Genomic DNA, 57,671 nt, shown 5'->3' on the forward strand with positions numbered 1-57,671 from the left:
GAGCGTTCCGGTCCATGCGCTTTCGCGGATGGGGGCCTGCGCTGCGCGTGCCCATGAGGCCTATCGGGATGATCGCTTCCGGCCGTCCGCCAAGCCCGCTACCCGGTGAGGTTTCACAGGACATCGCTCGGGACGCCGCCGATGACCGCCGGCCGCCGGGCGTTTCGTCCAACGTCTGGCTGAGAAATGTTCCCGTTCCGTCCGTGTGGTGTGCCTCGTCGCCCCTTTGAGCGCGTCGTTTCGCCGGAAAGGACACTTTTTAGGAAATTTTAAAAAATATGTTGATGAGTCATGAGTGCGTGAGATAGCATGATTGCAAATCAAAGTAGAAAAAATAGAAAAGAAATAACTCTCAAATTGCCGATTCCGGGCCGCGCATTGCGCGTTCCGGCGGTTCGAGAGCAGAGCCTTGGGCTGTTGCTCGTTCGGTCCTTCGGGTGTGTCGGTTGAGCTGAAAGCCGCATGATGCAGGAGCCCTCGATTGCTTGCGCTTTCCTCCTCGTCATTGCCGGGCTGGCGGGGCTCAGCCGTCATCATGGCGGCAGCATTGGGAGAATCCGGGTGTCGGCCCTTGCTGGAATGGCGGGGCGTGATGGTTGAAGCCATCCGCGATGGCCCCCCAATCGAAGAGGCTCTGATCCGCCCGGATCCGGACGGTGCAGGACGTCATCCGATCCAGTGCCCAGCGATAAAGCCAAGGCGCTGACAAGAAAGGAATTTCCCTATTCACAAGCATTTACATCGCAATTTTCTAAATTGCATAGTGTGGGGAGGGCGCATGGCTTTTCCCGCCAACCGTTCCTCCCGCTTTTCACCCTCCGCTCTCCTGATCGGCTGAGGCTTCTCCGTTCGACCGTCCCCCCTTCGTCGCGTCCGCCGTCCAGGGCTTCTCGCCCCCGCTGACACGCCCCCGCTGAACCGGCGGCACCCTTCGCCGCCGGCCGGCCGGGACCATGGCATCGGTTTCCGGGAGCGACCTGGAAGAACGCGCAAAACAACCGCGAGGCAGCGATGACCCTGTCCGAGTTGAAGGCCCTGATCGAAAGCAAGAGCGGCGACGATGGGCTGACGCTGTCGGCCGACGACGACGATTTGCCCGCCGAGTTGGCCGGCCTGCTGGAAACGATGCCGGACGGCGCGATCACGCTGATGCTGGCCGAGGATGGCCTCGATCTGGACGGCTCCTCGCTCACCATCACCGGCGCCGTGTCCGCCGACTGGGACGTCACGGGCCTGACGGCCTCGCTCGCGGTCGGCGCCGTCGCGATCACCATCGACGAGACTGAAGCGGGGATGACCGCCGGCTGCGTGCTCGACGCCACCTTGACGTTGGGTTCGGCCACGCCGCCGGTGTCGGTGACCTACGACGACGGTCCCTGGCTGGTCGCGCTGACCGGGACGCTGGACGCCGTGAGGCCGATCGATCTGTTGCGGCTCGGCCCGTCGAACGGCGAGCCGATGCCGATTCCCGAGGATCTGGATCTCCTCGGCGAGGTGCTGAGCGTCCTGCCCGACGATTTCGAGATCGCCTTCCATCCGGCCAAGGAGGACGAGGCCACCGAATGGAAATTCGGCATGCGGGCGCCGGCGACCCGCTGGGAGATCGCGCCGCCGACCCTGGTCTTCCAGGGGATCGAGTTCCGCGCCGCGCTGTCGACCGAGGAGACGCCGGTGATGACGGTGGCCGGCCGCCTGACCGTCGACGCCGTCGCCCTGCTGGTCGAGATCGACCTGTCGACCGAGGATGAATGGCCCGTCACCCTGCGTCCGGCGACCGGCACGGCCTTTCCCGGCCTGGCGGCGTTGGCGGGCTGGAACGGCGGCGCGACGCTGGCCGGTGCCGCGACGGACGGCGTCGCCACGCTCGACCTCGACCGTTCCGCCTTCGACCTCGCGATCAAGGCGGTCACGCTGGCGGTGGAATGGCGCAAGCGGTCCATCGCGTCCTTCAAGATCGCCAGCGCGCTCACGGTCGCCGAGCTGCCGCTCGATGTGGTCCTGAGCCTGCCGGATCTCGCGATCACCGGCGCGCTGAAGGACAAGGCGCGGGTCAAGGTCAAGGCCATGGTGGCGGCGGCCGGCTTGCCCGACGCCGGCGTCCCCGATGCGCTGGCGGTCGACGCGGTGGCCTTCTCGGCCAAGCCCCGCAAGGGCAGCTACGCGCTCGAAGCCGGCGTCACCGGTGTCTGGGCGGCCGGGCCGGTCGCGCTGGAGAGCGTCGCGTTCGCGCTGACCTACGGCCCCCAGGAAAATCCGGACGAGGAAACCAAAGGCGAGGAAACCGAAGGCGAGGAGGCCGAGGAGGAGAAGCCCGCGGCCGATGACGGGGATGGCAAGCCCGGCGGCGAGGACGATGGGAAGGGGGAGGACGGGAAGGAGGAGGGGGAAAAGGAGGCCAAGGGTGGCATCACCGCCGGGATCACCTGCCGGCTCAAGCTGGGCAACGACCTCACCCTGGCGCTGGAGGGCGGCTATGCCGGGGCCGAGACCGGATGGCGCTTTTCCGGCGCCCAGACTCCGCAGTCGCGCCTGTCGATCGGATCGCTGCTGGCGGCCCTGGGGCGCGAGTTCGGCGTCTCCGATCTGCCGGCGCCGCTCAAGGATCTTGCCCTGACCCGCCTGTCGCTCTGTTACGAGACGGGGGACGGCACCTTCGCCTTCGCTTGCGACGGCGGCTTCACCGTGGCGGACAAGGCGGTCGACATGTCGGTGTCGATCCGGATCGCCAGGGGTGGGCCGAAGGCCGGAAGCAAGGGGTACGCCGCCACGGTCGGCGGCGCGCTGACGATCGACGGCTTCCTGTTCGCCATCACCTTCGACCGGGATTCGGACTCGGATCTGCTCGTCGCGCTGTTCCGGCACGACGAGACGCGAACGGTCGATCTGGGCCGTCTGGTCGCCGGGGTCTCACCGTCGCTCGGCGCCCTGGTTCCCGGCGGCATCGCCGTCGATCTCGAAGAGGCCAAGTTCCTCTACTGGTCCGACGGCAAGACCAAGCGCTTCGCCTTCGGCCTGGGAATGGATGTCGTCGTCGATCTCACCCGCCTGCCGCTGGTGGGCGACCGCCTGCCGGCGGACGAAACGCTGGCGATCGACAATCTCCAGGTTCTCTACGCGTCCGCCGCCGTCGGCGCGGAGGAGACCGGCCGGATCGCCGCGCTGCTGCCGGAGGAGGCCACCGGCTTGCCGGAGGACGGCCTGTCGAAGGGGGTCGGCATCAGCGCCGACATCCGCTTCGCCGGCACCAGCCTCGCCCTGCTGCTGCCGGTCGGCGACGGCCCGGCCAGCGAAGCGGCCAAGCCGGAGGAGGATGAAGAGGCCGGGGAGGAGGCTCCGTCGGACGGCACCCGCTGGTTCAGCATCCAGCGCCAGTTCGGCATCTTCCAGTTCAACCGCATCGGCGTCGGCTTCGCCGACAACGTGCTGAGCCTGTCGCTCGACGCCGACATCGCCCTGGGACCGCTGACGCTCAGCCTGGACGGGTTGTCCGCCGGTTCGCCGCTCGACGCGTTCGATCCGGTCTTCGACCTGCACGGTCTGGGGGTGGACTTCCAGAAGGACCCGCTCGCGATCTCGGGCGCTCTCATCAAGCTGCGCCGCAGCGAGCTGGCCGCTGGGGTCGATTTCCAGTTCGACGGCGCCTTCTCGCTGCGCTTCAAGCAGTTCGGACTGGCCGGCATCGGCTCCTACGCGCGGATGAAGTCAGGGGACGCGTCGCTGTTCCTGTTCGTCCAGGTGCTGGCGCCGCTGGGCGGCGTGCCGCCGATCTTCATCGACGGGCTGATGGCCGGGGGCGGCTTCAACCGCGAGCTGGCGATCCCCGGCATCGACGAGGTGCAGAGCTTTCCCTTCCTGCTGCTGGGCCGGCCGCCGACACCCGGAAGCGAGGCCGAGACGTTCACCCCGATGGACGTGCTGCACGTCCTGGAGGGCAAGAAGGCGGTCGGCGACAACGTGAAGCCGCGCAAGTGGGTGGTGCCGCGCATGGGGTCGCTCTGGCTGGCGGCCGGGCTGCACTTCACCGCCTTCGGCATCATCAAGACCCGCGCTCTGCTGATCGTGCAGCCGACCGGCGATTTCACCATCGCGCTGCTCGGCATCGCGTCGATGCAGTTGCCGGTGCCGGCCGAGGGCGTGCCCACCTACGCCTTCCTCGAACTGCAACTGCGCGCGGTGTTCCAGCCGACGCTGGGCGTGATCGAGGCCTCGGCGGTCCTGACCAGCGCCTCCTACCTGCTGACGCGGGAGTGCCGGCTGACCGGCGGCTTCGCCTTCAGCCTGTGGTTCCCGCCCAGCCCCCACGCCGGCGACTTCGTCGTGACGGTGGGTGGCTACCACCCCGCCTTCAAGGTGCCGGCCCATTACCCGAAGGTGCCGCGGGTCGGCTTCAACTGGTCGGTCAGCGATTGCGTGACGGTGAAGGGCGAGGCCTATTTCGCGCTCACCCCTTCCTGCATCATGGGCGGCTGCGCGCTGGAGGCGCTGTTCAGCGACGGCGACCTGCGCGCCTGGTTCATCGCGCGGGCCGATTTCCTGGTTTCCTGGCGGCCCTTCTACTTCCTGGCCGAAATCGAGATCAGCGTCGGCGTCTCCTACCGGCTGAACCTGCTGTTCTGCCACAAGACGCTGTCGGTCTCGGTCGGCGCCGCGCTGACGCTGTGGGGGCCGCCGACCGGCGGCAAGGTTCGCGTCGACATCGTGGTGGTCAGCTTCACCGTCCGTTTCGGCGCCGACTACGGCAGCGGCGCCAGCGAGCCGCTGGACTGGGACGGCTTCTCCGCCATGCTGCCGGAACCGGACGCGATCTGCGTGATCGCGCCGGGCGCCGAACTGAACCGCACGGTCGACGACACCGCAAGCTCGAGCAGGAAGCGCTGGGTGGTGCAGCCGCGCGGCTTCAGCTTCACGACCCAGTCGGCCATCCCGGCAAGCCGCCTCGTCTGCGACGGGCCGGGCGGCACCGCTCCCCGGACGCACGCCGCCGGCGCGGGCATCGACATCCGCCCGATGAACCGGACCGGCGTGGACTCCACCCACCGGGTCCGGATCGCCCGCGACACCGTGGACGGTCCGGAGGTCGATCTGGACGGCTGGCGGTTCGAGCCGCGCACCCAGCCGGTGCCGAAGGCGCTGTGGGGCGAGCCGCCCAGCCCCTTCACCCACATCCCCGACCGCCCGACCGCCGACATCCTGCCCGACACCCCGACCGGCTTCCAGGTGACCACGCCGTCGCCGGTCCGGGGCGCGATGGCGGGGCCGGCGCCGCGCCACCGGCTGATGCGGGACTACATCAGCCCGCCGGGGCAGGCGCCGCTGCGGCCCGGAACGGCGGCGGCCACCGCCTACCGGCCCGTCCGGGACAACGTCACCATCGGGCAGATCGCGGCTGCGGCCGGCGACACGGCCCACGCCGCCCGCCAGTCGATCCTGGGCGCCCTGGGCGCCGCCGCGGTCTACCGAGGCCGCTGCGACCGGCTGGAGGGACTGGCGGGCCGGGCCGGCTCCCTCTTCACCTACGCCCCCCTGAAGCAGGACTGAGGAACGACCATGCCGGACGCCTCCGCTGCCCTCCCATTCGGCGACGTCGCCTTCTACGACAATCTGCTCCCGGCGACCCGCGCCGGGCGCTACTGGGTCACGGTCACCCATGAGCTTCCCGACGGCGTGCGGTCGGGCGATCCGTTCTCGGCGGTGCAGGAATTCCTGGTCGAGGCGCCGCAGTTCGCCCTGGAGGCGTCCGACATCCTCAGCGTGCACCCGCCGCGCGGCGCGACCGGCCTCTTCGCCGAACAGCTGCCGCATCTGGTGTTCCGCGAGCCGTCGCTGCCCTGGGAACGCCGGGTCGGCGGCGACGCCCGCACCCCCTGGCTCGCCCTGCTGGTGCTGACCGAGGACGAGCTGGACGGAGGCGGCACGGAGGAAAGGGGAGGAACCGGCGTGGTCACCGCCCGGATCCGGGATTTCCTGGCCCCCGAGCCGGGCGTGCTGAAGCCGGCGGTCGTTCCGGGTGGCGAGGTCGATCCGGACACCGCCTGCCGCTACATCCGCCTTCCGGCCGACCGCTTCGCCGCGCTCATGCCCCGCCGGGAGGAGCTGCGCTTCCTCGCCCATTGCCGGCGCTCCGGGGTGGGGGACAAGGCGGCGCAGAACCTGAACGCCGAGGGGCTGGTCTCCGTCGTCACCGCCAACCGCTTTCCGGCGCAGCCGCCGGACGGGGCGGCGCCGGTCAAGAACATCGTCCATCTGGTCTCGGTCGAGGGGCTGGAGGACTGGCTGGTCGAGCGGCCCGATTTCGCCGGCCGGACCAGCGTCGCCCTGCTGTCGCTCGCCAGCTGGAGCTTCCAGTGCGTGCGGGACCACGCGGTGGATTTCCAGGGGCTGGTCGAGGGGCTGCGCGGGGGCGCGGACCAGGAGCCGGACGCGCTGTGGCTGCGCCTGTCCCCTCCCCCCGCCACCGCCGCCAACGGTGTTGCCGCCGATCCCGCCGCCCTGGAGGTGTCGGACCGGCTGGCGCACGGCTTCGTGCCGCTGGCCTGGCACACCCGGACCGGCGAGACCGCCTTCGCCTGGTACCGTGGCCCGCTGACTCCGGTCCAGCCCGCTCCGGTCATCAAGCCCGGACCGCTGCTGACCGCCGACGCCGCGATCGTCTACCAGCAGCGCTTCGGCATGTTCGACCTGTCGCTGGCGGCGGCGTGGGAGGCCGGGCGGACGGCCGCGCTGTCGGACAAGGATTTCGCCCGCCGCCTGCTGGCCTTCCGGCGCTGGGCGATGAGCCATGTGGACGAGCTGCGCGAACGGCTCGACACGGTTGGCCCGTCCGCCCGCAGCCAAGGCGCGGCCCTGGCCGACGGCCGGTCGGCGCAGGAGCGGCTGCTGTCGGTGCTCGACGCCGAACTGGTCGATCGGATCGGCGGGCTGGGGGCGAGGCTGCTGAGCGGGACCGAAACGGCTCCGCGCCCGGCCGGCCGGGACGCACCGGCGGCCGATCCGCAGGCCGCGGTCCGCGACCTGCTGGAGAACCCGGCTGTCCAGCAGATGATCGAGGCCATCGTCAGCGAGGACGCCCAGGGTCTCGCCAGCTGGCTGGCGCGGCTGACGCTGTTCTACCCGCTGCCGTTCAACCTGCTGGTCGCCGACGAGCGGATGCTCCCGGCGGAGTCGCTCCGCTTTTTCCGGGTCGACGCCAACTGGGTCGATGCGCTGGTCGACGGCGCGCTCAGCCTCGGCCTGGAATCCAGCCGCCAGACCCTCTTCAACGCGCTCACCCGCGGCGTGCTGGGCCGGCTGGCGCGCAAGGCGGCGCAGGATCTGCGGCGTCAGGCGACGGGGGTCGAGCCGGCCGGGTCGGACGCCGGGCCGGACGGCGACGGGCAGACGATCAGCGGCCTGCTGCTGCGCTCCGCCCTGGTCTCGGGCTGGCCGACCCTGTCGGTGCAGCCCTACGCCGGCGACCAGCCGGTCAAGATCCTGCGGATGGACCATTTGTCGCCCACCGTGCTGCTCGTCCTGTTCGCGGGCATCCCCGACCGGATCGAGATCGCCGAGCCGCAGGAGGGCTTCCGCTTCGGCGTCGACGGCTCCGGCACGGCCACCTCGCGCCGGCTGGAAGGCGCGGTCGGCGAGCAGGTCGGCGACCAGGTGCCGGTCTACGACGCCCATGGCCGCGAGGCCCGCCAGATGCGCGACCGGACGGGCCGGGTCCTGAACCTCGCCCCCGGCGGCGCCGGGCTGGTCAGGACCCTGGGCGAGGCACTGGCCAAGGCCGGCGCGCCGCCCGGCGGTCCGCTGGAGCCGGCGCAATTCGCCCTTCAGATGATCAAGTCGCCCGAGGCGATCGTCTTCCACTGCCAAATCCCCTAGCCGTCGACGGAGCTTGCGATGCCCCTGCCCTCCCTGATCGTCCCCATGCGATGCGAGGCGATGGTTGCGAACACGGCCGTGGTCAACCGGACGGCTTTCCGGCAATGGCCGTTCAACTATCTCGCCCTGCCGGACTTCCGCAGCCCGGAGCCGGAACCGCTGTCGGGCATCGCCAAGACGAGGGATATCGGCGTCTTCGTCCATTGGACCCTGCCGGCGGCGCTGCGCGAGGGGCGGCAGGACGCCGTCACCGGCGCCATCGTGCATCCGCTGGTGCCCAACCGCTGGCTGGTGGTGCGGGTGCGCGGCGGCGACCGCCGCAACGTCACCGGCTGGGTGGTGGAAAGCGACTGCCCCAAGATATCCAGGAAGACGCCCGGCGATTCGGTGGACAGTTCGCTCTACCTCGTCGATCCTCCGGTCGCCGAGATGTGGCGGAGGAGCGGCGATCCGATCCGCGGCGCCTTCGTGCCCGCCGCCGACGGCCAGCCCAGCACCCCGCGGATCGGCGTGCGCTTCGAACTCGACGGATGGAGCGAACGGGCGGCGGATTCGGTCTTCCTCACCGCCGTCGCTCCGGCCAACCCGTTGTTCAGCGGCTATTTTCCCCATCACCGCAACGTCTTCGGCATCCACGACCCGCTCACCGGCATCGACAGCGACCAGCTCAGCTATTACGTGGTCGGCTGGTATTCCGATCCGACGCGCGACATCCTCGCCACCGCCCCCGGCGACACCCAGGCCGAACTGCTGGCGGCGCTGCGCTGGGCGCTGGACGATGGGGACGAAGGGGGGGACGAAGAGGGGGCCGGCGCGGCGGAAGGGCCGGCCGCGACCCGAAGCTTCTACACCGGGGGCTGCTTCGGCATCGACTGGCAGCGCAACGGGCCGGCGCCGGAGCCCGACACCCTGCACGGCATCATCCGGAACCCGACGCTCAACGTTGCCATCGCCAACACGCCGGTCGACGCCTTCACCGCCATGGTCGGCGCCCTGCTGAAGGAACCGGGGACGACGGCGCTGCTGCGCGCCTTCAACCACGACCTGCTCGACGTGCTCAATCAGGTGAACGGCGGCGCGCTGCTGGAACAGCGCATCCGGCAGGAATGGTTCGGCTCGGTCCGGGGCGGCGACCGCTGGGTCATCACGCCCGAGGATTCCGAGACGCCGGCCGAACTGACCGACGCCGAGACCGTCTGGCTCAACGCGCTCAACCTCAATCAGGCCGAACTCGACGAGGCGCTCGACCATCTGTTCTCGCTGCAATGGCAGGTGAACGCGATCTGGTACAAGCGTGGCGTGCTCGCGGAAATCCGGCCGGTCGACCGCCCGCCCGCCGCGCCGCCCGCCGCCGAACTCGACGCGGCGCTCGACCCCGACCGGCCGGACAGCCCGGCCGCCCGGCTGGTCGCCGCCCTGGAGCGGGTCAGGACGCTGCTGGCGCGCGTCCCGCGCCCCCTCGCCACGGCCGGCGCCAGCCGGGAGCAGGCGCATCAGGCCGGCATCGCCGATTTCGCCGCCAAGCGGGGGCTCGGCGCCGGCAAGCGGCTGAAGGCGGATGTGCCGCCCCGCCATTGGCGGCCCAACAACCCGAGCATCGTCCTGTCCGGGGTGAAGTCGCCCTACGCCGCCGATCCGGCCAAGGCCCTGACGGTGCGCCTGTCCGACCGGATCGTTTCCGGCCTCGTCGTCGGCGAAGGCGCGCCGGTCTCGCGCGCCACCATCGCCGCCGCGTTGCCGGCGCTGCCCAATCTGGCGTCCCTGCCCGAGCCGGTCGGCGCGCTGATGGACGAGCTGTTCCTGCTCGACCCGGCCAACGCGGCCAGCCTCGCCGCCGCCGCCGGCGTCGGTGCCGGGGCGGTCGCCGCCATCCAGGCCGCCGGGGATTCGGCCGCGCTCGTCGGCCTGCGGCCGGATCTGGCCATCGCGCGCTGGAGCCAGGACTGGGAGCCCCTGTTCCTGGAATGGCGCGGCGATTTCCTGCCCATCCCGCACGGCGCCGAGGACGACGGAAACTGGCATTTCGACGGAACCGACTACCGTTTCGCCGGCAGCGGCGTCGCGAGCGTCGCCCAGCAGGTCGGCGGCATCTCGCTGCTGAGCCCGCAGACCCAGCTCGTCCTGGGGGCCCGCCTCAAGACCTTCCTCGACAAGTTCGGCGCCGGCCAGGAAGGGCTCGGCGCGGTCTATGAACGGATCGGGGAGGTCTTCGGCTGGAAGTTCCTGACCCAGGAACTGGTGGGCTTCAACGAGGGGCTGCTGCGCCGGGACACCCGCGCCTTCCGCCGGCCCTGGCCCGGCGAGACGATTGGCGGCGGCGGCGGCACCCGGCACCGCCTGTCCGACCTTCTGGGCTACGACGACCCCGGCGCCGGGGCGGAGGCGCTGCCGGACGCGCTGCGCGGCCGGGTCGACAGCGTGCCGATGACCCAGTCCGGCGCCTTCCACGGAATCCGCGCCGGCCAGTTCTATTTCAACGATGTCATCCTCTACGACCGCTTCGGCCGCGTTCTCCAGTTCATCGGCCGCGGCGTGCAGCAGGGGCTGAGCAGCCACGACGTCTTTCCGGTCCTGATCGACGAGGCGTTGCAGCCGAACGTCAAGCTGGCGGCGAGCGCCGGGGTGAAATCGGTGATCGAGCTGCCGCCCCGGCTGATCCAGCCGGGGCAGGTCGATGCGCAGCTCATCGACAACAGCGACGACGGCGTGACCCTGGCGGCGGATGTCGGCGCCAACCCGGTCTGCGGCTGGCTGGTGCCCAATCATCTCGACGGCAGCATCCTGCTCTACGGCCCCGACGGCGCCAACCTGGGCGACGTCCGCCTGCTGGTCGACCTCGACGGCGACACCCGGCGCGCGGTCTGGGCGCCGCCGCCACGGGGCGACGTCGCCAGCGTCGACGACCTCGCGCGGGTCTCGCCGCATCTGCGCGATTTCGTGGCGTCGCCGGTCTTCCAGCGGGAGACGTCGTTCAACGCCTTCCTGCGCGCGATCGACTCCACGCTCTGGACCGTCGATCCCCTGGGAGGCCGCACGAACGCCAACCTGACCAGCCTGGTGGGGCGGGCGCTGGCGCTGGTCCGGGTGCGGCTGCGGCTGCGCCACAGCGGCGCCCCCTTGAGCGATCCCGGCTGGGCGAACACGCTGCGGGACGAGGCGCCGGCTTGGATCAAGCAGAAACACGCCCTGCGCCTGGGCGACCAGGCGACGCGGCAGGACGGCACCATCGGCTATTTCACCGGCACCGACTACGACGTCTTCAACAGCGTGGTCGCGCCGGACGGCGGGCAGGCCTATGTCCGGCAGATCGGCCCGCTGGGCTCCGGCCGGAACTATCCCCGCCTGTCCTTCGAGCCCGACGACAGCGTCACGCTGACCCTGCTGCTCGACCCGCGCGGCAGTGCGCGGGTCTTCACCGGCCTGTTCCCGGTCAAGACGCTGGAACTGCCGAACCGTTTCGTCGACGGGCCGCTGTCGCGGATGGCGCTGACCTTCCGGATGGGGCCGATCCTGACCACCCTCCACGCCGCGACCAGCGCGGACGACCGGCCGCCGCCGTTCGAGAAGGCGATCACGCTGCCCCTGCCGGCCGAGCAGGGCGGCAGCTGGTCGTGGTGGGAGGCGGTGGCGGACGCGGCGGAGGCGACCGGCCACGACATCACCGCCGCCACGCCCAACGCCGTGCTGCCGCCGGTGCCCAACTCCCTGCGCGAGGGGATGCTCCAGCTCCTGATCGACTTGGCCGAAAAGAAATAGCCGGTCCGACCCAAACACAAGACAGGTGCGCCATGACCGATGCCCTTCTGACCTATCAGACATCCTTCCTGCCCGAGACGTTGCAGGTCAACCAGAGCGGAAGCGTGATCATCACCCCGCGCCAGGGCGCGACCCCGTGCTGGTGCAGGGCCCTTACCTTCATCGTGAAGACAGCGCCGGATCCGGACTATCTCTTCCTCGCCTCGCCCGGCCCCACCGTCGAATACAACAACCGGAATTGGGTGCCATCCGAGGAGAAGGTCGTCGCCGCCGCCGATTACGGGCTGGGCGTGGGCGACGCGAAGTATTTCAAGTTCCACTGCGAGGATGAGGAACACCAGCAGATCACCTACGACCTGGAATTCACCATCACCGGGCACACCACGTCGGAGGTGACCACCAGCACCATCGTGGTCATCGAGGAGTCCGGCACCTCCCCATCGTCCTTCACGGAGAAGGAGACCGATCTGCCGGTTCCGGTCACCACCCTCAGCCTGTTCCTCCGCAATTTCATGGCGACCGCCGACGGCAAGCCGGGGGTTCCGTGCACGCGGTTCAACCGTGGCGACAAGATCGTGCTGTCCTGGGAGAGCAGCGGCACCCATTTCACGATCTACTCCGACAAGACGGGGGAGATCTGGAGCGGCGGCGGCAAGGATTGGTCGATCGACGCGGGGCTGGCGGCCGACACCACCCTGGTGCTGGCGGCATCGCTGCCGATGGTGGGGGAGGACGCCGAGGCCGATGAGGACCTCGCGCTCGGGCTCGGCTCCAAGCTCTACGCCAGCCTGACCGTCACCATCGCCGATCCGGCGATCCTGACGCCGCACGAACTCAAGGTCGCCGGACCGTCCACGCTCGACGGCTCCCTGAGCGTGAGCGGCGCCGCGACCCTCACCGCCGCCGCGCCCGCCGACGCGCTGACCATCGCCAGCGGCCGCACCGTGCTCAAGGACACCGCCGTCACCGGCGCCCTCGGCGTCACCGGCAACCTCGGCGTCACCGGCACCGTGACCGCGACGGGCGCCCTGACCGCGCAGAACGGCCTCGCCGTGAGCGGCGCCCTGTCGGCCGCCGGCCCCGCCGCCATCCTGGGCGAGCGGTTCTCCCTGACCGAGCGGCTCGGCATCTACATGGCCTCCACCGACGGCTATGTGATCGGCACCATCCAGTGCAGCGGGAATTTCCCGGTGCGCCCGCAGATGGGGTGGATCTGGGCGAGCGCCGGCGGCGTGACCGTGTCGGCGACCGGCGGCTCGACCGCCTTCTGCTTCGTGCCGAATGACAGAAAGCTCTGGATCGGCTCGAACAACCAGAGCCTCCATCTGCCGGTGCGCAAGGGCGAGAATTTCACCATCGGCTTCGCCATGGAGGCCGCGATCAGCGTGGTCAAGCCGACCTATTCCTTCTTCTGGATACCCTTCGGCGCTGGCAGGCCCGACTGGGTGGGCGAAGCCCCTCCCCCGTCGATTCCCACCAAGAGCGACGCGATTCAGATCTAGCCCGGTTTCCAGGCCGGCACGCGCGCCGCGCACAACCTTGCATCAATCGGGAGACGATAAATGGCCGAAAAGCGGAAGATCACCCTGCATGTCAAGAACGCGACCCAAGGCATGATGTGGCGGCTCGCCTACGATCTGTCGCATGGGAAATGGAAGCAGCAATCAGCCGAAACGATCGCGTCCGGCGCCACCGACACCTACATTTCGACCGGCATGAGCGATACGGCCACGGGCACGACCGGCTATGTCCGATATCTTCTGTGGGACCGGATCGCGACCGTCCAGCTCAATTGGAGCATCGGCTACAGCGCCAGCAACAGCGGCGGACCCGTGTTGGACGGGAACACCAAGGACGCATTCAGCGCCAGACTCACCAATGACTCCTACAGCGATGTGGTTTCGTTCCCGCAGGCCGGCGACGCCAACACCTACTGGTTGATCAGCGACGTCGCGGCCGTCAGGACCAGCCCGGACGGATTGCGCTCGGCTTCCGACCGGAGCGGGTCGCTGGCCGACCTTCTGGCCGCCCGCCTGGCCGGATTGTCGCGGGTGGATGTGGGGGACCGGCGGATCGACATTCCGGGCGCCCTGAACGCGATCCCCTGCGGGAAATACGACGAGGCCGATCTGACGCGCCTGTCCGCCGGCCGGACCCAGGCCTCGCTGCACGAGGTCCTGGAGACCAAGCTGCCCGCGATCGAGATGCTGAAGTTTCTCGGTTCGAGCGATCTGGTGCCGGCGTGGCACGCGGCCACCGCCTCGGCCGACTTCGTTGACGAGAAGCTGGAGATCATTCCGGACCTCAGCCTCCGGCGACTGGTCGAGGGGGCCGTGTCGGCCGTCCGCGACGCCCTGAGCGGACGGCCCATCGCCTACGTCGACGATCTGGCCGGAGAGCTGGAGGCGGCCAAGGCGGCGCTGATGGGCTTGGAGCACAGCGAGGACATGGCCGTGCAGGTGGCCATGGTGGAGGCGGCGCTGGCCCTGCTGCATCAGAAGCCGTCCTCGATGCTGGAGACGGTGGGCTCCAGCGTCCGCGCGACCGTGGAGAAGGACACGGTGAGGTTCGCCCGCCTCTCCGGCGAACAGTTGACGCGGCTGCGCGCGATCATCGGCTGACGGCGGCGAGGCGCCGATGATTCCATTGGAGGATTCGAACGAATGGGAATCATCGGCGCGTCGCGGAAATCCGGCTCTGCCTGTCGCTTCGGCTCTTCGCTATCATGTCCGGACTCTGCCTAAACGGCGCCTCCGGAAGTCTCGGAGCGGGGAAAACACTCCATCCCGACCGTTTACGGAAGAGCCGTGCATCGAATCTCCCGCATCGGCCGGGACCGTGTGGCGATCCCGGCCGATGCGGTCATGGCCCGATCATGCCAAGCCGAGATAATCCCAGAAATCGTACGTGGTGCTTCCAACCTGGATGTATTCGACCTCGCCCGACCCGTGGCCACTGCCGTTGAAGAAATTCTGAATCACGATCCCATCGCTGATGCCATTGGCATCGTCAGCCGCGGTGTAGATGATCAGATTGTTGTTGTTGCTCGAGTCGAGCGCGAAAAGCAGGTCGCCGAAGGTCACGTCGTTGATGACGAGCTTGTCCGAAGTGCCGCTGGCGTCGGCGATCCACGAGAGACCGCCGTCGTTATAGTAGTGGATGTAGACATCGTCGCCGGAACCGCCCTGAAGCACGTCGCGGAAGCCGGATGCGCCGCCATTCAGGGTATCGTTGCCGGCTTCTCCATAGAGCCAGTCGTCGCCGGCGCCGCCCAGGAGGTTGTCGTTGCCTGTCCACCCGTACAGCGTGTCCGCGTCGTTTCCACCGTTGATGAAATCGTTGCCGGCACCGCCATCGATAGTATCGCTGCCGTTGCCGCCATCAATGTAGTCGTCGAGGTTCCCGCCGACGAGTTGATTTCCAAGGTTGTTCCCATAAATCGACCAAGCTTCGTTCGGATTCGTCGCAACATAATCGAACTGCGTCGAGGGCAGAGAGAAAAAGCCCATTTTTTCCTCCATATTTCAATGGTTCAAGGCGAGTTGTTGTGTTCAATGCGCTAACAAAGTAAATCGATTGAGTCAATAATATTTATTATTATATACTATAGTATGCGTAATGTTGATGTTAAATTAATTGCGCGTTAACTAAGTGATGATATGATTTTGTATGTCTGCTGATTGTTATCGTTACTTAGCTACATAAGCATTGTTGACTGTCTGGCAACCAAACCTGATGCGGATGGTGGGCTCAAGGAGGATCCGATGAATGTTTCTGACCTGTCCGCCGCTGGCCCGGCGATAAGAAGCGGGACTGCGGCACCAAGCGCCCGCACCGCCGCGACGGCCGCGCGGGGTGCGGAGACGGCAACGAGCCGGAGCGATTCTGTGGAGCTGAGTCCACTGGCGGTGGAGTTGAAGGATGACGCGCTCACCGTCTTTTCCGGCCTATCGTCTGAGGATCGCTCCACCCTGGGCGGCCTGGTGTCGTCCGGTGCGATCAGCGCCCGCGACCTTGGGCTCGCGCTCACCAGCCGGCTCAAGGAAGCGAGGGCCGGGGCCTTCTGGGAGGGCGCGCGGCAGGCTGTTGGCTCGTCGCAGGGCAACCCCCTCGACATCTCGATGGAGGAGATGGCCGCTTTCGATCAACGCCGGGCGGCGATGCGGTCCGGTGGCGACCCGTTGGAGGCTATGCGGGATATGGCCGCCGAGTTTTCCCGGACCGGCGATTCGGCTTCGCGGGGCAGCGTCGGTACCGGTGGGACGCCCTTCGTGATGAAGGCGGGCGACGAGCGCTACGTCCAGAATGACGACGAGCGTCAAGCCGGCAAACGCCTGTCCTCGCTCGGTTTCAAATCGGAAAGCTTCGACTCCGCGGTCCGCTTGCTGGCGAACGCTGACGTGTCCCGTTTCGTCAAAGCCGACAAGGACGACTCCGCTGCATGGAAGCCCGGTCAAGAGCAATAGCGCCGCCCGAAGATCGACGCTGCGCTGTTGCCCATTCATTAGGGCGATCACGCGGGGTAGCCCCAGCGCTCGAAGGCAAAAGCCCAGCGTTCACGGACGCTGCGGCGGGTCGAGGCGTCCAGCTCGTGCCGGGCGCGCCGGTAGTCCCTTACCCCGGCCAGATAGCGCTCGACCCGGGGCCTCACCGTTTCGAACGATCCCAGCGGCAGCCGGTCATAGATGTGACGAAGGGTCGCCAGCGGGTCGGCGGCAAGGCGATCGTAACGGATCTCCACCAACCGGCCGGGGGGCAGCAGCGGCGAAGCGCGGTCGAAGCGCTCCAGGATCGCGGGGTAGAACCCCCAGGAACCCCCAGGGCAGCCCGACCGCCAGCGGGTCGGGGGCGGCAAGGCGGGGATCCTGCACCAGCAGGTTCAGGAGATGCGTCGTGCCGCTGCGCCAGTGCCCCAGGATGAACAGCGGCGGGGCGGCGGGGGATTGTCCGATCAGGCGCTCCACCCGTCGCCGCTCCAGGGCGTCGAAGGGTGCGCGGACGGCCGCCGCTCCCAGCGCCGTCGCCACCCGGTGGAGGTGGAGCGGCCCCACCCCGCCGCCGTCGCGCAGCACGGTCGCCAGGGTGGCGGCGTCGGCCCCGGCCAGCGGGTGGAAGATGCGGTGGGCGTTCCGGCGCAGCCAGGAGGGCATGGAGGGAGTCACGGGGCGCTCCCTCCGGGATCGGCCGGGTAGGCCCGTCCCCGCCATTGCGCCGGGCGGCCCCGGCGTGCGCGCAGCAGCGCGGCCCATTGGATCGCCAGCAGGACCAGGATTCCCACCGGGTGCAGCAGGGCGCCGAGGAGACTCTGGCGGAAGCGGATGGCCAGCAGCAGACGGAACAGCAGCCCCGCCGCAGCGGCCAGCGCCGCCAGGACCACCGCGACACCCGGCAACGGAGCCAGCGCCGCCCAGCCCAGCAGCAGCCAGGGCAGGACATGGCCGCCGAACAGCAGCAGGGTCCAGACCGGCAGGGCGGCCGGGGTCGCCATCCCCTCCGTCGCGTTCTTGGAGAAGCCGGACCAGACCTCCCGCCAGCCGCGGTACATCCGGCAGCGGGCAAGGCCCGTGGCGTCGAACAGGTCGGTCCCCAGCCCGGCCCGGCGGAAGGCGCGCGGCAGCGTCACCCCGTCGTGCAGGGAGGCCGCGATCGCCGCATGGCCGCCGGCCTGCTCGTAGGCCTCCCGCCGGACCGCGATCAACTGGCCGCAGGCCGCGCCGAAGCGCGGGTCGGGCGAGCGCCGCATCATTCCCATCGGCAGGTAGCCCAGCAGCAGCACATGGATCAGCGGGATCACCAGCGCCTCCGCCAGGGTGCCGGTCTCCTCCCGCGGGAAGCCGCTGACCAGACCCGCCGGTCCCGCCAGCAGCGCGCCGCAGGCCAGCCGGGCGGCGTCCGGGGCCAGCCGCACGTCGGCGTCCTGGAACAGCAGCAGCGGATGGCGCGCCAGCCCGGCGAGAGTCCGGCAGGCGTGCTGCTTGCCCGACCAGCCCGGAGGCAGCGGCGGGGCCGTCTCCAGCCGCAGGCGGGAGGCGTTGCCGGGGTGGGCGGCCAGCGCGCGGACGATCTCCGCCGTGCGGTCGGAGGACTGGTCGTCGAGCACCACCACCTCCACCGTCACCCCCTGGCTGGCGAGCGCCGCCTGCACCGAGGCGGCGATGGTGGCCTCCTCGTTGCGGGCGGGGATCAGGATGCTGACGGCGGTGCCCGGCGGCGGCTCGGTTTCCGGGCGGCGGTAGAGGCGCAGGTTCGCGATTCCCAGCCCCAGCGGAAGCAGGGCCAGCGCCAGCGCCAGCGCGGCCAGCGGCGTGACGGCGCTCATGGCCGGCGCGCCTCGCCGCCGTCCGACACGTCGCCATGGGCGGGGGAGAAGCGCCGCCCGCCGGCCCAGGCACATGCCCGGCGCCACAGGTCGTAGACGCCCCCCACACCCGCCGTCCCGTCGATCAGCGTCAGGAAGCGTTCCGGGTCGCGGCTTTGCGCGTCCAGCGCCAGCGCGTCCATCGTCGCCTCCAGCCGGCGTTCCAGCGCGGCGGCGATCGCGGCCACCGGCTGGGCGGCGAAGGAGGACGCCTCGATGGGCTCGCCGAAGCGGGCCAGCGCCTCCGGCGTGCTTTCATTCCAGAAGGGGTATTCCAGGGCCAGCGGCACCAGCAGCGCCGAGGGCGCGCGGCGGACCAGATGGGCGATGCCCGGCCGCAGGCGGACCGGGCGGTGGCGCGGGTCGGTGAAGGCGCCCTCCGCCGTGATCCACAGCATGGCGCGCGGGTCGGCCAGGATGCGCGCGCCGTTGCGCAGGAAGGCGGCGGCGCCGGCCCGGCCCGGCCCGATCCCGAACAGGCCGATGCGGGCCATGAAGCGGTAGCGGCGCAGCATCGCCGCGTCGATCGGGCCGTAGCCCGGCCGCTCGCGGTAACGGCTGGTCCCCATCACGATCAGCAGGGCGGGATCCCACCAGGACGGGTGGTTCAGCCAGACGATGACCGGCCGGTCGGGCGGCAGGTCCGGCCAGCCCGGAAGCGCCAGCCGCACCGCGTGGAAGTCGCGCCGCATCCGCCGCGCCATTATGGCGCCGAAGAAGCGGCAGAGCGCCGGCGAGCGCAGGGCGACCGGATCGCCGCCGTCCTGCCAGCCGCCGTTCCGCCAGCCGCCGTCCTGCCCGCCGCTGGGCCGCATGGCTCGGCCGCCCGTCAGGCGACGGCGCGCAGGTCGCCGCCGCGCGCCTCGCCTCCCCGCTGGTCGCGGTCCAGGCTGTCGGCGGCGATCCAGCCCGACATCAGCACCATCGGCATGCCCGGCCCCGGATGGGCGGCGCCGCCGGCCAGATACAGCCCCTCCACGTCGCGCGAGCGGTTGCCCGGCTTGAAGGCGCCCAGGAAGCGGCCGTGGCTGGCTAGCCCGTAGATGGCGCCGTTCAGCACGCGGTAGCGGTCGTGGATGTCCTGCGGGGTCAGGACCCGCTCGACCCGGATGCGGTCCTCCAGATCGGCCAGCCCGGCGGTGCGCTTCAGCTTGTCGAACACGACGCGGCGGTAGTCCGGCAGCATCCGCGCCCAGTCGTGGTGCGGGCGCAGATAGGGGGTGTGGACCAGCACATAGAGCGCCTCGCCCCCCGGCGGCGCCACGCCGGGTTCGGTGCGGGCCGGGGCGGCGATGTAGCAGGTCGGGTCGGGCGCCGGTTCGCCACGGCGGTAGATCCAGTCGAACTCCTCCTTCGGGTCGCGGGAGAAGACGAAGTCGTGATGCAGCAGATGGTCGTAGCCGCGATCGAGCCCCAGATAGAAGACCACCCCCGAACAGGCGGCCTCGTAGCTCCGGCGCTTGCGGAAGCGCTTGGCCGGCGCGCCGCCGACCAGCTCGTCGTAGGTGCGGACGGAGTCCATGTTGGACACCACCGCCGAGACCGGAATGCGCTCCCCGTCCTCGGTTTCCACGGCGGTGGCGCGCCCGTCCGTCACCTCCAGCCGGCGCACGCCGGTGCCGGTGCGGATCTCGACGCCGAGGCGCCGCGCCACCCGTTCCAGCGCCAGCGGCACGGCGCGGGTGCCGCCCATCGGGTACCAGACGCCGTCGTTGGTCTGCATGTGCGCGATGGCGCAGAGCACCGCCGGGGAGCCGTAGGGCGAGGAGCCGACATACTGGGTGAAATGGTCCAGCATCTGGGCGGCGCGCGCGTCGGGAACATGGCCGCGGATGGTGCCGGCCACCGTGCTGCCCATGCGCAGCGCCAGCACGTCCGACAGGGTGCGGGCGTTCAGGCTGCTGCGCATGTCCAGCGTGTCGCCCAGATCCTCCACCGACTTCCAGAAGAAGAAGCGCTCGGAGATGCCGTGCAGCCGTTCCGACAGGGCCTGGAAGCGGCGGTAGCCCTCGCCGGCCCCCCGGCCGGGCGACAGCCGGTCCAGATCCGCCACCATGGTGGCGAGGTTCTCCGACAGGTCCAGCACCGTGCCGTCGTCGAAGAAGCAGCGCCATTGCGGCTCCAGCCGGACCATCTCCAGCTCGCGGTCCAGGTCGCAGCCGGCTTCCGCCAGGATGCGGCGCAGGACACGCGGCACCGTCAGGATGGTCGGCCCCATGTCGAAGCGGAAGCCGTCCTCCTCCAGCACCGCCGCCTTGCCGCCGACCCAGCCGTTCTTCTCCAGCAGGACCACCGCGTGGCCGCGCGCCGCCAGCACCACCGCCGCCGCCAGCCCGCCCAGCCCCCCGCCGATCACCGCGATCCGGCCCGTCATGCCGATCTCCTCATGCCGATCCCCTCATGCCAATCCCCCGGCGACCGCCCGCTTCGGCGGGCCGGACACGTCCATGGTCTCGTTGCGCCAGGGCGTCGGCAGGCCCAGCTCCTGGGCCAGCAGCCGCGCCGTGATGCGCGCGCCCTCGAAGATCACCGGCAGGCCGCTGCCGGGGTGGGTGCCGCCGCCCACCAGATAGACGCCGTCCAGATCCTCGAAGCGGTTGCGCGGGCGGCGGTGGAGCATCTGGTCCAGGCTGTGCGCCAGGTTGAAGGTGGCGCCGCGATGCACCGCGAACCGGCTTTCCCAATCGGCGGGCGTCACCACGCGCTCCACCTTGATGCGGCGCTCCAGATCGCCCAGCCCGAAACCGGCCAGCCGGTCGAGCACGAGGCGGCGGTAGCGCGGCGCCTCCGTCCGCCAGTCGATGTGGCCGCGCTGGTGGCCGACCGGAACCAGGACGTAGAGGGTGCTGCCGCCGGGTGGGGCCAGCGATGGGTCGGTGACGCAGGCGTTCTGGACATAGACCGAGGGGCGTTGCGGCAGATCGCGGCCCTCCTCGATCTCCGCGAGGTTGCGGGCGTAATCCTCGGCCAGATAGACGGTGTGGTGGTCCATCCCGTCCATCCTGCCCTCGATGCCCAGATAGAGCATGAAGGTGGAGCAGGAGAATTTCTTCGTCGCGATGCGGGCGTCGCTCCAGCGCCGCCGCAGGTCGTCGGGCACCAGAGTCGTCATCGCGCGGGCGAAGTCGGCGTTGATGACCAGCGCGTCGGCCGGATACTCGCCGGTCTCCGTCCGTACCCCGACCGCGCGGCGCCCCTGGAAGCGGATGTGGCGCACCGCCTCGTTCAGGCGCACGGTGACGCCCATGCCCTCCGCCACCCGCCGCATCGCCTCCATCACCGCCTCCGTGCCGCCGCGCGGGTGGAAGACGCCGTGCTCGTGCTCCAGGAAGGACAGGATGGTGAACAGGCTCGGGCAGCGGAAGGGCGACATCCCCAGATACTTGCTCTGGAACGAGAAGGCGAGGCGGACGCGCGGATCCTGGAAATAGCGGGACAGCTCCCGGTCCACCGACCGGTGCGGCGCCAGCTTGCCCAGCGCCCTCAGCATCGGCAGCGACGCCAGCGCCCACGGGCTGGAGAAGTCGGATTCCAGCACCGGGCGGAAACGCTCCATCTTCGCCCGGTTGTCGGCCAGGAAGCGCGGCAGCCCCCCGGCGTCGCGCGGGCTGAGCCGCGCGATCTCGGCCGTCAGCGCCGCCTTCTGGGCGTGCATCCGCAGTTCCCCGCCGGCCTCGAACACCAGCCGGTAGAGCGGGTCGAGCCGGATCAGATCGACCTCCTCCGACAGGCGCCGTCCGCAGGCGTCGAAGATCTCCTCCAGGATGCGGGGATACAGAAAGAAGGTCGGGCCGCTGTCGAAGCGGTGGCCGTCGAGCGTGAAGCCGGCCGACCGGCCGCCGACGCGGTCCTGCCGTTCCAGGACCGTCACCTTCGCCCCGGTAAGCGCCAGAAGCATGGCGGACGCCAATCCGCCCGGCCCGGCGCCAATGATCACGACTTGCCGTTCCATCCGCTTGTCAAACGCTCCCCAATTGCCGACTTGTGTCGTGGCGGTCACGAACATGGAGCGGAAATGGATCTCAGCAACAACCCCACCTCTCCAGACGTAATCCCTTGGAAAAACGGAGCCGGCGATCCATTTTCCTCTGTGCGCGCGGCATGGTCCGGTTGCAGCGCAACCGAAAGACTTTCCATCATCCGCAAAATCCGCCACAGGATTGCGGCGGACGCCGAAGACCTTGTGCGGGCGTTGGCGACGCGCTCCGGACGACGCGCGGCCGAGAGCCTGAGCGCGGAGATCCTGCCGCTGGCCGAAGCCTGCCGCTTCCTGGAGCGCGAGGCCGTCCGGCTGCTGGCGCCGCGGCGGCTGGGGCGGCGCGGCCGCCCGGTCTGGCTGTTCGGGGTCGCGGCGGAGGTGCGGCGCGAGCCGTTCGGCACGATCCTGATCGTCGGCCCGTCCAATTACCCGCTGCTGCTGCCGGGAGTGCAGGCGTTGCAGGCGCTGGCCGCCGGCAACGCGGTGCTGGTCAAGCCGGCGCCCGGCTGCTCCGCGCCGATGGACCGGCTGGCGGGCTGGCTGGCGGAGGCCGGGCTTCCGGCCGGGCTGTTCCGGGTTCTGGACGAATCCCCCGACGCGGTGACGGACGCCGTCGCCGCCGGCATCGACAAGCTGGTGCTGACCGGATCGGCCGCCACCGGCCGGGCGGTGGCCGAACGGCTCGCGGATGCCCTGGTGCCGTCCACGATGGAGCTGTCGGGGAACGACCCGGTGTTCGTGCTGCCGGGCGCCGATGCCGGTTTGGTCGCCCGCGCGCTCGCCTTCGGCCTGCGGTTCAACGGCTCCGCCACCTGCATCGCGCCACGGCGGGTCTTCGTGCCGCGGGAGATGGCGGCGGGGCTGGAGGAGGCGCTGCGGGGTCCCGTGGCGGCGATTCCGCCGACGGCCGTGCCTGCGGCGGCGCGGCGCCGGCTGGGCGGGCTGGCGCGGGCGGCGGTGGCGGACGGCGCCCGCCCGCTCGGCCCCCTGCCCGGCGAGGCGGACCCGACGATGCCGCCGCTGATCCTGGCCGACGCGCGGCCGGACATGGCGCTGCTGCGCGAGGAGCTGTTCGCGCCCGTCCTGTCGCTGGTGCCCGTGCGCGACCTGGACGAGGCGCTGGATGCCGCCGCGCGGAGCCCCCACGCGCTCGGCGCCTCGGTCTTCGGGCCGGAGGGCGCGGCCCGCGCGCTGGCCGGGCGGCTGAACGCCGGAACGGTGACGGTCAACGACCTGATCGTGCCGACCGCCGACCCGCGCCTCCCCTTCGGCGGACGCCGCGCCAGCGGCTGGGGCGTCACGCGCGGGGCCGAGGGGCTGCTGGAGATGACGCGGGTGAAGACCGTCTCGGTGCGGCGCGGCCGGAGCCACCCGCATTTCGACCCGCCGCGCGACGGCGACGCGGCGCTGATGCTGGCGGCGCTGCGTCTGCTCCATGGTGGGGGCGGCGCCCGCCTCGGCGCGCTTTGGCGGCTGTTCCAGGCCCTGCGCGGACGCCGGGACGATTGATGCGGAGACCGCCATGACGACCGTTCTGCCCCTCGCCGTCCTGCCCCTCGCTGTTCTGATCGGCGCCGTCGCCGGCTCGCGCGCCCTGATCGCACCGGCGGCCGTCGCCTGGGCCGCCTATGGCGGCTGGCTCGACCTGTCGGAAGGCTGGCTGTTCTTCCTCGGCCACCCGGCCTCGCCATGGGTCTTCACCGCGATGGCGGCGATGGAGCTCGTCGTCGACAAGCTGCCGGCCACCCCCAGCCGCAAGCGGCCCTTCCCTTTCGCCAGCCGTGTCGTGTGGGGCGCCATCGCCGGGGCCGCCATCGGGGCCAACGCGGGCGGGCCGAACGCGGGCCTTTGGCTCGCCGGCCTGACCGCGGGCGGGCTCGGCGCCGTCGCCGGCACGCTCCTGGGGTACGCGGCGCGACGGCGCATGGCCACCGCTTTCGGTCAAGACCGCCCGGCGGCGCTGCTGGAGGACATGGCGGCGCTGGCCGTCGCCCTGTTCGTCGTCGCCGTGGCGTGAGGCGCGGTTGCCGCCACGGTCGTCGAATTTATCCAATCAGCACTGTATGGCAATCCATGGGCTTCCCGGCTAAATCTTCGGCATCATGAACAAGACGCTGCAACATCGCACCCTTTCATCGGCCATCGCCGACCAGATGCGCCAGGCGATTCTGAACGGCACCCACCCGGCCGGCACGCAGCTCCGGCAGGACGCGCTGGCCGAGGCCTACGGGACCAGCCGGATTCCCGTCCGCGAGGCGCTGTTCCAGCTGGAGGCGGAAGGGCTGGTGCGCATCGTCCCGCACAAGGGCGCCATCGTCTCCGAGCTGTCGCTCGACGAGATCAACGACGTCTTCGACCTGCGCCGCATCCTGGAGCCGCGGATGCTCGCCCAATCCATCCCGGCCTTCGAAGCGGAGGATTTCGCGGCGGTGGGCACGGTCCACGCGCGGTTCGAGGCGGCCATCGCCAGCCACGACGTCAGCCATTGGGGCGCCCTCAACGCCGAGTTCCATCTGGCGCTCTACGCCAGGGCGCGGCAGCCGCGCACGCTGGCCATCGTGACCTCCCTGCTGCAAACGAGCGACCGCTACACGCGTGTCCAACTCAGCACGACCACCTCCATGGGACGCGCCGAGCGGGAGCATGCGGACCTGATCGCCCTGTGCCGGCGGGGCGACATCGACGCGGCCTGCCGCTTTCTGTGCGACCACATCGAAACCGTCCGTGGCGACCTTCTGACGGTGATCGGGGGCCTCCGGGCGGAAAGGTGAGCGGAGCCGCGAGGGAGCGGGCTTCCGGCCCTCCCTCGTCCGGCACCGCCGTCAATTCGCGTCGGCGACCTGGAAACCCGCGTGGAAGGGATCGCGGTCGTCCACGAAGATGGTGTTGAAACCGGTGGTGCGCGCCCAGCCGCGAATCGACGGGATGATGGCGGGACGGCCGCCGACCTCGGTCTCCGCCTCGACGCGGCCGGTGAAGGTCGAGCCGATGATGCTCTCGTGCACGAACTCGCGCCCGACCGGCAGGCGGCCGGTGGCGTGCAACTGCGCCATCCGCGCCGAGGTGCCGGTGCCGCAGGGCGAGCGGTCGATCGCCTTGTCGCCGTAGAAGACGGCGTTGCGGGCGGAGCCCTGCGGAGTCTGCGGGCGGCCTGTCCACATCACATGGGTCAGCCGGTCGAGCGCCGGGTTGGCCGGGTGGACGATGCGGTGCCGCGCGTTGAAGGCGGCGCGCAGGCGTGGGCTGAGGCGCAGCAGGTCGGACGGCTGAAGCTCCGACAGGTCGCCGTAGCCGTCCTGCGGCTCGACGATGGCGTAGAAGTTGCCGCCGAAGGCGACGTCGACGCTGAGCGTCCCGAACCCCTCGACCTCGACCTCGTAGCCACGCCCGAGCAGGAAGGAGGGGACGTTGGTCAGCGTCACGCTCTCCACGCAAGGGCCGTCGGCGACGTAGCGGGCCTCGACGACGCCGGCCGGCGTGTCGAGACGCAGCAGCCCCGGCTCGCGTGGGGTGACCAGCCCATGCTCCAGCGCCATGGTGATCGTGCCAATGGTGCCATGGCCGCACATCGGCAGGCAGCCGGACGTCTCGATGAACAGGATGGCGACGTCGCAATCCTCCCGCGTCGGCGGGTAGAGGATCGAGCCGGACATCATGTCGTGGCCGCGCGGTTCGAACATCAGGCTTTTCCGGATCCAGTCGTGCTCGGCCAGGAAATGCTGGCGCCGCTCGAACATGGTGGCGCCGCGCAGCGTTGGAATCGACCCGCCGGTGACGAGGCGGACCGGGTTGCCGCAGGTGTGACCGTCGATGCAGAAGAAGCTGTGACGCGCCATGGGCGTGACCTCGCATGCAGGATGGCGAAAGACGACGGGCGGCTCCGTCCGACCGCGCGGACCGGCCGCCCGCCTCGAATCCTCATGGGCAGGGTGCCCGGATCAGGCGGATCTGGCCAGCGCGTCCGGAGCCAGCCCGACATCGGGGAGCGCCGGACGGGTCGCCAACGCCTTTTGCATCAGCCCTTCCACCGCGGCCTTCTCCTGGGGCAGCAGCTCCAGCCGCGGCGGGCGGGTGCGCCAGGTGCCGCGGCCCATGATGTGCTCGCACAGTTTGATGCACTGGACGAGATCCGGGCGGGCGTCGAGATGGAGCAGCGGCATGAACCATTCGTAGAGCGCCATCGCCTCGGCGAAGCGGCCGGCCTTGGCCAGCCGGAACAGCGTCTCGCCCTCGCGCGGGAAGGCGTTGGACATGCCCGACACCCAGCCGGCGGCGCCCATGGCGACGCTCTCGACGATCACGTCGTCGAGGCCGGCGAACAGGACGAAGCGGTCGCCCACCATGTTGCGCGTGTCGATGAAGCGCCGCGTGTCGCCCGAGGAATCCTTGAAGCAGACCACCGTGTCGCAATCGGCCAGCGAGGCCAGGATGTCGGGGGTGACGTCGTTCTTGTAGACCGGCGGGTTGTTGTAGACCATCACCGGCAGGTCGGTGGCCTTGGACACCGTGCGGAAATGGGCTGCCGTCTCGTGCGGCTTGGAGGAATAGACCAGCGCCGGCATGATCATCAGCCCGTCGATGCCGACCCGCGCCGCCTCCCTGGCGGTGTCCGCCGCGAAGGCGGTGGTGAATTCGGCGATGCCGCAGATCACCGGAACGCGGCCGGCGGCGGTCGCCTTGGCCGCCTCCATGACGGCGACCTTCTCGGCGCGGGTCAGCGAGGTGTTCTCACCCACCGTGCCGCAGACGATCAGGCCGGACACGCCGTCGCGGACCAGGGCGTCGATCACCTTGGCGGTGGCGTCGACGTCGAGCGACAGGTCCTCGCGGAACTGGGTGGTCACGGCCGGGAAGACGCCTTCCCAGGAAATGCGGGCGGTCATGGAGACACTCCGGAAAATGCGGGGCGGAACGGGTGCTCCGCCGCCCCCTGGATGAGGACGGGGCGTTGAGGGGTGGAGGAAACGTCGACGATCGGAGCGCGGCGCCGGCCTTGTGCGGTCCGGACGGAGCCATTTTGAGGGCTCGCCAAATTATATATTTTATACAATCTGGCGATCAAGCCTATACTGCGCATGGGCAGCCTTGCGATGCTGCCGGATTTCCGGCCCATGCCGGGATGGCGGGCTCATCGGCTGGAAGGATCCGGACGGCATGCGCATTGCGGTGGTTGGGGCGGGCATCGTCGGCGTGGCGATTGCGCACGCTCTGCTCGACGAGGGGCACGGTGTGGAGCTGTTCGACCGCGAGGGGCCGGCGGCCGGCGCATCGGCCGGCAACGCTGGCTGGATCGCCCATATGGACATTCTGCCGCTGGCCTCGCCCAAGGCATGGGCGCACATGCCGCGCTGGATTCTCGACCCGCTCGGCCCCCTGTCGATCGCGCCCCGTCATCTGCCGGCGCTGGCGCCCTGGCTCCTGCGTTTCGTCGCGGCCAGCCGGCCCGGCCGCATCGCCGCCGGCTCGCGCGCCATCCACGCGCTGAACGCCTCCTCCCTGCCTGCCTGGGAGAGGAGGCTGGCGGCGTTGGGCCTCGACGGGCATCTGCGCCGCCGTGGCATCCTGTCGGTGTGGACGGACGCCGCCGGCTTCGCGGCGTCGGCGGCCTTGCACGCCCGCCAGGCGGTTCTGGGCATCCCGGTGGAAAGGCTGGATCCGGCGGCTCTGCGGGGGCTGGAGCCGGCCTTCGGCGCGGAGGTCGCCGGCGGCGCCCTCTACCCGACCGGCGCCCATGTCGGCGACCCGCTCCTGTTCACCGAGGCGTTGGCCGGCGCGGCGCGGGCGCGCGGCGCCCGCGTCACCGTGGCGGCCGTCGAGTGGATGGAAGCGCGGGAGGACGGCGTCGTTCTCCGCCTCGGCGGGGGGCGGACGGCGGCGGCCGACCAGGTCGTGATCGCCTGCGGGGCCTGGGCGAAGCCGCTGGCGGCGGCGGTCGGGGACCGCGTACCGCTGGACACCGAACGGGGCTACAACATCACCGTCCCCACCGGCACGCTGGGCGTGACTCGGCCGGTGATGTACGAGGGGCACGGCTTCGTCACCTCGCCGCTCGACGGCGGCGACCGCATCGGCGGCAGCGTCGAGTTCGCCGGTCTGGACGCCCCGCCCAACTGGGCACGGGTCGATGCCATGCTCGGCCGCCTGCGCCGTGTGCTCCCCGGCCGGCCGGTCGGGGACGGCGCGCGCTGGATGGGCTTCCGCCCTTCCATCCCCGACAGCCTGCCGGTCATCGGCCCGGCAACCGCCGACCGCCGCGTCATCCACGCCTTCGGCCACGGCCATTACGGGCTGACGCAGGCCGCCGCGACCGCCGACATCGTCGCCGCCCTGATCGCCGGCCGCCCGGCGCCGATTGACCCGGCGCCCTATGCTGCCTCACGTTTCCGGCATTAGAGCGCCTAACAGAAGCTTGAGTCGTCTCTCGACTCGTCATCCCCGCCTTCGCGGGGATGACGGTTCCATTGGGCGCCGATGGCGAAAACGGAATTCTGCTAGGCGCTCTTAGCGCCACAACCACGCCAAGCGCGTGAGGTGGACGGCGCGGGTCGCCCCGGTGGCCGGTAGCGGTGGCGCACCTCTCTCGTCAAAGGCTTTTAAGAAGTCATCCAATCATTATAGACACTTAATGAATGAGTCGAATTCGTATTTTTCACTCATATGTGGTGAAAAATCATTGCGCCCCGACATAAGCATCGCTATCATCCGCACGTTGCATTTTCGATGAGAAAATCCTCCGTGAAATATTGATGTGCAGTAAATCGCAGCCCGAAGATTGCTGCGGAATACAGACACCTGCCTTGTTGATAAAAATTTTCCACGGAATCGATCAATTATCGCAAGCGCTTCTGGAACGGAAAAAGTCGAAAAGTAGAAAAAATTGTAGAACCGCACAATTCGAGTGTTTCGATCATGCCGAGGCTGGTGGAAGAGAATTCGGTCCCGGACACCGGCTTGTCCTGCCTGGTGATCCTGCTGCGCCTCCTGGGAAATCCAGCCGATCCGGAACAGATCCTCCACGCGCAGGCGGCGCGCGGCCGGGCGATGGACACGCTGGACATCCTGCGGGCGGCCAAGGGGTTCGGCGTCAAGGCCCGTTCGGTCACCACCAGCTGGGATCGCCTGGCGGCGACGCCGCTTCCCGCCATCGCGAAGCGGCGCGACGGGCGTTTCTTCATCATCGCGAAGGTGGACGGCGACCGGGTCCTGATCCAGGACCCGCTGGAACAGCGTCCGCTGACCCTGCCGCGCGCCGTCGTCGAGCCGGTCTGGTCGGGCGAACTCCTGCTGATGACGCGCCGCGCCAGCCTCGATCTGGCCCAGGTGAGGTTCGGCATCGGCTGGTTCGTGCCGGCCCTGTTCAAGTACCGCCGCCCGTTCGCGGAGGTGCTGCTCGCCTCCTTCGTGCTGCAACTGTTCGCGCTGGTCAGCCCGCTGTTCTTCCAGGTGGTCGTCGACAAGGTGCTGGCGCACCGGGGCCTGACCACGCTCGACATCCTCATCATCGGGCTCGTCGTGGTCTCGCTGTTCGAGACGGTGCTGGGGGGCCTGCGCACCTACATCTTCTCCCACACCACAAGCCGGGTCGACGTGACGCTCGGCGTCCGGCTGTTCGACCATCTGCTGGCGCTGCCGCTCTCCTATTTCCAGGCGCGGCGGGTGGGCGACAGCGTGGCGCGGGTGCGCGAGCTGGACCGCATCCGCGATTTCCTGACCGGCTCGGCGCTGACCCTGGTGATGGATCTGTTCTTCACCGTCGTCTTCCTGGCGGTGATGTGGTGGTACAGCCCGACGCTGACCGGCATCGTGCTGGCGTCGCTGCCGGTCTACGCCGCGATCAGCCTGATCGCCACCCCGGTCCTGCGCCGCCGGCTGGAGGCGAAATTCGCGCTGGGCGCCGAGAACCAGGCCTTTCTGGTCGAGAGCATTTCCGGCATCGAGACGCTGAAGGCGATGGCGGTGGAGCCGGAGATGCGCTGCCATTGGGAGGAGCGCTCGGCCGCCTTCGTCGGCGCCGCCTTCCGCGCCGGCAACCTCGGCGCCGTCGCCGGCCAGGGCGTGCAGCTGGTCAGCAAGCTGGCGATGGCGGCCCTGCTGTATTTCGGCGCGCTGGAGGTGATCGACGGCACGCTGACGGTGGGCGCGCTGGTGGCGGTGAACATGCTCGCCGGCCGGGTGTCCGCCCCGGTTTTGCGGCTGGCGCAGCTGTGGAACGACTTCCAGCAGGCGCGCATCTCGGTCGAGCGGCTGGCCGACATCCTCAACACCACCGCCGAGCCGGCCGCCAAGCCGGGCCGCCTGCCGCTGCCGGCCATCCGTGGCGGCATCCGCTTCGACCGGGTGGGCTTCCGCTACCGCCCGGACGCCTCGCCGACCCTGCAATCCATCGACCTGACCATCCAGCCCGGCGAGAGCGTCGGCATCGTCGGTTCCTCGGGTTCGGGCAAGAGCACGCTGACCAAGCTGGTGCAGCGCCTCTACGTGCCGGAATCGGGGCGGGTGCTGGTCGACGACGTCGATCTGGCGCTGGTCGACGTCGCGTGGCTGCGCCGCCAGATCGGCGTCGTCCTCCAGGAGAACGTCCTGTTCAACCGCTCGATCCGCGACAACATCGCGCTGGCCGATCCCGGCATGGCGATGGAGGACATCGTGGCGGCGGCGAGGCTGGCCGGGGCCGACCGCTTCATCCTGGGGCTTCCGGAGGGCTACGACACGGTGATCGGCGAGCGCGGCGCCAGCCTGTCCGGCGGCCAGCGCCAGCGCATCGCCATCGCCCGCGCCCTGGCCACCAACCCCCGCATCCTGATCTTCGACGAGGCGACCAGCGCCCTCGACGTGGAGAGCGAGGCGGCGATCCAGGCCAACATGCGCCGCATCTGCGAGAACCGCACGGTGCTGATCGTCGCCCACCGGCTCTCCACCGTGCGCAACTGCGACCGCATCGTCACGGTGGAGGAAGGGCGGATCGCCGAGCAGGGCACGCACGAGGCCCTGATCCGCCAGGGTGGACGCTACGCGGAGCTGTGGCGGATGCAGATGGGGCCCGAGCATGGCATCGCCTGACGGCGCCGCCGAAGCGGCCCCTCCTGCGGCGGAAGCGCCGTCGCCCCAGCCCGCCCTGCGCGCGGCGCGCCCGCTCCGGCGGCGGCTGGGGCACGAGCTGGAGTTCCTGCCCGCCGCGCTGGAGGCGGTGGAGACCCCGGCGTCGCCGGTGGCCCGCGCGGTCGCGCTGCTGATCGCGCTGTTCGCCTTCATCGCGCTGGGCTGGGCGTGGATCGGCCACATCGACATCACCGCCGTCACCCGCGGGCGCGTCATCCCGAGCGAGCGCAACAAGCTGGTGCAGCCGCTGGAGCCCGGCATCGTCCGCAGCATCCACGTCGTCGAGGGCCAGCGCGTCGAGGAAGGCGCCCGGCTGCTCGAACTGGACCCGACCGACAGCGCCGCCGACGCCGGCCGCGCCGAATGGGAGCTGGAGGTCGCCGAGACCGAGGCGGCCCGCCTGCGCGCCGCCCTGGCCGGGGAGCGGCAGTTCCAGCCGCCGGAGCAGGCCGACGCCGCGCTGGTCGCCCTCCAGCGCTCCATCCTGGTCAACCAGCTCACCGCGCGCGAGGCCAGCCTCTCCGCCATCGACAGCCAGGAACGTCAGCGCCGCGCGGAAAAGGCGGCGCTGGCCGCCGAGAAGGCCCGGCTGGCCGCGACGCTGCCGCTGATCCGCGAGCAGGTGCAGGCCAAGCGCGGCCTCTCGCAGCGCGGCTACAGCCCGCGCTTCGATTTGCTGGAGCTGGAGAAGGAGCTGGCGGAGGTCGAGTTCGGCGGCGTCGCGGCGAGGAACCGCGAGGAGGAGGTCGACGCCGCGCTGAAGGGGCTGGGCGACGAGCGGCGGCGGGTGGTCGCCGAGTTCGAGGGCAAGGCGATGACCGATCTGGCCGACGCCGAGAACCGCATCGCCGCCCTGCGCCAGGAGCTGACCAAGGCGCACCGCCGCCGCGCCCGCCAGGTGATGACGGCGCCGGTCGCCGGCGTGGTCCAGCAGCTCGCGGTCCACACCGTGGGCGGCGTGGTGACCACCGCCGAACCGCTGATGGTGATCGTGCCGGCCAGCCGGACGCTGATCGTCGAGACCCAGGTGGACAACAAGGACATCGGCTTCCTGCGGCCCGGCATGCCGGCGGCGGTCAAGGTCGACGCCTTTCCCTTCACCCGCTACGGGCTGCTGCCGGGCGTGGTGGTGGGGGTGTCCCACGACGTGATCCTGCCGCCCGACGGAGCCGCCGCACGCACCGGCGCCACCGACCCGGCGGCGCCCACCAACCCGGACGGCCCGAAGTTCGCCGCCCGGATCGCCTTGGACCGCGCCGTCATCCGGGGGGAAGACGGCGAGGACATCGCGCTCGCTCCGGGGATGGCGGTGACGGCCGAGATCAAGACCGGCCGCCGCCGCATCCTCGACTACCTGCTGTCGCCGGTGCTCGCCCACGTCCACGACGCCATGCGCGAGCGATGACCGGCACAGGCAAGGCTCCGACCGCCGACCGCCTCGACCCGTTGCCGCCGAAATGAATTCGAACCGGGCAGAAAGCCCGCAGGGGGAAAACCGATGACCGACACGCCGACCACCACCGCCGCCAACCAGACCCTGCACGGCGACTGGCGCGCCGAAACCCTGGAGGGCGGCGCCGGAAACGACACCATCACCAGCGGCGGCGGTGGCGGAATGATGGATGGCGGGGCGGGCGACGACCTGCTGACCGGCGACTGGGGCAACGACACCATCCGTGGCGGGGCGGGCGACGACCGGCTCTATGGCGGCAGCAACAACGATTACCTGGATGGTGGCGAGGGCAACGACTATCTGGACGGCGGGACCGACGCCAACACCCTGATCGGCGGGGATGGCAACGACACCCTGGTCGGCAACAGCGCGAGCGACCGGCTCGATGGCGGGACGGGCAACGACCTCGTCCAGGCCGGCGGCGGCGACGACAGCGTCTGGGGCGGCGACGGCGACGACACCGTCAACGCCGACGGCGGGGCCGACTGGGTCGACGGCGGGGCGGGCAACGACGTGCTGACCGGCGGCGACGGCAACGACACCCTGCTGGGCGGGGCCGGCAACGACCGGCTGAGCGACGGCAACGGCTGGAGCAACGACTGGTTCGACGGCGGCGAGGGCGACGACACCATCGACGGCGGTTATGGCAGCGACACGCTGATCGGCGGGGCGGGCAACGACCGGCTGACCGTCGCCAACGACTACAACGGCGATCTGCTGGACGGCGGCGACGGCGACGACACGCTGACTGGCGGCATGGGGGCCGACACGCTGCTCGGCGGGGCCGGCGCCGACCTCGTCCAGGCGGGCGGCGGCGACGACCTTGCAACCCATGTCCTCTCCGCACAGACCGGCCACGACACGATGGACGGCGGGGCCGGCAACGACCGGCTGCGCGTCCAGCTCGCCTCCGGCCAGATCACCGCCGGGATCGCCGCCGACCTCGTCCGCTTGAGCGATTTCGTGCGCCAGCACGGCGACGACAACCAGATCTTCACCGGCGACGCCCTCAAGCTCAAGGCCAGCAACTGGAACGCGCTGGAGGTGACGGTCGACGGCCGCGTCGTCGACGTCGGCGCGCTGGCCGCCCTCGTCGTCGTCAGCAACAGCGCCCCCGTGGCCGCCGACCAGACGCTGCACGGCCGCGAGGACACGGAACTCGCCGGCTCGGTCGGGGCGGTGGACGCCGACGGCGACGCGCTGAGCTACGCCGTGGCCGACGGGCCGGGCCACGGCCGCCTGCGTCTGGCCGCCGACGGAACCTTCACCTACACGCCCGACGCCGACTACGCGGGCGCCGACAGCTTCCGGATCGAGGTGTCGGACGGGCGCGGCGGGGTCGCCAGCCAGACGGTGACGGTCGCGCTGGAGGAGATCAACGACGCCCCCTCGGCCGTCTTCCTGAGCGGCGGCAGCGTTTCCGGAACGGCGGCGGCCGGCACCCTGGTCGGCACCGCCCACGCGACCGACGCGGAAGACGGCGCGCTGACCTACAGCCTGGCCGACGACGCCGGGGGCCGTTTCGTCATCGACGCGGCGACCGGCCGGATCACCGTCGCCGAGGGCGCGGTCCTGGACCACGACGCGGCGCCGACCCACGCCATCACCGTGCGCGTCACCGACAGCGGCGGCCTGAGCACCGACAGCGTGCTGGTCATCGGCGTGACGGGGACCGGCAACGACGGCGTCGCGGACGTCGAGGGTGAATCGCCGGCCGACGAGCGGACCCGCGAGATGACGGAGGCGCAGGCCGGCACCGACGACGCGGTGAGCGGCGACTGGCGGGCCGAGACCCTCGACGGCGGGGCCGGCAACGACACCCTCAACAGCGGTGGCGGCGGCGGGGTCCTGCTGGGCGGGGCCGGTGACGATGCGCTGAACGGCGACTGGGGCGACGACACCCTGCGCGGCGGCTCCGGCAACGACACGCTCGTCGGCGGCGCCCAGAGCGATTCCCTGTCGGGCGGCTCGGGCGACGACCGTCTGGACGGCGGCAGCGAGAACGACACGCTGGACGGCGGCAGCGGAAACGACACCCTGCTGGGCGGAAGCAACAACGACCTGCTCTACGGCGGGCTGGGCGACGATTATTTGGATGGCGGGACCGATTCCGACACCCTCTACGGCGGCGCCGGCAACGACACCCTGATCGGCGGCGACAACGCCGACCTGCTGGACGGTGGCAGCGGCGACGATTCCATCACCGCCGGCAGCGGCGACGACAGCATCCGGGGCGGCGCCGGCAACGACACCATCGATGCCGGGGAGAACGCCGACACCATCGACGGCGGCAGCGGCGACGACGTGATCGACGCCGGGGGCGGCGCCGACCGCGTCACCGCCGGGGACGGCGACGACACGGTCATCGGTGGCGGGGGCGACGACTGGATCGACGGCGGGGCCGGCGACGACGTGCTGACCGGCGGCGAGGGGGCCGACACCCTGCTCGGCGGCGCCGGCAACGACCGGCTGGGCGAGGGCGGCTCCTACTGGAGCAACGACCGTTTCGACGGCGGCGACGGCGACGACACCATCGACGGCGGCTACGGCAGCGACACGCTGATCGGCGGGGCCGGCAACGACCGGTTGACCGTGGCGGACGACTACAACGGCGATCTGCTGGACGGCGGCGACGGCGCCGACACGCTGGTCGGCGGTTCCGGCGCCGACACGCTGATCGGTGGGGCGGGCAACGACGTCCTGGCCGGCGGCGGCGGCAACAACGTGCTGATCGGCGGCGACGGGATCGACACGGTCGATTACTCGGGGGAAACCGGCGCGATCACGGTGGATCTCGCCACCGGCAGCGTCGGGCATGGCGGGTGGATGACCGACAGCCTGTCGGGCATCGAGAGGATTCTGGCCGGCTCCGGCGCCGACGCCCTGACGGGCGGTACCGGCGCCGACAGCCTGTCGGGCGGCGGCGGCGACGACAGCCTCTCCGGCGGAACTGGCGACGACTGGCTCGAAGGCGGCGGCGGAGCCGACGTGCTGACCGGCGGCGACGGCGTCGACACCGTCGACTATTCGGCCTCGGATGCGGGCGTGACGGTGGATCTGGCCGCCGGCACGGGCAACGGCGGCGACGCCGAGGGCGACCGGATCGCCGAAGTGGAGAACGTCGTCGGATCCGTCCACGACGATCGGCTGACCGGCGACGCCGACGCCAACCGGCTCGACGGTGGCGAGGGCGACGACCTCCTGACCGGTGGCGGCGGGGCCGACACCCTGATCGGCGGCGAGGGCACCGACACGGCCGATTACTCGGCCTCGGATGCCGGCGTGACGGTGGACCTGTCCGCCGGGACCGGCGTTGGCGGTGACGCCGAGGGCGACGTCCTGACCGGCATCGAGAACCTGACCGGTTCCGGCCACGGCGATTCCCTGACCGGCGACGCCGGTGCCAACCTCATCGACGGCGGGGCGGGTGACGACACGCTGGCCGGTTTGGCCGGAGCCGACACGCTGGTCGGTGGCGACGGCATCGACACGGCGGATTATTCGGCCTCGGACGCCGGCGTGACGGTGGATCTGTCCGCCGGGACCGGCGCCGGTGGCGACGCCGAGGGCGACGTCCTGACCGGCATCGAGAACCTGACCGGCTCCGCCCACGACGATTCCCTCACCGGCGACGATGGCGACAACCGTCTGGACGGCGGCGGCGGCGGCGACACCCTGGTCGGTGGCCTGGGCGCCGACACGCTGGTCGGCGGCGACGGCATCGACACGGCGGATTATTCGGCCTCCGGCGCGGGCGTCACGGTGGATCTGTCCGCCGGAACGGGCGCCGGTGGCGACGCCGAGGGCGACAGCCTGACCGGGGTCGAGAACATCGACGGCTCCGACCACGACGACTATCTGACCGGCGACGCCGACGCCAACCGGCTGGACGGACGCGGCGGCAACGACACGCTGGCCGGTCTGGAGGGCGCCGACACCCTGATCGGCGGCACCGGCATCGACACCGCCGACTATTCGGCCTCCGGCGAAGGCGTGACGGTCAGCTTGGCTGATGGAACCGGCGGCGGTGGCGATGCCGAGGGCGACGTGCTGACGGGCATCGAGAATCTGTCCGGCTCCGCCCACGACGACCGGCTGACCGGCGATGCCGGCGCCAACCTCATCGACGGCGGGGCGGGTGACGACACGCTGGCCGGTCTGGAAGGGGCCGACACGCTGGTTGGTGGCGACGGCATCGACACGGCGGATTACTCGGCCTCCGGGGCCGGGGTGACCGTGAGCCTGTCGGCCGGCACGGGCAGCGGCGGCGACGCCGAGGGCGACAGTCTTTCCGGTATCGAGAACATCACCGGCTCCGGTCACGGCGACCGGCTGACCGGCGACGGCGGCGCCAACCTCATCGACGGCGGTGAGGGTGACGACACCCTGGTCGGTGGCCTGGGCGCCGACACGCTGGTCGGCGGCGACGGCATCGACACCGCCGACTATTCGGCTTCCGGCGTTGGCGTGACGGTCGATCTGTCCACGGGAAGCGGCATCGGCGGCGACGCCGAGGGCGACAGCCTGAGCGGGATCGAGAACATCACCGGTTCCACTCACGGCGACCGGCTGACCGGCGACGGCGGCGCCAACCTCATCGACGGTGGTGAGGGTGACGACACGCTGGCGGGGCTGGACGGTGCGGACACGCTGGTCGGTGGCGACGGCATCGACACGGTGGATTATTCGGCCTCCGGCGATGGCGTGACGGTGGACCTGTCCACGGGAAGCGGCATCGGCGGCGACGCCGAGGGCGACAGCCTGAGCGGGATCGAGAACCTCACCGGCTCCGTTCATGACGACCACCTGACCGGCGATGCCGGAACCAACCTGATCGATGGTGGTGCCGGTGACGACACGCTGGCCGGTGGCGCGGGGGCGGACACACTGACCGGTGGCGACGGCACCGACACCGCCGACTACTCGGCCTCGGGTGCCGGCGTGACGGTGGACCTGTCCGCCGGAACCGGCGCCGGTGGCGACGCCGAGGGTGACGTCCTGACCGGTGTCGAGAACCTGACCGGTTCCGGCCATGACGACCGGCTGACCGGAGACGGCGGCGCCAACCGCCTGGATGGCGGGGCGGGAGACGACCGGCTGATCGGCGGTGCCGGTGCCGACACGCTGGCGGGTGGCGCGGGCATCGACACCGCCGATTATTCGGCGTCGGATGCCGGCGTGACGGTGGACCTGTCCGCCGGGACCGGCCTTGGCGGTGACGCCGAGGGCGACAGCCTGACCGGGGTCGAGAACATCGACGGCTCCGATCACGACGACTATCTGACCGGCGACGCCAACGCCAACCGGCTGGACGGGCGTGGCGGCAACGACACGCTGGCCGGGCTGGGCGGGGCCGACACGCTGGTCGGCGGGGACGGCATCGACACCGCCGACTACTCGGCCTCCGGGGCCGGGGTGACGGTCAGCCTCGCCGCCGGCACGGGCAGCGGCGGCGACGCCCAGGGCGACCGGCTCTCCGGCATCGAGAACCTGACCGGCTCCGCCCACGGCGACCGGCTGACCGGCGACGGCGGCGCCAACCTCATCGACGGCGGCGCCGGCAACGACACGCTGGTCGGCGGCGCGGGGGCCGACACGCTGATCGGCGGCGCCGGCACCGACACCGCCGACTATTCGGCCTCCGGCGACTCCGTGACGGTGGATCTGGCGGCCGGCACCGGCCTCGGCGGCACCGCCGAGGGCGATGTGCTGAGCGGCATCGAGAATCTGGTCGGCTCGGCCCGGAACGACGTGCTGACCGGCGACGAGCGCAACAACGTGCTGAAGGGCGGCGGCGGCGCCGACACCCTGACCGGCGGCGGCGGCAGCGACACGGCGGATTATTCTGGTTCGGGCGCCGGGGTGACGGTGGACCTGTCCGCCGGGACCGGCCTGGGCGGCGATGCCCAGGGCGACGTCCTGAGCGGGATCGAGAACCTGACCGGCTCCGGCCGCGACGACAGGCTGACCGGCGACGGCGGCGCCAACCGGCTCGACGGCGGTTCCGGCAACGACACGCTGATCGGCGGTGCCGGGGCCGACACGCTGGTCGGCGGCGCCGGCCTCGACACCGCCGACTATTCGGCCTCCGGGGTCGGGGTGACGGTCAATCTGGCCACCGGCACCGGATCGGGCGGCGACGCCCAGGGCGACCGGCTGAGCGGCGTCGAGATCGTCATCGGCACCGGCTTCGCCGACCGGCTGACCGGCGACGGCGCCGACAACCGGCTGGACGGCGGCGGCGGCGCCGACATCCTGTCGGGCGGGGGCGGCAACGACACGCTGCGGATCCTGGACGACGGCTTCGTCTCGGTGGACGGCGGCGACGGCATCGACACGCTGCGCTTCGAGGGCGACCGGCTGTCGATGGTGGGGGCCGACGCCGGCGGTGTCCATGGCATCGAGAAGCTCGACCTGACCGGCGCCGACCGGCAGGTCGTGATCCTCAACGAGCAGGGCGTGCTGGCCAACGGCGGCGGCGCGCCGCTCTGGGTCACCGGCGATCGCGACGATCTGGTGACCTTCAAGGAATCCGGCTGGCGGAAGACCGGCAGCGGGATCCTCGTCGATTCGGTGCTCTACAACAGCTACGGCCGGGGCGAGGCGGTCGTCTACGTGCAGGACGGCGTGCGGATGTTCGGCGACCTCGTCGTGACCGGCACGTCGGGCGACGACACCCTCACCGCGCCGTCGGGCGTCGGCCATGTCGTGGTCTTCGGCGAAGGCGGCGACGACACCGTCAAGCTCGGCGCCGGCTTCCGGCACGAGATCGCCCATCTGGTCCGCATCGACGACGACCTGCACATCCTGTTCGACGCCGAGGGCGGCCCGGCGGGCGAGGACGGCTACGCCCGCGACCGCGTCACCATCATGGGCCATTTCGCCCCCAACGGCGCCGAGGCGGCCGGCGATGGCAGCGTCCGCAGCATCGCCTTCGCCGACGGCGTGGTCTGGCCGGTCTGGGGCGACGATCTGCGGATGGGCACCACCGGCGACGACACCATCGCCATCGATGCCGGCTTCGGCACCCGCACCCTGCACGCCGACGGCGGCGAGAACACCATCCGCTTCGGCGCCGACGTGACGGCCGACGACCTGCGCCTGTCGCGCCTGGGCGATGACCTGGAGATCCGCATCGCGGGCACCGACCGCTCGGTCCGGCTCTTCAACCACTTCTCCGCCGAGGCGCTGGCGGGGGCGGGCAACGGCGGGATCCAGACCATCGAGCTGGCCGACGGCACCCGCTGGCGGGTCCGCGGCGACGACGTGGTGATCGGCAGCACGGGCGACGACAGCGTCGTCTTCGGCCTGGAAGGCGGCCAGGGGAACAACGAGACCATCCTGTATGGCAGCGGCGGCACCGACACCATCCGCTTCGCGCTGAACGTCGATCCCGACCGGATGCGGCTGATCCGCGACGGCGACGACCTGCGCATAACCTACGGCGCCGGCTCCGACGTCTGGGTCGTCAAGAACCACTTCGACGGCAACCCCGACGGCTATGCCAGCATCCGCTTCGGCGACGGCACGGCCTGGGCCATCGACAACACCCGCCTGATCGCCGGCACCGGCGGCGACGAGAGCTTCACCGTCCAGAAGGGGCTGGGCGAGCGGGTGCTGGCGGCCGGCGGCGGGCGCGACGGGCTGGTGCTGGGGGCCGGCATCGATCCGGCCGACGTCGCTCTGCGCCGGGTCGGCGACACGCTGGTGCTGGAGATCGCCGGCACCACCGACCGCGTCACCGTGCTCAACCACTTCAACGGGACCGGCGCCGGCAACGGCGGGCTGGCCACCGTCGCCTTCGCCGACGGCACGGTGTGGAGCGTCGACGCCGGCCACGGCTTCCGCATCGGCGGCGACACCGCCGACGTCTTCACCGTCAACGCGGGCGACGGCGCGGTCAGCCTGTTCGCCGGCAAGGGCTTCGACAGCCTGAAGTTCGGCGCCGGTGTCGCCACCGACAAGCTGGAGTTCGTGCGCGAGGGCGACAACCTGATCGTCTCGGTCCGCGGCACGGCCGACCGCATCACCGTGCTGAACCATTTCTCCACCGACTGGGGCGCCTCGGCGCTGGAGAATGTGGTGGTCGGCGGGCGGAACTGGAGCCTGTCGGGCACCAACATCCTGATCGGCGGCAGCGGTGACGACAGCTTCACGCTGACCCCCGGCAGCGGCGCGCGCATCGTGCTGCCCGGCACCGGCAACGACCGGATCACCATCGGCGAGGGCATCGACAAGGCCAGCCTGAAGATCCAGCGGGTCGGCGACGACCTCGTGGTGACGGTCAACGGGCTGGGGGATTCCCTGACGGTGCTCAACCATTTCTCCGGCGGGGCCAGCGGCGGTGTCCACACCATCCGCTTCCTCGACGGCGCCGTCTGGAACATCTGGGGCCACGAGATCCGCGTCGGCGGCAGCAGCACCGAGACCTTCACCTTCGAGCCCGGCATCGGCCACGTCTCGCTCTATCCGGGCGGCGGCACCGACCGGTTGCGGATGGGCACCGGCTTCGACAGCCTCGCCACCGTGGCGCGCCGGGTCGGCGACGATCTCCAGATCGTGCTGGGCGACGGCGCCGACGTGGTGACCGTGCTCAACCACTTCCTCGGCAACGCCGCCCGCGACATCGCGTTCGCCGACGGCACGCTGTGGACGGTCGGCGGCGCCAACGTCCGCATCGGCTCCGACGCGGACAACGTGTTCGTCCTGAACCCCGGCATGGGCAACGTCACGGTCTATCCCGGCGGGCAATCCTCCGGCGACCGGATCGAGGTCGCGCCCGGAATCGATCCGGGCAGCGTCCGCCTGACCCGCGTCGGCGCCGATCTGCGCGTCACCGCCGGCGGCGACACCATGACCATCGTCAACCACTTCGCGCCCGGCGGCGTCGTGGCGATTCCGGAGATCGTCTTCCCCAACGGCGTGATCTGGCCCATCGCCAGCACCACGATCCACATCGGCGGCACCGGGCCGGAGACCATCCGCGACGCCTCCATCATCTACCCCGGCGCGCCCGGCCAGCATCTCCAGCTCGACGCCGATCCCGGCACGACGCGGGTGGTCCGCGTCGGCAACGACCTGCACATCCACATTGAGGGCCGGCCCGACGCCATCGTCGTCGTCAACCACTTCACGCTGAACGGCATCGGCGACATCGCCTTCGACAACGGCACCACCTGGAACATCCAGGGCGGCAAGGTGCTGATCGGCGGCTCCGGCCACGACGAGTACCTGATCCAGCGCGGCATGGGCGACATGATCGTCTATCCGGACAGCAACGGCGACGACAGCCTGCGCTTCGTCGACACCGTCGACGGATCGAAGATCCGGGTGGCGCGCGACGGCGTCAACCTGCGCATCACCGTCGACGGCACGGCGGATTCCCTGACCATCGTCAACCATTTCGCCGGCGCGCCGCTGAAATCGCTGACGCGCCCCGACGGCTCGGTCCTGCACCTGACCGGCGACACGCTGGTGTTCGGCGGCGCCGGGCGCGACACCTTCCTGATCGGTCCGGATTCCGGATCGAAGACGATCTACGCCCAGGGCGGTGACACGGTGAAGCTCGACGGGATCGACAGCACCGAGGTGCGCTTCGTCCGCACCGGCTCCGACCTGGAGCTCTTCATCGACCGCACCGGCCAGGTGGTGACCGTCCTCAACTACTTCGGCGCGATCGGCCAGCTGGAGTTCGACGACGGGCGGACCTTCGACCTGTCCTCCCCCTTCACGCTGATCGGCGGGGGCGGCGGCGACCGCTTCCAGATCGGCAAGACCGGCCCGGCCCGCCAGGAGATCCACGCGGGCGGCGGCGGCAGCCAGATCATCTTCGGCCCCGATGTCGGGCCGGGCGACGTCACGCTGGCGCGGGACGGCACCGACCTCGTGGTCGTCTTCATCGGCAGCGGCCGGACCGTGCGGATCGTCAACCAGTTCGTCGCGCCGACCGACGGGGTGTCGCGCGGCCTCGACGCCGTCAGCTTCACCGGCGGCGTCACCTGGGACGTCGTCGGCGACAACGTCCTGTTCGGCGAGATGGGGACCGACAGCTTCACGGTGCTGCCCGGCCAGGGCCGTCAGTACATCTTCGCGGGTGGCGGCACCGACGCCCTCAGCTTCGGCCCCGGCATCGACCCGGCCCTGGTGCGGATGGAGCGGATCGGCGTCGACCTGCATTTCTACACCGACGACGGCAGCATCGACCTGATCGCGGTCAACCATTTCGGACCGACCGGGGTGGCGGGCGCCGGCTCGGGCCTCGGCACCGTGACCTTCGAGGGCGGGCAGAGCTGGGCGATTGGCGGCAACGGAATCCTGATCGGCAGCCGCGGCAACAGCAACTTCGTGGTGGGGGCCGGCGCCGGTCCGACGACCATCCATCCGGCCGGCGACGCCGTCAACCAGCTCAGCTTCGGTGCCGGCGTTCCGCCGGCCAATCTGCGGCTGGTGCGCATCCACGACGACCTGCGCATCACCTCGGCCGACGGCGCCATCAACGTGCTGGTGGTCAACCATTTCCAGAACCAGCTCGACCGGGTGACCTTCACGTCCGGGGCGCCGTGGAACCTGGGATCGGGCCATGTGTGGATCGGCGGCGACGGGCCGTCGGTCTTCCAGCTCGACGACAGCGGGGCCGACCAGACGGTATTCCCCGGCGACGGCGACACGGTCGGGCTGCCGGGCGGGCTCGACTGGCGCGACGTCGTGCTGACCCGCTCGGGCGGCGACCTCGTCGTGGTGGTCCGCGCCACCGGGCAGCGGATCGTCGTCGTCAACCACTTCTCCGCCACCGACGGCACCACCGGGCTGGCCGGGCTGACCTTCGCCGACGGCACCACCCTGCCGCTCGGCGAGCTGGCGGTGCTCGGCGGCACCGGCGGCGACCTGCTGACCGGCACCGCCACCGACGACGTGCTGCTGGGCCAGGACGGCGACGACCGCCTGAGCGGCGGGGCCGGCAACGACACGCTGATCGGCGGCATCGGCAACGACACGCTCGACGGCGGGGCCGGCAACGACGTGTATGTCTACCGCGCCGGCGACGGCCGCGACCTCCTCATGGACAGCAGCGGCCTCGACACCATCGAGATGGGGCCGGGGATCGACCGCGACGGGATCTACTTCGCCCGCTTCGGCAATGACCTGCACATCCGTTTCCGCAACAGCGCGACCGACGAGATCGTCGTGGTCGGCCGCTTCAACGCGGCCGGCGACGGCACGGCCTATGTCGAGCGGATCGCCTTCGCCAACGGCACCAGCTTCGACCTGACCCGCACCGACATCGCGCTGGAGACGGTGGCGACCAGCGCCGCCGAGTATCTGCAAGGCTACAACGTCGGCGACCGCATCGTCGGCGGGGCCGGCAACGACACCATCCTCGGCTACGCCGGCAACGACACGCTGATCGGCGGCACCGGCGCGGATTCCCTCGACGGCGGGGCGGGCGACGACCTGATCGACGGGCGGGACGACGCCACCGGCGGCGACGTGGCCTATGGGCGCGACGGCAACGACACGATCCATGGCGGCGGCGGCGCCGACATCCTGTTCGGCGGCACCGGCAACGACAGCATCGAGGGCGGGGCCGGCAACGACAGCATCGACGGCGAGGACGGCGACGACGAGTTGAGCGGCGGCGATGGCGCCGACACGATCTACGGCCGCGCCGGCAACGACACGCTGGCCGGCGGCGCCGGCAACGACACGCTTTACAGCGGCACCGGCGACGACCTCATCCGCTACGGCGGCGGCAGCGACACCGTCACCAACGAGGGCGGCAGCGACGTGCTGGAGATGGGACCGGGCATCGCGCGGAGCGACGTCTATTTCGCCCGCTTCGGCAACGACCTGTACGTCCGCTTCCGGGGATCGAGCGAGCAGATCATCCTCACCGGCCGCTTCAACGCGGCTGGCGATGGGGCGAGCTTCGTGCAGACCCTGCGCTTCGCCGACGGTTCCACCCTCGATCTGGCCTCCCAGACCCTGGCGCTGGAGACGGTGGCGACCAACGCCAGCGAAAAGCTGGAGGGCTACAACGTCGGCGACCTCATCCAGGGCTTGGCCGGCAACGACACCGTCTACGGCTACGCGGGCGATGACACGCTCGACGGCGGGGCGGGCAACGACTTCCTCTACGCCGGTGCCGGCAACGACAGCGTCGAGGGCGGCGACGGGGCCGACGTCCTCAACGGTGACCAGGGCGACGACACGCTGTCCGGCGGCACCGGCACCGACAGCCTGCACGGCGACGCGGGCGACGATTCGCTGGATGGTGGCGACGGGGCCGACTTCCTGTCGGGCGGCGACGGGGCCGACATCCTGAACGGCGGCGAGGGCAACGACACGCTCGACGGCGGCGACGGCAACGACACGCTGACCGGCGGCGGCGGCACCGACACCCTGTTCACCGGGCTGGGCGACGACCTGATCCGCTTCGACGGCGGGCGGGAGACGATCACCAACGCGGGCGGCCAGGACGTGCTGGAGATCGGCGGCGGCCTTGCGGTGGGCGACCTCTATCTCGCGCGCTTCGGCAACGACCTCCACCTGCGTTTCCGCAACCGGAGCGACGAGGTCGTGCTGGTCAACCGCTTCAACGGGGCCGGCGACGGGGCGAGCTATGTCCAGACCCTGCGCTTCGCCGACGGCACGCTGGTCGACATCACCGCCCAGGATCTGGTTCTGGACACGGTGGCGACCGACGCGGCCGAGAAGCTGGAAGGCTACAACGCCAACGACACCATCCAGGGGCTGGGCGGCAGCGACACCATCTACGGTTATGCCGGCGACGACCGGCTGGATGGCGGAGCCGGCAACGACATCCTGTTCGGCGGGGCCGGGGCCGACCATCTGCTGGGCGGCGCCGGTGCCGACCGGCTGGAAGGCGGCGACGGCGACGACACGCTCGACGGCGGGGCCGACAACGACCTGCATTACGGCGGGGCCGGCAACGACGTCATCGCGGGCGGCGACGGCAACGACTACGCCGAGGGCGGTGACGGCGACGACACGGCGACCGGCGGAGCCGGCAACGACACCCTCTACGGCGACGCCGGCGACGATTCCCTCAGCGGCGGCACCGGCGACGACGCGCTGTACGGCGGCGCCGGCAACGACACGCTGGAGGGCGGAGCGGGCGCCAACAGCATCCAGACCGGGCTCGGAGACGACCTTGTCCGCCACAGCGGTGGGCGCGACGTCATCGGCAACGAGGGCGGCCAGGACGTGCTGGAGATCCGCGAGGGGCTGGCGACCGCCGATCTCTATTACGCGCGCTTCGGCAACGACCTCCACCTGCGCTTCCGCAACGCGATCGACGAGATCGTGCTGGTCGGGCGCTTCAACGGGGCGTTGGATGGGGCGAGCTACGTCCAGACCCTGCGCTTCGCCGACGGCACGCTGGTCGACATCACCGCCCAGGATCTGAAGATCGAGACGGTGGCGACCGCCGCCAACGAGACGCTGGAGGGCTACAACGTCGGCGATTCCATCCAGGGCGCCGACGGCAACGACACCGTCTACGGCTATGCCGGCGACGACACGCTCGACGGCGGCACCGGCAACGACCAGCTTTACGGCGGAGTCGGCAACGACACGTTGCTGGGCGGGGCCGGCGCCGACCGGCTGGAGGGCGGCGACGGTGACGACCTCCTGCAAGGCGGTGACGGCAACGACAGTCTGGTCGGCGGGGCGGGCGACGACACGCTGGAAGGCGGGCTCGGCGCCGACCAGATCCATGGCGGGGCCGGCAACGACCTGATCGACAACCGCAACGACACCGGGACCGGCGCCTCGGCCAACGTCGCCTATGGCGAGGCCGGGGACGACACCATCCTCGGCGGCGACGGGGGCGAAACCTTCTCCGGCGGCGACGGCAACGACAGCCTGGTCGGCAACGCCGGCAACGACTGGCTGGAAGGCAACGCCGGCAACGACCGGCTGGACGGCGGGGCGGGCAACGACTCCCTCCAGGGCGGCGACGGCGACGACACGCTGGAGGGCGGGCTCGGCACCAACACCATCCTGACCGGGCTTGGAGACGACCTCATCCGCCACAGCGGCGGGCGCGACATCATCACCAACGAGGGCGGCCGGGACGTGCTGGAGATCCGCGAGGGGCTGGCCGCCGCCGACCTCTATTACGCGCGCTTCGGCAACGACCTCCACCTGCGCTTCCGCAACGCGGCCGACGAGATCGTGCTGGTCGGGCGCTTCAACGGGGCGTTGGATGGGGCGAGCTACGTCCAGACCCTGCGCTTCGCCGACGGCACGCTGGTCGACATCACCGCCCCGGATCTGAAGATCGAGACGGTGGCGACCGCCGCCAACGAGACGCTGGAGGGTTACAACGTCGGCGATTCCATCCAGGGCACCGGGGGCAACGACACCATCCACGGCTATGCCGGCGACGACACGCTCGACGGCGGGGTCGGCAACGACACGCTCTACGGCTATGCCGGCGCCGACCTTCTGCTCGGCGGCGATGGCGGCGACCGGCTGGAAGGCGGCGACGGCGACGATTCGATCGAGGGCGGTGCCGGGGACGACACGCTGCTCGGCGACGCCGGCAACGACACGCTGGTCGGCGGGGCCGGCAACGACGTGGTCTATGGCGGGAGCGGCGCGAACCTGATCCGCTTCACCGGCGGCCAGGACAGCGTCTACAACACCGGCGGCGCCGACGTGATCGAGCTTGCCGGCGCCTTCGCTCCCGGAGCGCTCTACTTCGCCCGCTTCGGCAACGACCTGCACGTCCGCTTCAGCGGCGTCGCCGACGAGGTCATCGTCAAGGGGCGCTTCAACGGCAATGGGAACGGGGCCAACTACGCCCAGACCCTGCGCTTCGCCGATGGAACCCTGGTGGATCTGACCCGCCCGGATCTGGTGATCGCCACCACGGGCACCGGTGCCTCGGAGAAGCTGGAGGGCTACAACGTCGGCGACGTCATCGACGGCGGGGCTGGCAACGACACGATCTATGGCTATGGCGGCGCCGACACGCTGACCGGTGGGGCCGGGTACAACAATCTCTACGGCGGCGACGGCAACGACATCTTGGACGGCCGCGCGGGTGCCGCCGACAACCTCTACGGCGAAGCGGGCAACGACACCCTCTATGGCGGGGCCGGCGGCGACGGGCTGCGGGGCGGCGCCGGGGAGGATTCCGTGGACGGCGGCGGCGGGAACGACATCGCCTTCGGTGGTGACGGCGACGACACGATAACCGGAGGAGCCGGCGAGGATCGGCTGTGGGGCGACGAGTTTTCGACGACCGGAAACGAGGTGATCACCGTCCGCATCCGCATGGGCGCCCACAATGTGTATTACTGGCCGAAGGTGGTCGTTACCCTCGACGGCGTGGTGTTGATGAACGGCATCGTGGACGTGCTCTACTCCACCTTGGCCTCCGACGGAAACACCATGATCTATTCGGGAAACATGCGCGACTACACCTTCACCGTTCGGGATCGGAGCGAGGCGGACCGGCTGCAAATCCATGTCGTCGACGAGACCGGCGGCTGGAACAGGGCCAAGAAGGCCGTGTATGTCGGCGGCATCGAAATCAACGGTTACCCGATCGGTGCCAACGGCTACATCTGGGAAACCTATGGCGATGGGGTGTGGGATCTGAATTCGGTCCTGCCCTCCCCCTCCCCCAGCGAACCGGCCGGCAACGACATCGTCGCGGGCGGTGATGGCAACGACGCGGTCAACGGCGGCGTCGGCGACGACAGCCTCGACGGCGGCACCGGCAACGACACCATCCTGGGCGGAGCGGGGAACGACACGATCAAGGGCGGCACCGGCTCCGACGAGATGCACGGCGGCGCCGGCAACGACCTGATCGACAACCGCGACGACCCCAGCGCCGCGAACATCAACGACCAGTCCTATGGCGGCACCGGCAACGACACCATCTACGGCGGCGGCGGCGTGGATCTGGTCTATGGCGGCGGCGACGACGACCTGATCGACGGCGGTGGCGGGGCCGACCAGCTCTATGGCGAGGGTGGCGACGATTCGATCTTCGGCGGCGACGGAGCCGACGCCCTGTATGGGCAGGCCGGCAACGACACGCTGGACGGAGGCGCCGGCAACGACGTCATCGACGGCGGGGCCGGAGACGACCTGATCCGCTACGCCGGGCCGGGGGCCGGCGAGGACTCCGTCATCGGCGGCGGTGGCAGCGACGTTCTGGAACTGGGAGCCGGGCTGGCACGCGACCAGCTGTATGTCTCCCGGATCGGCAACGACCTTCATCTCAATTTCCGCGATACGGGGGACCGCATCGTCGTGGTCGGCCGCTTCAACGGCAACAGCGACGCCGACGGCGCCAACTTCGTCCAGACGCTGCGCTTCGCCGACGGGACCGAGGTCGATCTCACGGCCCAGGACATCGGGCTGGAAACCCATGGACAAGCGGCGAGCGAGACTCTGCGCGGTTACAAGTCGGGTGACCGGATCGACGGCGGGGCGGGCAACGACACCATCCTCGGATACGGCGGCAACGACACGCTGGAGGGCGGCGACGGCAACGATTCCCTGGAGGGCGGCGAGGGCAACGACAGCCTGTCGGGCGACGCCGGCAACGACACGCTGTTCGGCGGGGCCGGCGACGACACGCTGACCGGCGGGGCCGGCGCCAACGCCATCGACGGCGGGGCGGGCAACGACACCGTGGTCTATGGCGGCGGGGCGGACACCATCGTCGGCGGCGGCGGCAACGATGTGCTGGTCTTCGGCGAGGGCTACACGGTGGCCGGCCTGCGGATGGAGCGCTTCGGCAAGGATCTCCACCTGGTGTTCGACTCCGCCGCGCAGCGGATCGTCGTCGCCAACCGCTTCGCCCTCACCGGCACCGCCGACGGGACCGACTACATCCAGACCTTGCGTTTCGCCGACGGCAGCGAGGTCGATCTGGCCCGTCCGGATCTGGTCATCCGCACCATCGACAGCGACGTCGGCCACACGCTGTACGGCTACAACGCCGGCGACGTCATCCGTGGCAGCGGCGGGACCGACGCCATCTACGGTTACGGCGGCGACGACACGCTCCATGGCGGGGCCGGGGCCGACCTGCTCTACGGCGGCGACGGCAACGACCTTATCGACGGCCGCGACGACACCGCCAGCGCCGACACCGCCTATGGCGAGGACGGCAACGACACGCTCTATGGCGGGGCGCTCGGCGACGCGCTTTATGGTGGCGACGGCGACGACCTGCTCGACGGCGGGACCGGCGACGACAGCCTGGTCGGCGGGGCCGGGGCCGATGTCCTGATCGGCGGGGTCGGCAAGGACACGCTCCAGGGCGGGGCGGATGACGACCGCCTCGACGGCGGCGACGGCAACGACAGCCTCTTCGGCGAGGACGGGAACGACACGCTGGCCGGCGGCCTGGGCGCCAACTGGATCGTCACCGGGGCCGGCGACGACGTGGTGCTGTACCAGGGCGGACAGGACACCGTGACCGGCGGCGGCGGCAACGACATCCTCGACTTCGCCGAGGGTTTCGACGCGGCCGCCCTGCGCTTCGAACGCTACGGCAAGGACCTGCACGTCCTGTTCCAGGGCCGGACCGAGCGGATCGTCATCGCCAACCGCTTCAACGGCAACGGGAACGGCGCCAACTATCTCCAGACCCTGCGCTTCGCCGACCAGTCGACCTACGATCTCACCCGGCCCGATCTCGTCATCGACACGCGGGACGACGACGTCGCCCGCACGCTGGAGGGCTACAACGCCAACGACACCATCCGGGGCTCCGGCGGCAACGACGCGATCTTCGGCTATGACGGCGACGATCACCTCTATGGCGGCGCGGGGAGCGACGTGGTCCGTGGCGGCAACGGCAACGATTTCATCGACAGCAGCGACGACACCGCCAGCCGCGACTCGCTCTATGGCGAGGCCGGCGACGACACGCTGCTGGGCGGCGGCGGCGGCGACTCGCTCTACGGCGGCGACGGCGACGACCGCGTCGACGGCGGGGGCGGCAGCGACTACATCGAGGGCGGCAGCGGCGGCGACACGCTGTTCGGCGGCGACGGCAACGACACGCTGTTCGGCGGCGACGGCGCGGATTCCATCGAGGGTGGCGCCGGCAACGATTACATCCAGGGCGATGCCGGCGCCGACGAGCTTGCCGGCGGCCTCGGCAACGACACGCTGTCCGGCGGGGCCGACGGCGACCGGCTGCATGGCGGCGACGGCAACGACATCCTCTTTGGCGAGGCCGGCAACGACACGCTGTCCGGTGGAGCCGGCGACGACGCCATCGATGGCGGTGCCGGCGACGATCTCGTGCTGTACGATGGCGGGCAGGACACCATCCTCGGCGGCGGAGGTTCCGACCTGCTGCTGATGGGCGAGGGCTTCACAGCCGAGAGCCTGTATTTCGCGCGTTTCGACGACAACCTCGTGCTGCGGTTCCGCGACCGGCCGGAGCAGATCGTCATCTCCAACCGCTTCAACGGGGCTGGCGACGGGGTGAACTATCTCCAGACGGTGCGCTTCGCCGATGGGCGGGAGGTGGACCTGTCCTCCCCCGCCCTGACGCTGGAGACCGTCGGCGGCAGCGCCGCGGAAGCGCTGCTGGGCTACGCGAACGGCGACCTCATCGACGGCCAGGGGGGCAACGACTTCCTGTCCGGCTATGGCGGCAACGACACCCTGGTCGGTGGTCTCGGCCGTGACACGCTGCACGGCGGCGACGGCGACGACCTGCTGGACAGCCGTGCCGATCCGATCGGTTCGGGCTTCTCCGACGAGGCCTATGGCGAGGCCGGCAACGACACGCTGTGGGGCGGCGGCGGCAACGACAGCCTGTCGGGCGGCGACGGCGACGACGACATGGACGGCGGGGCGGGCAACGACGTCCTGGCCGGCGGCACCGGCAACGACGTCTACCGGTTCGGCCGCGGCGGCGGCAGCGACCGCATCGTCGAGAACGACGCCGACGCCGGCAACGATCGCCTGGTGTTCGGCGAGGGGATCGACCGGCACCAGCTGTGGCTTCGCAAGACCGGCAGCGATCTGGAGATCCAGGTCGTGGGGTCGGCCGACAAGGTCACGGTCGCCGGCTGGTACAGCGGCACCAGCCATCGCATGGACAGCATCGAGACCAGCGACGGCGCGGTGCTGGCGGATTCGATGGTGGACCAGCTGGTGCAGGCGATGGCGGGCTTCGCGCCGCCGGCGGCCGGCACGCTGAGCATCGAGGGCAGCGCCTATCCGCAGGTCGACAACGCCATCACCGCCGCGTGGCGGTGATCCGGCGCGGCCGGTTCGGAAGGACAAGGGACGCCGCCGGCCATCGATGCATGGCCGGCGGCGTCCCGCCTTGACCGGCAGGGAGCCGTCCGCACCTCATGGCTTCATCGGGACGAGGACCTTCATCGGGACAAGGACCGCCGTCAGGCGGGAGCCCCCATCAGCGTCTTCAGCATGCGGTCGAAGCGCGCGCCGGCGAGCGAGACCTGATCGAGCAGCCCCTCGTCCAGCTCGTCCTCCATGATGGCGCCGGCCGCCATGGCCTGCCCCTTGCCGTAGGCCAGCCGGTCCACCGTGCCGCGCAGGCGGTCGGCCAGGAAGATGGCGAGCGCCTTGTAGAAGCGCCCGGCGAAGCCGCCGTCGGTCCGCAGCCGCGCCTCGACGTCGCGGCGGTTCAGCGCCAGGGCGATGCAGCGACCGTCGGCCGACACGGTGGCCGAGGGTGGCGCCGAATCGACGAAGGAAACCTCGCCGATCACCTCGCCGCTGCCCAGCCGGGCGACGGTGCCGACCCCGGCGACCTCCACCAGGGCGTGGCCCTCCAGCACGATGTAGAGCTGCTCGGCGGGCTGGCCCTGGCGGACCAGCGCGTGGCCGTCGCCGACGTCCAGCCGTTTGCCGGCCCGCGCCATCCACTCGATGTCCTCGTCGCTGAGATTGCCCAGGATGTACAGCACCTTGCGCATGATCGTTCCCCTCCCCCGCCTTCCTAGAGCAATTGCCGGCTGGCCAGCCTTCTGAAAGGTCCGTCCACGGCCATCAGATCCTCGCCACGCCCCGACTGGACCAGCCGCCCGCCCTCCAGCACGAAGACGCGGTCGACGTCGCGGATTGTGCTGAGCCGGTGGGCGATCACCACGCGGGTGACGCTGAGCTTGGCGAGCGACGCCGTCACCACCGCCTGGGTGCGGTTGTCGAGCGCGCTCGTCGCCTCGTCCAGCAGCAGGATGCGCGGGCGGTGGACCAGCGCGCGGGCGATCATCAGGCGCTGGCGCTGCCCGCCCGACAGGGTGCCGCCGCCGTCCATCAGCACCGTGTGCATGCCCATCGGCATCGCCTCGATGTCCTGGTCGAGCCCGACCAGCCGGGCGGCGTGCCAGGCGTCGTCGAGGCCGAGCGGAGCGGTGCCGACGATGTTCTGGAACAGGCTGCCGGCGGTGACCCGGCCGTTCTGGAGCACGACGCCGATCTGCCGGCGCACCGCGGCCAGATCCAGCCGTTCCGCCGCCCGGCCGTCGAAGAAGACCTCGCCCCGGTCCGGCCGCTCGAACCCAAGCAGCAGGCGCAGCAGGGTGGATTTGCCGCTGCCGGACGCGCCGACGACGGCGACGAACTCACCCGGCTCGATCGACAGGCTGAGATCGTGCAGCACGAACGGCGCGTCGGGGCCATAGCGGAAGGCGACACGGCTGAGCGACACGCCGCCGGCCAGATCGCCCGGCGCGTCGCGGCCCGCCGGCACCTCGGGAGCCGTGTCGAGGATGGGCCGCGCGCGCTCCAGCAGCGGCAGGATGGTCAGGCTCCTGGTCAGCGCCTGCGCCATCGCGGTCAGCGAGGCGAGCAACTGCCCGAAGGCGGTGGTGAAGGCGAGGAAGCTGCCGGTCGAGAAGGGATCCGGCGGCGCCTCGCCGGGGGTGGCGGCCAGCGCTTGCAGCGCCTGCTCCTTCGCGTCGGATTCCATCAGCAGGGCGACGGCGGCGAAGACGGCGACCGACGCCAGGGTCGGAAAGGCGGCGTGGAAGCTCTCCAGCGCGTTGGCGTAGCGCTGGGCGGCGACGGCGCGGGCCTTCTGCCCGGTGAAGCCGCGCGCCCATTCGGCCATGGCGCGCGGCTCGGCGGCGGCGACGCGCAGCTTGCCGATGCCGACGATCAGTTGCAGCACCAGCCCGTCGAGCCGGCCCTGGCGGCGGATGTGCTCGCGCTCGTGGCGGAGCTGGCCGTAGGACAGCACCCCCGTCACCAGCGCCGAGAGCAGCGCCATCCCCCCCGCCAGCAGGGCGAGGCGCGCGTCGTAGACCAGCAGCAGGCCGAGGCTGACCAGCCCGAAGACCGAGCCGAGCAGTCCGGCCATGGTGCTCGCCGCCAGGATCTCGCGCACCGTCTGGAGCCCCAGCGTGCGGTCGGCGAGGTCGCCCGCCGTGAAGCGGCGGAAGAAGCCGACCGGCAGGGCGAGCAGCCGGTCCATGAAGGCCGCCTGCATCGTCCCGTCGATCCGGCTTTCCAGCCGCAGCACCGCCAGTGTCTTGACCAGATCGAAGGCGGCCCCGCCGACGGCGGCGGCAACCAGCCCGGCGATGACGAAGGCGAGCTGCCCATGCTCGGCGCGCGGGATGATGTCGTCGAACAGGAGGCCGGTGGCGACCGGGGTCAGCAGCGCCAACAGCGCCCCGCCCAGCCCACACAGCGCCAGCCGCAGACCGTCGCCGCCGAGGCCGCGCAGGGGGAAGCGGATCGCCTCCATCGCCGACACCGCGCGGGCCGGCAGCGGGCGGTAGACGTGGAGGGCGTCGGGGGCGAGCTGCCCGGCGATGGAGGCAGTGACGCGGCGGCTGTCGGCGGCGGACCGCATCGTGAAGCCGGTGGGGCCGGGCAGCAGGGCGACGGGCTGCCGCTCCGCGCCCAGCCAGCCGAGCATCGCCACGCCCTCCACCCGCCACCAGCCCTCGCGCAGCAGAACCTTGCGGCTGCGCAGCCGCGCTGCGGCGAGCAGGCCGCTCAGGCGGGCGGCGGGGGTGGCGCCGTCCTGGCCGGCGTCCGGGCGCGGCGGGGGATCGATCACCCCGATGTGGGCCATTACGGCCGCCAGCGCCGTCGCCAGCGGGTCGCCGCTGTCGGGAAGCGGGGCGGTGTCGGGGACCGCGCCGTCGACCAGCCCGCTCATGCCGCCCAGCGCCTGTGCCAGCGCGTCGCGCGAGGAGTCGTGGCTGCGCCGGACCCGCTGCGCCTCCTGGTCCGCCTGGGTGGAGACGCGCGTCCCGATGCGGTCGAGCACCAGCGCGTGGAAGCGGTCGAGCGCCGGCCACAGCTGCGGCGCGTCGGGCCAGGCCTCGGCCAGCGACAGGGTGGCGCCGGTCGCCGTTTCGATCCAGGACCGTTCGGTCAGCGGCAGCGGTGGGGCGCCCGCCGGAAGGGCGGGACCGCCGAGCCAGGAGGCCGCGCCCTCCTCCACCCGCAGCCACAGCGGGCGGCGGGGGGCGGCGTGCAGGCGCGCGGCGGGATCGAGGCGATGCGTGCCCGGTTCGGCGACACGGTCGGGCCAGACGGCTTCGCCGCCGGTGGCGGCGTCGGTCAGCCGCAGGATCCAGGCTTCGGCGCGCGGCTGGAAATCGCCGGCGGCCGCCAGCTCCCGGCGGTCGACGCCGCGCAGCCGGGCGCCGATCGAGCCGATCGCGACCAGCGCCGTGCCGCCTTGCGTGGGCGTGCCGAACAGCACGGCGCCGGCCTCGGCACGGAACAGGTGGTGGCGGCGTCCGACCGGAACGCCGTCCTTCAGCGCGACGTGGAAGAGGTCGGCGTAGCCATCCTCCAGCCGCCAGCCGAGCGCCGGATCGTTGAGCAGCAGCGGCCGGTGGTTGCCGCCCTCGACCAGGATCGGGGCGGTGGGGACGTCGGCGGCGGCGGAATGGTCGAGGATGAGGTCTGGCTTCATGCGGACACAGCCCCTACCCCGCCGCGATCAGCGAGGCGTATTCGCCGCCGCGCGCCAGCAGTGCCTCGTGCGTGCCGCGCTCCACCACCCGGCCGCGGTCCAGCACGATGATCTCGTCGCAGTCGCGGATCGTGCTCAGCCGGTGGGCGATGATGACGCAGGTGCAGCCGCGCCGCCGCAGGTTGTCGTCGATCAGCGCCTCGGTCGCCACGTCGAGCGCGGCGGTCGCCTCGTCCAGCACCAGGATCGACGGGTTGCCGGACAGCGCGCGGGCGATCTCCAGCCGCTGGCGCTGGCCGCCGCTGAAATTGACCCCGCCCTCGGCGACCGGGGCGTCGAGTTCGCCGGGACGCCCGGCCACCTCGTCGAGGATGGCGGCGTCGGCCAGCGCGGCGGTCAGGGCGGCTTCCGGGACGGTCGCATCCCACAATGTAAGATTGTCACGCACCGTGCCGTCGAACAGGAACACGTCCTGATCGACATAGGCGACGGAGGCGGCGCGCAGGCTCACCGGAATCTCGGCGGCCGGCCGTCCGTCGAACAGGATGCGTCCCGACCAGGGCCGGCACAGCCCGCAGATCAGCCGGCCGACGGTGGATTTCCCGCTGCCCGACCCGCCGACCAGCGCCACCCGCATGCCGGGGGTGAGCGACAGCGACAGCCCCTCGATCAGCGGCGGGTCGAGCGGGCTGTAGCCGAAGGACACGTCCACCAGTTCGACGGCGCCGCCAAGTCTGGCGCCGTCAAGTCTGGTGTCGTCAAGTCTGGTGTCGTCGGGCCGGGCCGGACCGTCGGGTCGAGGCACGGCGCCGCCCTGCCCGGTCAGGCCGGACTGCGGATCGACCGGATGGTCGAGCGTGTCGTTCAGCCGTTGCAGATCCGCCGTCACCCGTTGCAGCGTGCCGCCCATGCCGACCAGCGTCGCCACCGGCGCCGAGAAGCTGGCGGCGAGGCTCTGGAAGGCCACCAGCGTGCCGACCGTCAGCGCCCCGTCCATCACGCGGACGCTGCCCAGCCCGAGAATCGCCGCCGTGCCCAGCGCGTTGAGGAAGCCCGGCGCCACCGTCAGCAGCCCCGAATGCACGCCCAGCGTCTGGCGCACCGACAGCAGACGCGCCTGATGGCCGGCCCAGCGCTCGAACGCCTGCCCTTCCAGCCCGGCGGACTTCAACGTCTCGATGGCCTGGATGCTGCCGACGGTGACCGCGCCCAGCTTGGCCTGCTCCGCCAGCAGCCGGCGGCCGGCATCGTCGCGCCCGCGCGAGGCTCCGCGCAGGAGCAGCAGGTTTCCGGCGGTCAGGAGGACGGTGACTCCGGCCAGCAGCGGGTCGTAAGCCAGCATGACCAGCCCGAAGAACAGGACGGTCAGCAGGTTCAGCGCCGCCGTCGCCAGCTCGCCCGACAGCAGCCGCGCCACCCGGTCGTTGGCGGCGACCCGCCCGGCGATGTCGCCAGGATGGCGTTGGCCGAAGAAGGGCACCGGCAGTTGCAGCAGCCGCCACAGATAGCGGCTGGCCAGCACCATGCCGAGCTTGGTCTCCAGCTTCAGCAGCGCGCCCTGTTGCAGGGCGGTCAGCAACGCGCGCACCAGCGCCGTCGCCGTCATTCCCAGCAGCAGCGGCACCAGCCAGCCGCGTTGGCCGCCGACCAGCACCTCGTCGACGAAGGCCTTGGTGAAGGCCGGCAGGGCGATCCCCGGCAGCACCAGCGCGACCGTGGCGGCCAGCGCGTAGCCCACCGCCGCGCGCGACCGCGCCAATTGCCGTCCCAGCAGGCGGGCGAAACCCGGCGGTTTGCGGCCCGGCTTGAACTCCGCCCCCCTCTCGAAGGCCAGCACGACGCCGGTGAAGGCCTCGCCGAACTCGGCGCGGGAGACGCTGCGCGGGCCGGTGACCGGGTCGTTCAGGTGGGCGCGGTCGCCCTTGAAGCCCTCGAAGACCAGATAATGGTTGAAGTTCCAGTGGACGATCAGCGGCCAGGGCATGTCGGCCAGCTTGTCCGGTTCCTTCTTGAAGCCCTTGGCGGTCAGGCCGTAGCCGCGGGCGGCGCGCAGCAGGTTGCTGGCCTTGCTGCCGTCGCGCGACACGCCGCAGGCGACGCGCAGTTCCTCCAGCGGCACCCAGCGTCCGAAATGCGCCAGGATGATGGCGAGCGAGGCGGCGCCGCATTCCACCGCCTCCATTTGCAGGATGGTGGGGGTGCGGACGCGGGTCTGCTTCGGGGCCGTCCGCTTCGGGGCAGG

The 57,671-nt window shown here is 70.9% G+C and carries 25 protein-coding genes (1 of these 25 cut by a window edge); 13 read left to right on the forward strand and 12 right to left on the reverse strand.

Features of this window, described 5'->3' with window-relative positions:
• The first annotated feature begins 1,011 nt into the window (after window positions 1-1,011).
• Genes J2847_RS16635 through J2847_RS16655 form a run of 5 tightly spaced genes read left to right on the forward strand, consistent with a single transcriptional unit; the run spans window position 1,012 to window position 14,240 of the window.
• Complete coding sequence (locus J2847_RS16635) at window positions 1,012-5,538, forward strand: DUF6603 domain-containing protein (protein WP_209780033.1); 4,527 nt, start codon at window positions 1,012-1,014, stop codon at window positions 5,536-5,538.
• A 9-nt stretch (window positions 5,539-5,547) separates the two neighbouring features.
• Window positions 5,548-7,863: a hypothetical protein gene (locus J2847_RS16640; protein ID WP_209780034.1), complete on the forward strand. Its 2,316-nt coding sequence runs from the start codon at window positions 5,548-5,550 to the stop codon at window positions 7,861-7,863.
• Window positions 7,864-7,881: 18 nt separating this feature from the next.
• Window positions 7,882-11,619: a hypothetical protein gene (locus J2847_RS16645; RefSeq protein WP_209780035.1), complete on the forward strand. Its 3,738-nt coding sequence runs from the start codon at window positions 7,882-7,884 to the stop codon at window positions 11,617-11,619.
• A 32-nt stretch (window positions 11,620-11,651) separates the two neighbouring features.
• Complete coding sequence (locus tag J2847_RS16650; RefSeq protein WP_209780036.1) at window positions 11,652-13,121, forward strand: hypothetical protein; 1,470 nt, start codon at window positions 11,652-11,654, stop codon at window positions 13,119-13,121.
• 60 nt (window positions 13,122-13,181) lie between these two features.
• Window positions 13,182-14,240 carry a hypothetical protein gene (locus J2847_RS16655; protein ID WP_209780037.1) on the forward strand — a complete coding sequence of 353 codons (1,059 nt, stop codon included), beginning with the start codon at window positions 13,182-13,184 and terminating at the stop codon, window positions 14,238-14,240.
• Window positions 14,241-14,492: 252 nt separating this feature from the next.
• On the opposite strand, the gene J2847_RS16660 is transcribed toward J2847_RS16655, so the two are convergent.
• Window positions 14,493-15,128, reverse strand: coding sequence for a calcium-binding protein (locus J2847_RS16660; RefSeq protein WP_209780038.1), 636 nt, complete (start codon window positions 15,126-15,128; stop codon window positions 14,493-14,495).
• Between the two features lie 255 nt (window positions 15,129-15,383).
• Between J2847_RS16660 and J2847_RS34180 the strand changes: the two genes are divergently transcribed.
• On the forward strand, window positions 15,384-16,085 hold the full coding sequence (locus J2847_RS34180) for a hypothetical protein (protein ID WP_233474576.1): 702 nt from the start codon (window positions 15,384-15,386) through the stop codon (window positions 16,083-16,085).
• Window positions 16,086-16,132: 47 nt separating this feature from the next.
• Here J2847_RS34180 and J2847_RS16670 read toward each other — a convergent pair whose 3' ends face one another.
• Genes J2847_RS16670 through crtI form a run of 6 tightly spaced genes read right to left on the reverse strand, consistent with a single transcriptional unit; the run spans window position 16,133 to window position 21,983 of the window.
• A complete protein-coding gene (locus tag J2847_RS16670; RefSeq protein WP_209780039.1) occupies window positions 16,133-16,270 on the reverse strand; it encodes a hypothetical protein in 138 nt (45 codons plus the stop codon).
• Between the two features lie 28 nt (window positions 16,271-16,298).
• On the reverse strand, window positions 16,299-16,781 hold the full coding sequence (locus tag J2847_RS16675) for a sulfotransferase (RefSeq protein ID WP_209780040.1): 483 nt from the start codon (window positions 16,779-16,781) through the stop codon (window positions 16,299-16,301).
• Window positions 16,778-17,938: a glycosyltransferase family 2 protein gene (locus J2847_RS16680; RefSeq protein WP_209780041.1), complete on the reverse strand. Its 1,161-nt coding sequence runs from the start codon at window positions 17,936-17,938 to the stop codon at window positions 16,778-16,780. Before J2847_RS16680 ends, J2847_RS16675 begins: the two co-directional genes overlap by 4 nt.
• The gene (locus tag J2847_RS16685; RefSeq protein WP_209780042.1) at window positions 17,935-18,792 is read right to left on the reverse strand and encodes a lysophospholipid acyltransferase family protein; all 858 of its coding nucleotides are present in this window, start codon (window positions 18,790-18,792) and stop codon (window positions 17,935-17,937) included. The genes J2847_RS16680 and J2847_RS16685 overlap by 4 nt, the downstream gene beginning before the upstream one ends.
• A gap of 14 nt (window positions 18,793-18,806) precedes the next feature.
• Complete coding sequence (locus J2847_RS16690; RefSeq protein ID WP_209780043.1) at window positions 18,807-20,351, reverse strand: phytoene desaturase family protein; 1,545 nt, start codon at window positions 20,349-20,351, stop codon at window positions 18,807-18,809.
• A 24-nt stretch (window positions 20,352-20,375) separates the two neighbouring features.
• On the reverse strand, window positions 20,376-21,983 hold the full coding sequence (gene crtI, locus J2847_RS16695) for a phytoene desaturase family protein (RefSeq protein ID WP_325169429.1): 1,608 nt from the start codon (window positions 21,981-21,983) through the stop codon (window positions 20,376-20,378).
• 9 nt (window positions 21,984-21,992) lie between these two features.
• On the opposite strand from crtI, the gene J2847_RS16700 reads away from it, so the two are divergent.
• From J2847_RS16700 to J2847_RS16710, 3 genes are all read left to right on the forward strand, one after another.
• Complete coding sequence (locus tag J2847_RS16700; RefSeq protein WP_233474578.1) at window positions 21,993-23,465, forward strand: aldehyde dehydrogenase family protein; 1,473 nt, start codon at window positions 21,993-21,995, stop codon at window positions 23,463-23,465.
• A 13-nt stretch (window positions 23,466-23,478) separates the two neighbouring features.
• Entirely contained in the window at window positions 23,479-23,973 is a 495-nt protein-coding gene (locus J2847_RS16705; RefSeq protein WP_209780046.1) for a DUF4126 family protein, read from the forward strand.
• A gap of 85 nt (window positions 23,974-24,058) precedes the next feature.
• Complete coding sequence (locus J2847_RS16710) at window positions 24,059-24,727, forward strand: GntR family transcriptional regulator (protein WP_209780047.1); 669 nt, start codon at window positions 24,059-24,061, stop codon at window positions 24,725-24,727.
• A 51-nt stretch (window positions 24,728-24,778) separates the two neighbouring features.
• On the opposite strand, the gene J2847_RS16715 is transcribed toward J2847_RS16710, so the two are convergent.
• Both J2847_RS16715 and J2847_RS16720 read right to left on the reverse strand, forming a co-directional pair.
• On the reverse strand, window positions 24,779-25,792 hold the full coding sequence (locus J2847_RS16715) for a 4-hydroxyproline epimerase (RefSeq protein WP_209780048.1): 1,014 nt from the start codon (window positions 25,790-25,792) through the stop codon (window positions 24,779-24,781).
• A gap of 102 nt (window positions 25,793-25,894) precedes the next feature.
• On the reverse strand, window positions 25,895-26,839 hold the full coding sequence (locus J2847_RS16720; protein WP_209780049.1) for a dihydrodipicolinate synthase family protein: 945 nt from the start codon (window positions 26,837-26,839) through the stop codon (window positions 25,895-25,897).
• A 271-nt stretch (window positions 26,840-27,110) separates the two neighbouring features.
• Here J2847_RS16720 and J2847_RS16725 point away from each other — a divergent pair, with 271 nt between their 5' ends.
• The 4 genes from J2847_RS16725 (at window position 27,111) to J2847_RS16740 (ending at window position 51,780) form a co-directional block, all read left to right on the forward strand.
• A complete protein-coding gene (locus tag J2847_RS16725) occupies window positions 27,111-28,349 on the forward strand; it encodes an NAD(P)/FAD-dependent oxidoreductase (RefSeq protein ID WP_209780050.1) in 1,239 nt (412 codons plus the stop codon).
• A 516-nt stretch (window positions 28,350-28,865) separates the two neighbouring features.
• Window positions 28,866-31,016: a type I secretion system permease/ATPase gene (locus J2847_RS16730; RefSeq protein ID WP_209780051.1), complete on the forward strand. Its 2,151-nt coding sequence runs from the start codon at window positions 28,866-28,868 to the stop codon at window positions 31,014-31,016.
• Window positions 31,003-32,460: an HlyD family type I secretion periplasmic adaptor subunit gene (locus J2847_RS16735; protein WP_209780052.1), complete on the forward strand. Its 1,458-nt coding sequence runs from the start codon at window positions 31,003-31,005 to the stop codon at window positions 32,458-32,460. The genes J2847_RS16730 and J2847_RS16735 overlap by 14 nt, the downstream gene beginning before the upstream one ends.
• A 93-nt stretch (window positions 32,461-32,553) precedes the next feature.
• Window positions 32,554-51,780, forward strand: coding sequence for a calcium-binding protein (locus tag J2847_RS16740; RefSeq protein ID WP_209780053.1), 19,227 nt, complete (start codon window positions 32,554-32,556; stop codon window positions 51,778-51,780).
• A gap of 143 nt (window positions 51,781-51,923) precedes the next feature.
• Here the strand turns inward: J2847_RS16740 and J2847_RS16745 are convergent, their stop codons facing one another.
• The 3 genes in view from J2847_RS16745 to J2847_RS16755 are tightly spaced (at most 23 nt apart) and all read right to left on the reverse strand, a layout consistent with a single transcriptional unit that may run on beyond the window.
• Window positions 51,924-52,466, reverse strand: a complete 543-nt coding sequence (locus J2847_RS16745; RefSeq protein WP_209780054.1) for a cyclic nucleotide-binding domain-containing protein — start codon at window positions 52,464-52,466, stop codon at window positions 51,924-51,926.
• Window positions 52,467-52,489: 23 nt separating this feature from the next.
• The gene (locus J2847_RS16750; RefSeq protein ID WP_209780055.1) at window positions 52,490-55,429 is read right to left on the reverse strand and encodes an NHLP bacteriocin export ABC transporter permease/ATPase subunit; all 2,940 of its coding nucleotides are present in this window, start codon (window positions 55,427-55,429) and stop codon (window positions 52,490-52,492) included.
• 13 nt (window positions 55,430-55,442) lie between these two features.
• Window positions 55,443-57,671, reverse strand: the 3' portion of a protein-coding gene (locus J2847_RS16755; RefSeq protein WP_325169430.1) for an NHLP family bacteriocin export ABC transporter peptidase/permease/ATPase subunit. The gene runs 24 nt beyond the window's last position; the window shows 2,229 of its 2,253 coding nt (coding positions 25-2,253); its start codon lies beyond the right edge, outside the window; the stop codon is at window positions 55,443-55,445.

The organism is Azospirillum agricola, from assembly GCF_017876095.1.
Lineage (GTDB): Bacteria > Pseudomonadota > Alphaproteobacteria > Azospirillales > Azospirillaceae > Azospirillum > Azospirillum agricola.

Coding starts and splice junctions, on each gene's coding strand:
- J2847_RS16710 (WP_209780047.1), top strand. CDS start 24,059: ATGAACAAGACGCTGCAACATCGCACCCTTTCATCGGCCATCGCCGAC.
- J2847_RS16680 (WP_209780041.1), bottom strand. CDS start 17,938: ATGAGCGCCGTCACGCCGCTGGCCGCGCTGGCGCTGGCGCTGGCCCTG.
- J2847_RS16690 (WP_209780043.1), bottom strand. CDS start 20,351: ATGACGGGCCGGATCGCGGTGATCGGCGGGGGGCTGGGCGGGCTGGCG.
- J2847_RS16685 (WP_209780042.1), bottom strand. CDS start 18,792: ATGCGGCCCAGCGGCGGGCAGGACGGCGGCTGGCGGAACGGCGGCTGG.
- J2847_RS16700 (WP_233474578.1), top strand. CDS start 21,993: ATGGATCTCAGCAACAACCCCACCTCTCCAGACGTAATCCCTTGGAAA.
- J2847_RS16650 (WP_209780036.1), top strand. CDS start 11,652: ATGACCGATGCCCTTCTGACCTATCAGACATCCTTCCTGCCCGAGACG.
- J2847_RS16655 (WP_209780037.1), top strand. CDS start 13,182: ATGGCCGAAAAGCGGAAGATCACCCTGCATGTCAAGAACGCGACCCAA.
- J2847_RS16750 (WP_209780055.1), bottom strand. CDS start 55,429: ATGAAGCCAGACCTCATCCTCGACCATTCCGCCGCCGCCGACGTCCCC.
- J2847_RS16730 (WP_209780051.1), top strand. CDS start 28,866: ATGCCGAGGCTGGTGGAAGAGAATTCGGTCCCGGACACCGGCTTGTCC.
- J2847_RS16645 (WP_209780035.1), top strand. CDS start 7,882: ATGCCCCTGCCCTCCCTGATCGTCCCCATGCGATGCGAGGCGATGGTT.
- crtI (WP_325169429.1), bottom strand. CDS start 21,983: ATGTTCGTGACCGCCACGACACAAGTCGGCAATTGGGGAGCGTTTGAC.
- J2847_RS16720 (WP_209780049.1), bottom strand. CDS start 26,839: ATGACCGCCCGCATTTCCTGGGAAGGCGTCTTCCCGGCCGTGACCACC.
- J2847_RS16735 (WP_209780052.1), top strand. CDS start 31,003: ATGGCATCGCCTGACGGCGCCGCCGAAGCGGCCCCTCCTGCGGCGGAA.
- J2847_RS16635 (WP_209780033.1), top strand. CDS start 1,012: ATGACCCTGTCCGAGTTGAAGGCCCTGATCGAAAGCAAGAGCGGCGAC.
- J2847_RS16745 (WP_209780054.1), bottom strand. CDS start 52,466: ATGCGCAAGGTGCTGTACATCCTGGGCAATCTCAGCGACGAGGACATC.
- J2847_RS16660 (WP_209780038.1), bottom strand. CDS start 15,128: ATGGGCTTTTTCTCTCTGCCCTCGACGCAGTTCGATTATGTTGCGACG.
- J2847_RS16715 (WP_209780048.1), bottom strand. CDS start 25,792: ATGGCGCGTCACAGCTTCTTCTGCATCGACGGTCACACCTGCGGCAAC.
- J2847_RS16640 (WP_209780034.1), top strand. CDS start 5,548: ATGCCGGACGCCTCCGCTGCCCTCCCATTCGGCGACGTCGCCTTCTAC.
- J2847_RS16740 (WP_209780053.1), top strand. CDS start 32,554: ATGACCGACACGCCGACCACCACCGCCGCCAACCAGACCCTGCACGGC.
- J2847_RS34180 (WP_233474576.1), top strand. CDS start 15,384: ATGAATGTTTCTGACCTGTCCGCCGCTGGCCCGGCGATAAGAAGCGGG.
- J2847_RS16705 (WP_209780046.1), top strand. CDS start 23,479: ATGACGACCGTTCTGCCCCTCGCCGTCCTGCCCCTCGCTGTTCTGATC.
- J2847_RS16725 (WP_209780050.1), top strand. CDS start 27,111: ATGCGCATTGCGGTGGTTGGGGCGGGCATCGTCGGCGTGGCGATTGCG.